The 56,962-nt window shown below is 60.2% G+C and carries 54 protein-coding genes (2 of these 54 only partly in view); 32 read left to right on the forward strand and 22 right to left on the reverse strand.

All coding sequences use genetic code 11. From position 1 onward, the window contains the following. From VWY34_RS00555 to VWY34_RS00580, 6 genes are all read left to right on the forward strand, one after another. A protein-coding gene (locus VWY34_RS00555) for an aldehyde dehydrogenase family protein (protein WP_416545041.1) crosses the window boundary here: on the forward strand, window positions 1-201 show its end. It extends 1,251 nt beyond the left edge of the window; only the last 201 of its 1,452 coding nucleotides appear in the window; its start codon lies beyond the left edge, outside the window; it ends in the stop codon at window positions 199-201. A 137-nt stretch (window positions 202-338) separates the two neighbouring features. After that, window positions 339-1,328 (forward strand): membrane dipeptidase, encoded by a 990-nt coding sequence (locus tag VWY34_RS00560; protein ID WP_416548981.1) that lies wholly within the window; start codon window positions 339-341, stop codon window positions 1,326-1,328. Between the two features lie 62 nt (window positions 1,329-1,390). Next, the gene (locus VWY34_RS00565) at window positions 1,391-2,935 is read left to right on the forward strand and encodes a BCCT family transporter (RefSeq protein ID WP_340547685.1); all 1,545 of its coding nucleotides are present in this window, start codon (window positions 1,391-1,393) and stop codon (window positions 2,933-2,935) included. Between the two features lie 105 nt (window positions 2,936-3,040). Then, the gene (locus VWY34_RS00570; protein WP_340547686.1) at window positions 3,041-4,732 is read left to right on the forward strand and encodes a hypothetical protein; all 1,692 of its coding nucleotides are present in this window, start codon (window positions 3,041-3,043) and stop codon (window positions 4,730-4,732) included. Beyond that, window positions 4,729-5,379, forward strand: a complete 651-nt coding sequence (locus VWY34_RS00575) for a DUF3726 domain-containing protein (protein ID WP_416545044.1) — start codon at window positions 4,729-4,731, stop codon at window positions 5,377-5,379. Before VWY34_RS00570 ends, VWY34_RS00575 begins: the two co-directional genes overlap by 4 nt. Window positions 5,380-5,442: 63 nt before the next feature. Beyond that, complete coding sequence (locus tag VWY34_RS00580) at window positions 5,443-6,450, forward strand: Ldh family oxidoreductase (RefSeq protein WP_416545046.1); 1,008 nt, start codon at window positions 5,443-5,445, stop codon at window positions 6,448-6,450. Window positions 6,451-6,521: 71 nt separating this feature from the next. Here the strand turns inward: VWY34_RS00580 and VWY34_RS00585 are convergent, their stop codons facing one another. From VWY34_RS00585 to VWY34_RS00605, 5 genes are all read right to left on the reverse strand, one after another. Beyond that, complete coding sequence (locus VWY34_RS00585) at window positions 6,522-8,942, reverse strand: GcvT family protein (RefSeq protein WP_416545048.1); 2,421 nt, start codon at window positions 8,940-8,942, stop codon at window positions 6,522-6,524. Window positions 8,943-9,086: 144 nt separating this feature from the next. Next, complete coding sequence (locus VWY34_RS00590; protein ID WP_340547690.1) at window positions 9,087-9,326, reverse strand: hypothetical protein; 240 nt, start codon at window positions 9,324-9,326, stop codon at window positions 9,087-9,089. Window positions 9,327-9,341: 15 nt separating this feature from the next. Then, window positions 9,342-10,496, reverse strand: a complete 1,155-nt coding sequence (locus tag VWY34_RS00595) for an aromatic ring-hydroxylating oxygenase subunit alpha (RefSeq protein WP_416545050.1) — start codon at window positions 10,494-10,496, stop codon at window positions 9,342-9,344. An 89-nt stretch (window positions 10,497-10,585) separates the two neighbouring features. Beyond that, entirely contained in the window at window positions 10,586-11,491 is a 906-nt protein-coding gene (locus tag VWY34_RS00600; protein WP_416545052.1) for a LysR substrate-binding domain-containing protein, read from the reverse strand. A 243-nt stretch (window positions 11,492-11,734) separates the two neighbouring features. Further along, window positions 11,735-12,493 carry a hypothetical protein gene (locus VWY34_RS00605; RefSeq protein WP_416539616.1) on the reverse strand — a complete coding sequence of 253 codons (759 nt, stop codon included), beginning with the start codon at window positions 12,491-12,493 and terminating at the stop codon, window positions 11,735-11,737. A gap of 83 nt (window positions 12,494-12,576) precedes the next feature. Between VWY34_RS00605 and VWY34_RS00610 the strand changes: the two genes are divergently transcribed. Both VWY34_RS00610 and VWY34_RS00615 read left to right on the forward strand, forming a co-directional pair. Further along, a complete protein-coding gene (locus VWY34_RS00610) occupies window positions 12,577-13,134 on the forward strand; it encodes a MarR family winged helix-turn-helix transcriptional regulator (RefSeq protein WP_416545054.1) in 558 nt (185 codons plus the stop codon). Next, window positions 13,121-13,822 (forward strand): MOSC domain-containing protein, encoded by a 702-nt coding sequence (locus VWY34_RS00615; RefSeq protein WP_416545056.1) that lies wholly within the window; start codon window positions 13,121-13,123, stop codon window positions 13,820-13,822. Before VWY34_RS00610 ends, VWY34_RS00615 begins: the two co-directional genes overlap by 14 nt. Before the next feature lie 55 nt (window positions 13,823-13,877). Here the strand turns inward: VWY34_RS00615 and VWY34_RS00620 are convergent, their stop codons facing one another. After that, entirely contained in the window at window positions 13,878-15,386 is a 1,509-nt protein-coding gene (locus tag VWY34_RS00620) for a flavin-containing monooxygenase (RefSeq protein WP_416545058.1), read from the reverse strand. Between the two features lie 131 nt (window positions 15,387-15,517). Further along, entirely contained in the window at window positions 15,518-15,958 is a 441-nt protein-coding gene (locus VWY34_RS00625) for a cupin domain-containing protein (protein ID WP_416545060.1), read from the reverse strand. 155 nt (window positions 15,959-16,113) lie between these two features. Between VWY34_RS00625 and VWY34_RS00630 the strand changes: the two genes are divergently transcribed. Both VWY34_RS00630 and VWY34_RS00635 read left to right on the forward strand, forming a co-directional pair. After that, window positions 16,114-17,121: an AraC family transcriptional regulator gene (locus tag VWY34_RS00630; RefSeq protein ID WP_416545062.1), complete on the forward strand. Its 1,008-nt coding sequence runs from the start codon at window positions 16,114-16,116 to the stop codon at window positions 17,119-17,121. A 97-nt stretch (window positions 17,122-17,218) separates the two neighbouring features. Next, a complete protein-coding gene (locus VWY34_RS00635; RefSeq protein WP_416535496.1) occupies window positions 17,219-17,827 on the forward strand; it encodes a TetR/AcrR family transcriptional regulator in 609 nt (202 codons plus the stop codon). A gap of 2 nt (window positions 17,828-17,829) precedes the next feature. Here the strand turns inward: VWY34_RS00635 and VWY34_RS00640 are convergent, their stop codons facing one another. Then, window positions 17,830-18,588: a formylglycine-generating enzyme family protein gene (locus VWY34_RS00640; RefSeq protein WP_416545064.1), complete on the reverse strand. Its 759-nt coding sequence runs from the start codon at window positions 18,586-18,588 to the stop codon at window positions 17,830-17,832. A 38-nt stretch (window positions 18,589-18,626) separates the two neighbouring features. Next, window positions 18,627-19,850 (reverse strand): copper-containing nitrite reductase, encoded by a 1,224-nt coding sequence (gene nirK, locus VWY34_RS00645; RefSeq protein ID WP_340547701.1) that lies wholly within the window; start codon window positions 19,848-19,850, stop codon window positions 18,627-18,629. A gap of 296 nt (window positions 19,851-20,146) precedes the next feature. Between nirK and VWY34_RS00650 the strand changes: the two genes are divergently transcribed. Next, window positions 20,147-20,836, forward strand: a complete 690-nt coding sequence (locus tag VWY34_RS00650; RefSeq protein ID WP_416535498.1) for a Crp/Fnr family transcriptional regulator — start codon at window positions 20,147-20,149, stop codon at window positions 20,834-20,836. A gap of 55 nt (window positions 20,837-20,891) precedes the next feature. Here VWY34_RS00650 and VWY34_RS00655 read toward each other — a convergent pair whose 3' ends face one another. Further along, on the reverse strand, window positions 20,892-21,116 hold the full coding sequence (locus tag VWY34_RS00655) for a DUF1858 domain-containing protein (protein ID WP_340547744.1): 225 nt from the start codon (window positions 21,114-21,116) through the stop codon (window positions 20,892-20,894). Between the two features lie 133 nt (window positions 21,117-21,249). Here VWY34_RS00655 and VWY34_RS00660 point away from each other — a divergent pair, with 133 nt between their 5' ends. The 9 genes from VWY34_RS00660 to VWY34_RS00700 all read left to right on the forward strand — a co-directional run bounded on the left by VWY34_RS00660 (window position 21,250) and on the right by VWY34_RS00700 (window position 29,432). Further along, window positions 21,250-21,702, forward strand: a complete 453-nt coding sequence (locus VWY34_RS00660; protein WP_416545066.1) for a c-type cytochrome — start codon at window positions 21,250-21,252, stop codon at window positions 21,700-21,702. A 12-nt stretch (window positions 21,703-21,714) separates the two neighbouring features. Then, window positions 21,715-23,073: a cbb3-type cytochrome c oxidase subunit I gene (locus tag VWY34_RS00665; protein ID WP_416541768.1), complete on the forward strand. Its 1,359-nt coding sequence runs from the start codon at window positions 21,715-21,717 to the stop codon at window positions 23,071-23,073. Between the two features lie 2 nt (window positions 23,074-23,075). Next, window positions 23,076-23,870, forward strand: coding sequence for a CbbQ/NirQ/NorQ/GpvN family protein (locus VWY34_RS00670; RefSeq protein ID WP_416535500.1), 795 nt, complete (start codon window positions 23,076-23,078; stop codon window positions 23,868-23,870). Between the two features lie 4 nt (window positions 23,871-23,874). After that, window positions 23,875-25,812, forward strand: a complete 1,938-nt coding sequence (locus VWY34_RS00675; RefSeq protein WP_416545068.1) for a nitric oxide reductase activation protein NorD — start codon at window positions 23,875-23,877, stop codon at window positions 25,810-25,812. 1 nt (window position 25,813) lies between these two features. After that, a complete protein-coding gene (locus VWY34_RS00680; protein ID WP_416535502.1) occupies window positions 25,814-25,996 on the forward strand; it encodes a protein NnrT in 183 nt (60 codons plus the stop codon). A gap of 65 nt (window positions 25,997-26,061) precedes the next feature. Further along, the gene (locus VWY34_RS00685; RefSeq protein ID WP_416535503.1) at window positions 26,062-26,232 is read left to right on the forward strand and encodes an NnrT protein; all 171 of its coding nucleotides are present in this window, start codon (window positions 26,062-26,064) and stop codon (window positions 26,230-26,232) included. Between the two features lie 32 nt (window positions 26,233-26,264). Continuing rightward, entirely contained in the window at window positions 26,265-27,488 is a 1,224-nt protein-coding gene (locus VWY34_RS00690; RefSeq protein WP_416545070.1) for an NnrS family protein, read from the forward strand. A 115-nt stretch (window positions 27,489-27,603) separates the two neighbouring features. Continuing rightward, window positions 27,604-27,984, forward strand: coding sequence for a DUF2946 family protein (locus VWY34_RS00695; RefSeq protein WP_416541772.1), 381 nt, complete (start codon window positions 27,604-27,606; stop codon window positions 27,982-27,984). A gap of 59 nt (window positions 27,985-28,043) precedes the next feature. Beyond that, a complete protein-coding gene (locus tag VWY34_RS00700; RefSeq protein WP_416545072.1) occupies window positions 28,044-29,432 on the forward strand; it encodes a PepSY-associated TM helix domain-containing protein in 1,389 nt (462 codons plus the stop codon). Window positions 29,433-29,525: 93 nt separating this feature from the next. Here VWY34_RS00700 and VWY34_RS00705 read toward each other — a convergent pair whose 3' ends face one another. From VWY34_RS00705 to VWY34_RS00735, 7 genes are read right to left on the reverse strand one after another with little or no spacing between them, the layout of a single operon-like run. Continuing rightward, window positions 29,526-29,864 carry a hypothetical protein gene (locus VWY34_RS00705; RefSeq protein WP_416549184.1) on the reverse strand — a complete coding sequence of 113 codons (339 nt, stop codon included), beginning with the start codon at window positions 29,862-29,864 and terminating at the stop codon, window positions 29,526-29,528. A gap of 2 nt (window positions 29,865-29,866) precedes the next feature. Next, complete coding sequence (locus tag VWY34_RS00710; protein ID WP_340547713.1) at window positions 29,867-30,253, reverse strand: response regulator; 387 nt, start codon at window positions 30,251-30,253, stop codon at window positions 29,867-29,869. A 37-nt stretch (window positions 30,254-30,290) separates the two neighbouring features. Continuing rightward, the gene (locus VWY34_RS00715; RefSeq protein ID WP_340547714.1) at window positions 30,291-31,154 is read right to left on the reverse strand and encodes a CheR family methyltransferase; all 864 of its coding nucleotides are present in this window, start codon (window positions 31,152-31,154) and stop codon (window positions 30,291-30,293) included. Next, complete coding sequence (locus VWY34_RS00720) at window positions 31,151-31,639, reverse strand: chemotaxis protein CheW (RefSeq protein ID WP_340547715.1); 489 nt, start codon at window positions 31,637-31,639, stop codon at window positions 31,151-31,153. The genes VWY34_RS00715 and VWY34_RS00720 overlap by 4 nt, the downstream gene beginning before the upstream one ends. Next, window positions 31,623-33,758, reverse strand: a complete 2,136-nt coding sequence (locus VWY34_RS00725) for a chemotaxis protein CheA (protein WP_340547716.1) — start codon at window positions 33,756-33,758, stop codon at window positions 31,623-31,625. Before VWY34_RS00725 ends, VWY34_RS00720 begins: the two co-directional genes overlap by 17 nt. A gap of 1 nt (window position 33,759) precedes the next feature. Beyond that, a complete protein-coding gene (locus tag VWY34_RS00730) occupies window positions 33,760-34,134 on the reverse strand; it encodes a response regulator (protein WP_340547717.1) in 375 nt (124 codons plus the stop codon). Continuing rightward, on the reverse strand, window positions 34,131-34,418 hold the full coding sequence (locus VWY34_RS00735) for an STAS domain-containing protein (RefSeq protein ID WP_340547718.1): 288 nt from the start codon (window positions 34,416-34,418) through the stop codon (window positions 34,131-34,133). The genes VWY34_RS00730 and VWY34_RS00735 overlap by 4 nt, the downstream gene beginning before the upstream one ends. A 389-nt stretch (window positions 34,419-34,807) precedes the next feature. Between VWY34_RS00735 and VWY34_RS00740 the strand changes: the two genes are divergently transcribed. From VWY34_RS00740 to VWY34_RS00770, 7 genes are all read left to right on the forward strand, one after another. Continuing rightward, on the forward strand, window positions 34,808-37,240 hold the full coding sequence (locus tag VWY34_RS00740; RefSeq protein WP_416551590.1) for a methyl-accepting chemotaxis protein: 2,433 nt from the start codon (window positions 34,808-34,810) through the stop codon (window positions 37,238-37,240). Between the two features lie 156 nt (window positions 37,241-37,396). Then, window positions 37,397-38,335, forward strand: coding sequence for a CheB methylesterase domain-containing protein (locus tag VWY34_RS00745; protein ID WP_340547745.1), 939 nt, complete (start codon window positions 37,397-37,399; stop codon window positions 38,333-38,335). Window positions 38,336-38,359: 24 nt separating this feature from the next. Beyond that, window positions 38,360-38,914, forward strand: coding sequence for a chemotaxis protein CheD (locus tag VWY34_RS00750; RefSeq protein ID WP_340547720.1), 555 nt, complete (start codon window positions 38,360-38,362; stop codon window positions 38,912-38,914). Between the two features lie 142 nt (window positions 38,915-39,056). Beyond that, window positions 39,057-39,917, forward strand: coding sequence for a molybdate ABC transporter substrate-binding protein (gene modA, locus VWY34_RS00755; RefSeq protein WP_416544870.1), 861 nt, complete (start codon window positions 39,057-39,059; stop codon window positions 39,915-39,917). A gap of 9 nt (window positions 39,918-39,926) precedes the next feature. Continuing rightward, window positions 39,927-40,625, forward strand: coding sequence for a molybdate ABC transporter permease subunit (gene modB / locus VWY34_RS00760; protein ID WP_340547722.1), 699 nt, complete (start codon window positions 39,927-39,929; stop codon window positions 40,623-40,625). Further along, a complete protein-coding gene (modC, locus tag VWY34_RS00765) occupies window positions 40,619-41,737 on the forward strand; it encodes a molybdenum ABC transporter ATP-binding protein (protein ID WP_340547723.1) in 1,119 nt (372 codons plus the stop codon). The genes modB and modC overlap by 7 nt, the downstream gene beginning before the upstream one ends. A 171-nt stretch (window positions 41,738-41,908) precedes the next feature. Then, window positions 41,909-43,210 carry an NAD(P)/FAD-dependent oxidoreductase gene (locus VWY34_RS00770; protein WP_416544871.1) on the forward strand — a complete coding sequence of 434 codons (1,302 nt, stop codon included), beginning with the start codon at window positions 41,909-41,911 and terminating at the stop codon, window positions 43,208-43,210. On the opposite strand, the gene VWY34_RS00775 is transcribed toward VWY34_RS00770, so the two are convergent. Next, window positions 43,204-44,208: a zinc ABC transporter substrate-binding protein gene (locus VWY34_RS00775; protein ID WP_416544872.1), complete on the reverse strand. Its 1,005-nt coding sequence runs from the start codon at window positions 44,206-44,208 to the stop codon at window positions 43,204-43,206. The genes VWY34_RS00770 and VWY34_RS00775 overlap by 7 nt on opposite strands. A gap of 96 nt (window positions 44,209-44,304) precedes the next feature. On the opposite strand from VWY34_RS00775, the gene VWY34_RS00780 reads away from it, so the two are divergent. From VWY34_RS00780 to VWY34_RS00790, 3 genes are read left to right on the forward strand one after another with little or no spacing between them, the layout of a single operon-like run. Continuing rightward, on the forward strand, window positions 44,305-44,787 hold the full coding sequence (locus tag VWY34_RS00780) for a Fur family transcriptional regulator (RefSeq protein ID WP_340547726.1): 483 nt from the start codon (window positions 44,305-44,307) through the stop codon (window positions 44,785-44,787). Further along, window positions 44,784-45,563: an ATP-binding cassette domain-containing protein gene (locus VWY34_RS00785; protein WP_416544873.1), complete on the forward strand. Its 780-nt coding sequence runs from the start codon at window positions 44,784-44,786 to the stop codon at window positions 45,561-45,563. Before VWY34_RS00780 ends, VWY34_RS00785 begins: the two co-directional genes overlap by 4 nt. After that, window positions 45,560-46,357, forward strand: coding sequence for a metal ABC transporter permease (locus VWY34_RS00790; RefSeq protein WP_340547728.1), 798 nt, complete (start codon window positions 45,560-45,562; stop codon window positions 46,355-46,357). Before VWY34_RS00785 ends, VWY34_RS00790 begins: the two co-directional genes overlap by 4 nt. Before the next feature lie 148 nt (window positions 46,358-46,505). Here VWY34_RS00790 and VWY34_RS00795 read toward each other — a convergent pair whose 3' ends face one another. Both VWY34_RS00795 and VWY34_RS00800 read right to left on the reverse strand, forming a co-directional pair. After that, on the reverse strand, window positions 46,506-48,788 hold the full coding sequence (locus tag VWY34_RS00795; protein WP_340547729.1) for a response regulator: 2,283 nt from the start codon (window positions 48,786-48,788) through the stop codon (window positions 46,506-46,508). Window positions 48,789-48,808: 20 nt separating this feature from the next. Next, window positions 48,809-49,690, reverse strand: coding sequence for a PhnD/SsuA/transferrin family substrate-binding protein (locus VWY34_RS00800; RefSeq protein WP_416535350.1), 882 nt, complete (start codon window positions 49,688-49,690; stop codon window positions 48,809-48,811). 392 nt (window positions 49,691-50,082) lie between these two features. Between VWY34_RS00800 and VWY34_RS00805 the strand changes: the two genes are divergently transcribed. Both VWY34_RS00805 and VWY34_RS00810 read left to right on the forward strand, forming a co-directional pair. Further along, window positions 50,083-53,943, forward strand: coding sequence for a PEP/pyruvate-binding domain-containing protein (locus VWY34_RS00805; protein ID WP_416545076.1), 3,861 nt, complete (start codon window positions 50,083-50,085; stop codon window positions 53,941-53,943). 106 nt (window positions 53,944-54,049) lie between these two features. Then, on the forward strand, window positions 54,050-54,958 hold the full coding sequence (locus VWY34_RS00810; protein ID WP_416541781.1) for a MurR/RpiR family transcriptional regulator: 909 nt from the start codon (window positions 54,050-54,052) through the stop codon (window positions 54,956-54,958). A gap of 25 nt (window positions 54,959-54,983) precedes the next feature. Here VWY34_RS00810 and tviB read toward each other — a convergent pair whose 3' ends face one another. Both tviB and VWY34_RS00820 read right to left on the reverse strand, forming a co-directional pair. Continuing rightward, window positions 54,984-56,255, reverse strand: coding sequence for a Vi polysaccharide biosynthesis UDP-N-acetylglucosamine C-6 dehydrogenase TviB (gene tviB, locus VWY34_RS00815; RefSeq protein ID WP_416544874.1), 1,272 nt, complete (start codon window positions 56,253-56,255; stop codon window positions 54,984-54,986). Window positions 56,256-56,377: 122 nt separating this feature from the next. Then, window positions 56,378-56,962 carry the 3' portion of a dimethylarginine dimethylaminohydrolase family protein gene (locus VWY34_RS00820; RefSeq protein ID WP_416541783.1) on the reverse strand. Its footprint extends 198 nt past the window's final position, so the window shows 585 of its 783 coding nt (coding positions 199-783); its start codon lies off the right edge, out of view; the stop codon is at window positions 56,378-56,380.

Below are 56,962 nucleotides of genomic sequence, written 5' to 3' on the forward strand. Positions count from 1 at the left end.
CTGGCCCGCGCCACCCACTTCCGCCGCAACGCGCGCACCGGTGTGGTCACTGTCAACCTGCCAACCGCAGGCACCGACTACCACGTGCCATTCGGTGGCCGCGGCGACAGTTCCTATGGCCCGCGCGAGCAGGGTAAGGCCGCGGCGGAGTTCTATACCACCGTCAAAACCGCCTACATCAGCGCCGGCAAGCCGGTCTGAGACTGAATTCTTGGCAGTGCCGCATCGCCGGCCTGCCAGTTTGCGGACGCGCCCGCCCTCCTTGTTTCCCCCGAGGCGGGCGCATCCTGCCTGGTATTACAGGCCGGGTAGTGGACTTTGAAAACCGAGGTGCTTGAATGACCGGATATCGTATCGACTGCCTGCAATATGCCAATTGGTCGGAAAAAATATTCCGCCAGCTGCGCGAGGGCAACGTGGACGCAATCCATGTCACCATTGCCTATCATGAGAACTTCCGCGAGACGGTCCTGAACTTCGAAAAATGGAACCGCTGGTTCGAACAGTTCCCCGACCTGATCATGAAGGGGCAGTGGGCCTCTGATATCGACAAGGCCCGCGAAACCGGCCGCACTGCAGTGTTCTTCGGTTTCCAGAACCCATCGCCGATAGAGGACGACATCGGCCTGGTGGAGATCCTGCACACGCTCGGCGCCCGCTTCATGCAGCTCACCTACAACAACCAGTCGCTGCTGGCGACGGGGTGTTATGAGGCCGAGGACATGGGCATCACCCGCATGGGCAAGCAGGTGATCAAGGAGATGAACCGGGTCGGCCTGGTCGTGGACATGAGCCATTCCGCCGACCGTTCAACCATCGAGGCGGCAGAGATCTCCACCCGCCCCATCGCCATCACCCATGCCAACCCGCATGAATGGTCGCCGGCCCTGCGCAATAAGAAGGATGACGTCATCCGCGCAGTGACCGGCCATGGCGGGATGCTGGGCTTCTCGGTCTATCCGCATCACCTGAAGGACAAGTCAAACTGCACGCTGCAAAGCTTCTGCGAGATGATTGCCCGAACCGCTGAGAAATTCGGCGTTGAACATCTCGGGATCGGCACTGACCTTTGCCAGGACCAGCCGGACAGCGTCGTCGAATGGATGCGTGTGGGTCGCTGGACCAAGGAGATCGACTACGGCGAAGGCTCCAAATCCGCGCCGGGTTTCCCGCCAATGCCCAGCTGGTTCGAAGACAACCGCGACTTCGGAAATATCGAAGACGGGCTGCGCAAGGTCGGCATGAACAACGACGAGGTATCAGCTGTCATGGGAGGCAACTGGTATCGCTTCTTTGAAGAGAATTTCGGTCCAAAATCGGGGGATTAAAGACCGGGATAGACAGAAATATCGGCCCGACCAGTGCGCGGGCCAACCAATGGGAGGGAAAGATGTCAGAGACATCTATGGAGACAACACCGCAGGAGAGCCGGATCAACAAGCCGCTATTTCTGCTTTCAGGCGGTTTTATCGCGCTATTCTGTGCCGCAGCACTGGTCAATCTTGACGGGCTGTCGGCACTGGTCGACTGGGGGTTCAACATCTCGGCGACCTATTTTGGCCTGTACTGGCAAATTCTACTGCTTGCGACCTTTCTGATCGGTTTGCTGCTCTGCGTCCTGCCCGGTGGGCGCGCTATTCTCGGCGGGCTGGCCGCGCCTGAATTCACCACGTTCCAGTGGGGATCCATGGTCATGTGTACTCTGCTTGCTGGTGGTGGCGTGTTCTGGGCTGCCGGGGAGCCGATTGCGCATTTCCTCTACTCGCCTCCCCTCTACGGGGCCGAAGGAGGTAGCGAAGCCGCCGTTACCCCCGCTATCGCACAAAGCTTCATGCATTGGGGGTTTCTGGCATGGGCGATCCTCGGTTCGCTCTCCACGGTCATGCTGATGCATTATCACTATGAAAAGGGCCTGCCGCTGGCCCCCCGGACGCTGCTCTATCCGGTGTTCAAGGACAAGGCTATCAACGGCCCCATCGGGGTGATCGCCGACGCATCATCGATCATCGCCGTGGTAGCGGGTACCGTCGGTCCGATCGGCTTTCTTGGGCTTCAGGTGAGCTATGGTCTCTCCGATCTCTTCGGCATCCCGGACGTTTTTGCCACTCAGTTCGTGGTGATCGGCGCATTGGTGGCACTCTACACGATCTCGGCGATGACCGGCCTGTCGCGCGGCATCCAGATGCTGTCCAAGATCAATGTGATCCTGGCCGCCGTGTTGCTGGTCTATGTGCTCATTGCCGGGCCTACCGGTTTCATCTTCGGATCGTTCTTCTCAGGTTTTACGACCTATCTGGGCAACTTCTTCCAGATGGCGCTCTATCGCGGTGATGCAGGCATATTCGGCGCTCCCGGCTGGCTGGGATGGTGGACCGTGTTCTTCTGGGGCTGGTTCATGGGCTACGGGCCACTGATGGCTATGTTCATTGCCCGCGTGTCACGCGGACGGTCGATCCGGTCCATCATCATCATGCTGTCGATCATCGCACCCATCGTGACCAACTTCTGGTTCACCATCATCGGGGGCACGGGCATTGCGATGGAACTGGCTGAGCCCGGCACCATCTCCGCAGCTTTCGAAGGCTTCAACCTGCCTGCGGCACTACTGGCAATCACGAACAATCTGCCGATGGGTTTCTTGATCTCAATCCTGTTCTTGATCCTGACCACGATCTTTGTGGCCACGACCGGAGATTCGATGAGCTACGTGATTTCCGCTACAATGACCAACGGCGACACCCCAAGCATCGCCGTACGTGTTTTCTGGGGCATCGCCATGGGTGTGATGGCGGTCATTTTGATCTCCGTCGGTTCCGGTGGCGTATCAAAACTACAGAGCTTCATCGTGGTCACCGCGGTTCCGGTGTCGCTTATTCTTCTGCCATCGCTCTGGGATGCTCTGCGCATCACATTGGCAAAAGGCAAAGAGAACTGAATAGCTGCCGGGCGCTGCTGGCGCCCGGCCCACCCATCCAAACTGCCCGACCTGTTCAGATCATACGGGATACGACTAACGACCTGATTACAAAGGCCAATCCGAATGACCGACATTCTCTGCCGTGAACCGAACACCGTCATGCGTCTGGCACGCCTTGGCTCTATGCACCAGTCGCGCCTGTCATTCATGCGGGTGCTGACCCGTCGTCTGGCGCGCGAAGGCTGGCGATTTGAACAGACCGCATTTGACATAGACGACAGCGGTCAGGGCCATGCAGTCTACACCGCATATGGGCCGGAGCGCGCATATTCCCTGGTCGCCTTTGCCCACGACCTGCCGCCTGAAAAACGCTCCGACCGAGTGATTGCAGAGGCCTGGGACGCCACTTTCACACTATTTGACGGTATTCCTTCTGACGCGGATATCGCCCGGCTGTCACAGAATATCCCCGTGCAAGAAGCCGGACGTGTGTCCGGGTCGGAGCTTTCTGTATCCCGTGCCAACCGGTCGGTGCGCCTCTGGGAACATGTGGTCGGCGCATTGGCCTCTGGCCAGCAGCCCTCCGCAGAGCAGATCGACGCCGTCGGCTATCTGATGCGGACAACGGCGGTCTACGGGTCCGGCAAACTGGGTGCGGCTGACCGCGAGATGATCGCAGAACGCCCCGAATTCCGTGCGCCGTTCCAGGTTGAGATGCTATCGGTCTACCTGACCCGCTGGTTTGTCACCGATCTGGTCCAGCATATGGCCGATTGTCGCGCCAAGGCTGAGGGCACCACCGCCGCAAAACTGGCTCCGGATCTGGCCCGGTCCATGGGGATCGGCAATTCCACCGGCCTTGGAATGGCGCCGTTTCTGCTCAACCACCCGGTGCTATTCAACAACTGGGTCGCGGCGCGCGAAAAGGCGATCCAGGCGGTGCGCAATATCGAGGAAGCGCATCCGGACGATATCGCTGTGTTCCGCTCTCTGGTGGCACGCAGCAAGCTGACAATTGCAGATTGGCAGTCACAGCATCCGATTCAGATCCAGAAACTGAGCGCGCTGCGCGCCGACGCTGATCAGGTGACCAGCTACCTAGAAATCCAGACGCTGGCCGGTCCGAAGCCCTGGGATGCCCTCTACCGCTGGGCCGAAGAGACGCTCTCGCTCGAGGGTCAGGAATGGATCGCGTCGCTGATGCTGGAGCCCTACGGCGGGCTTGTCGATGGCTTCGCCGAAGATATGTCAGCAGATAACACCGCAACCTTTCGCATTGCGGGTGCTATGACCATTGGCGATCTTCGCAAGATCCTGCGGGACGTATACGCTTGGGCCATCGACACAAACTGGCAGGCCCCAGAGAACAAGGCACGCGCCTGGTATGTTTCGGAGGAAAAGCTCGAACCCCGTCTGGGTGAGCGCTTTGAGGAGCCCATCGAAGAATATGAGCAGCCGCTGGCACCGGGTCGAGATGCCGCGATGTTGTACCAGGCTCTGGCCCACTGGCCAGACGAGGCGCAGGTTGCAGATTTCCTGTTGCGCCATTCCGAACACCGCCATGTTCTGCGCCGTGTTCAGATCGTCGGCCGCGCGCCCTACGCGGAAATCCGTGACAACACGATTTCCGATCAGGTCCTGCCGATCGATATGCTGCGCTGCAAGCTGGCATTCTTTGGCGCGACGAAATTTGATCCCCGGTCAGATCGTTGGGTGCGGATTTGCATGTATGGCAATGCTCCGCTGCCCACCGAACTCACCGTTGAGAACGCGGAATTCTGGGTATTCCCCGAACTGGAAGAGGGGCTGGCATGAGCCATTCGTTGAATGAAATCGAGGCCATGAGCAAGCGCGCCGCCCGTGGCGCAGGCCTGTCCTGGGGATTGGCAGAAGAGGCCGCCAAGGGCACGCGCTGGCTTTCGTCTTTTGGGTTTCCCGGCACCGAGATGCTGGCAGATCTGCTGACGATGAATGATCGCATTCCCTCGATTGACGTATCGCCCGTTTCGCTGCGGGCCGAGGTCTGGCACGCCCCTGCCCGCCGGATGAGCCCCTTGATCGCCGGTGCAGCACTCAGCGATTGTGCCGTGCGCCTGCTGGAGCGTGGCAAGATCACGATGGAAAACGTCAATTTTCCCTTGCTGGCGGTGCCCTTCATGGGCGGCGCGGCCTTGCGACTGGGCCGACCGGTTGCCGCCGAATGGCAGGGCGCGCGCCTGGCCTCCGATGGCAAGCGGCTCTGCGTGCAGGGCTCCAGCGAGGCGCTGCACAGCCGGCTGGCGGAACGGATGGTATTCTCCGCCCCTGCGGAGATGACCGGCCAGCAAGAACCGGTGATGCGCGCAAGCGTCTCCAACGCAAGCTGGGACCAGCTGAGCAAGTTTGCCCATCGCACCTTTGCCCCGGCGACCGAGGAAAGCCGCCTGCGCGGCGCCGGGGCCGGCCTCAGCGACAACGACTGATCCACCCATCGACTGCCGGTCAGCCCGGCATTGACCCGAAGACTGAAAAACAGAAAGCCCGATATGACCGCAACCGAAACCCTGACCCTTGCCGAAATCGAAGACCTGGCCTTCCGCGTGTTGGTCAAGGCCGGCACCTCCGAAGCCAACGCCCGCCCCCTTGCTGTTGCAACCGCCATGACCGAAGCCGATGGCGTCGCCTCACACGGGCTGGCCTATATCCCGATCTATGCCCAACATGTCGAATGTGGAAAGGTGGATGGTCAGGCAAAGCCGGTTGTGGATCAGCCCCGCCCGGCGGTTGTCACAGTGGACGCAGCGACCGGTTTTGCCCATAGCGCCATTGATCTCGGCTTTGAAAAACTGATCCCGCTGGCCCGCGAGATGGGGGTTGCGGTTCTGGCGGTGAACAACTCCTACAACTGCGGTGTCCTCGGAGTTCACACGCAACGGCTGGCGCAGGCAGGATTGCTTGGCGTCGGTTTCACCAATGCGCCCGCCTCGATCGCGCCCTCCGGCGGTGCGAAGCCGGTTGTCGGCACCAACCCCTTCTCGATCGCGGCCCCCGACGCAGACGGGAATGCCGCGCTGCTGATCGACCAGTCCGCCAGCACAATTGCCAAGAGCGAAGTGATGAAACACGCCCGGGAGGGCAAAGCGGTCCCCGAAGGCTGGGTGCTGGATGCTGACGGACAACCAACCACCAATCCCGAGGCCGGGCTCAAGGGGTCAATGGTTCCTTCCGGCGGATACAAGGGCGTCGGCATCGCCTTGACTGTTGAACTGATGGCGGCTGCCATGACCGGCGCGACCCTCGGCTCCGTCGCCAGCCCCTTCTCTGGCACCGCGGGTGGGCCACCAAAAACCGGCCAGTTCTTCATTGCGATCGATCCGGCAGCGACCTCGGGCGGCGCATTCCACGACCGGCTGACCGACCTGATCGCATCAATCCATGATCAGGATGGCGCACGGCTGCCGGGCGATGGTCGTCGTGGCTGCCGCACACGCGCCGCGTCTGAAGGCGTCGCCGTGAACGCCGCACTGCTGGAGAAGGTCCGCGACCTTCTCTGATCCGTCGCGAGGAACACAAGACACCACGATGAAGGAGGCCATATGGCCTCCTTTATTCGTTCTCCTGAACGCTAGCCCCGCAGAATGGCACCATCTGCGTCGAACGGCGGTCGCTCCAGAATGACCGCCCGGTGTGGACGCCCCAGGACCATGACCTCCACCGCATCACCGGGCATTGCCTCTCGAACAAAGCCAAGCGCCAGCGACATGCCCACGCTGTATCCATAGGCGCCCGAGGTTACGCGGCCGATCCCCTTACCATCCTTGAATATAGGCTCTCCGCCGGTCGCATCGGCATTGGAAGCTGCCGTTCCGGCCTCATCCAGATGCAGCAGAACCATCCGTTCACGTGCCGGGTTCTCGAGGACCTTTTCTGCGGCAGCTTTGTTCAGGAAGTCTTTTTGCAACTTGCAAAGCCGGTCCAGCCCGACCTCCTGCGGCCAGTATTCCGGGCTATATTCCCGGCTCCAAGAGCCGTAACCTTTTTCGATCCGCAAGGACATCAACGCCCGACTCCCGACAGGACCTGCGCCGAACTCCTCACCAGCAGCCAGGAGCGCCGAGTAGAGACGCGGCTGATCTTCGCGCCTGCAATGCAGCTCCCATCCCAGATCGCCGGTGAAAGAAACCCGTAGTGCAAGCACCTGAATCCCGGCAAGATCAATCCAGGCCGAACGCATGAACGGAAACTCATCGGTCGAGAGGGAGGTATTTGTCAGGCGTTGCAGCATCTCACGTGATTTCGGCCCCGCGACATTGAAACCGCAGATCTCGTCTGTCAGCGACACGAACATAGTGCCTTCTGGCAGCGGCACCTCCTTGAAGAATCGCTTGTGATAGCGCTCGGCCATGCCGGATCCGATGATCCAGAACTCATCCTCAGAAACACGGGTCACCGTGAAATCCCCGGCAATCCCACCGCGTTTCGAAATCAGCGGCGTCAGGCAGGACCGTCCCACCGCATTTGGCATCGCATTGGCAAAGACCGCGTTCAGCCATTCTTCGGCCCCGGGCCCCGCACACCGGTATTTGGCAAAGTTGGATATGTCGATAATGCCCGCACGGGACCGCAGCATTCTGCACTCATCGCCAACGGGTCCCCACCAGTTCTGACGGGTGAACCCATTGGTATCCTTGGCGCCGGGCGCTTCTGCAAACCAGAGGGGATGTTCCCAACCGGCGTTGAGGCCAAAGACCGCGCCCATTTCCGCCTGTTGCTCATATATCGGCCGCGTCCGTGCCGGGCGACCAGCGCTGCGTTCTTCATTGGGAAAATGGATGGCAAAGCGATGGGCATATTGATCCCGCACCCGCGCCTTGGTGAAATCTTTGGTCGCCCAACTGCCAAACCGCGCCATGTCCCAGGCGAACATATCATATTGGGTCTCACCCTCGATGATCCATTGCGCCGCCATCAGCCCCATACCGCCGGACTGCGAGAAACCCGGAATAATGCCATTGCAGCAGAAATATCCATCAATTTCGGGCACCGGCCCCATCAGGACATTGGCGTCCGGCGACCAGATCATCGGACCATTGATGACACGCTTGATGCCAGCGTCACCAACCGCAGGCAGGCGTTCGATGGCGTTCATCATGTTCTCTTCGATCCGCTCCAGATCATCTGGAAAGAGATCATGTGCAAAGTCGAGCGGCGTGCCCTCCTCGGCCCAGAACTTCATATCCTTTTCATAGGCGCCAACCAGCAGCCCCTGCCCTTCTTGCCGCAGATAATACTCACCATCCCGGTCACTGACGGATGGCAGGCGGGTCCCATGCGCGGCCACGGCAGCCATGGTCTCGGTAACGAAATACTGATGCTCAGTTGGCTGCAACGGCAGCTCGATCCCCGCCAGCGCCGCGACCTCGCGGCCCCAGAGCCCTGCCGCATTCACCACCCAAAGCGTGCGGATATCTCCTTTGGGCGTCTTAACAATCCAGCTGCCATCGTCTTGCTGCTCGGTCGCCGTCACAGGGGTGAAACGATGGATTTCGGCGCCCCGCTGGCGCGCCCCGAGGGCATAGGCATTCGTCACGCCAGAGGGATCCACATTGCCACCATCGGGTTCATACATAACACAGCGGATGCCATCGTAATTGACCAGCGGGTTCAGGCGCCTGGCCTCCTCGATGCTGATCTCGTAAAAATTCATCCCGTAGAGCTTGGCCTTTGCGGCCTGCAACCTCAGCTGGTGTTCACGTTCCACTGTCTGCGCCAAATAGAGGGACCCAGGCTGAAATACGCCACAGCTCTGTCCGGTCTCAGCTTCCAGTTCCTTGTAGAGAGACATCGTATAGTGCTGGATACGGCTGATATTGGTGCTGTCATGCAACCCGTGGATATTTGCCGCCGCGTGCCAGGTGGACCCGGACGTCAACTCGTTCCGCTCCAGCAGCACCACATCTGACCATCCCAGTTTGGTCAGGTGGTAGAGGATTGAACACCCAATAACCCCTCCACCGATGACAACTGCCTGTGCTTCTCTACGCATCTTTGCTCCCTTCAAGAGCCTATCTTAACGGAGCAGCGATCCACACTGCCTCCGCTATCGGTTGAACCGCTTGGTGCCTGTGGCCGGTCGCACAGGTCACCATGCCAGCCGGTTTTTTCAGCACAAATACCCGTCTGTGACATGTCAGAAGCTGAGGCGCTGCACGCGCCCCCGTGCCGCAAGCCGCGCATTCAGCGGATCGGCTTCGGGCGCGCCGAGTTCCAGAGCAAAGACAAAGGCATGCGTGAGGAAAAAACAGGCCCTGTCTATATCGTCGGCCGCCTCTGCATAATCGGCGGCCAGTGAATAGAGCCGCACGAGAGCCGCGCCATCATCTGCGGCATGCGCCTGCAACAGGGCGCGATCAAGCTCATCGCGTTCCATGGCACAGGAACTCGCTCATTTTGCACGACCTTTCTGAACCTCGGTCGCCACCCAGTGATGGAAGTTATGAGTTGGCCCATCCATCACCGGAGAGAACCGGCCGCCATCGAACAACACGCCGTGACGCCCCTTCTGCATGCCCTCCACCACAAAGATATCTTCCTCGAAGACGGTCTTCCACAGCTGCGCATTAGAGGCACGCAAACCATCAAGTTCCGGCGTGTCCCGCTCGCTTCTGGCATAGTAAAGCTCGATATGCTCGACCGTATGCCCGCAGTCCTTCGGCTCCAGAACAATCGCGAAACTATGGTCACGCTGCACCCCCAACAGAACGTTGGGATAGACCGCGACATATTCCGCACCCTCATCCCATTGATCACTCAGCCCGTCGAAATCCGGCAGTTTCGCACCGGCTTCGTCGGTCAGTTGGCGATAGACCAGCGTGCCCTGACCCGAGTATTTTCCCCGCTCTTCAATGTTGTAGTGGTCTTCCAACCGCGAATAGCTGTTAAGCCCGGGGTGAACCCACGGCAGATGATAGCTCTCGCAGTAGTTTTCGACCGCCAGCTTCCAGTTGGTTGCCACCTCCAGCTTCAGCGATGACCCTTCGCCACCGTGGTAAATCGGTGTCTCAAATTCGCGCCAGCGGTCCAGCAATGCGGCATGGGCTTCGGCGAACTCGGGCGCCTCGCCATCGACATTCACAAAAATCACGTCTCGCCAGATATGCGCCCGGACGCGGATCAGGCCAAGCTTGCTGATGTCGACATCGTCATGGGTACTCTGCCCGGGACCACCGATATGCGGAGTCGCACGCAATGCCCCGTCGAGCCCGTAGCACCAGCTGTGATAGGGGCAACGTATGGCCCCGCGGATTTTCTGTGGCTTGTCCACCAGGATCATACCCCGGTGGCGGCAGGTGTTTTGAAACACGCCGATGTCACCGTTTCGGTCGCGCACCAGCAGCAGCGGCACACCAAGAAAGTCGACCGGTTTGGCATCGCCTGGTTCCGGAATATCCTTGCCAAACCCAATTCCTGACCAATTGGCAAAAAGAACCGAGCGCTTTTCCTCATCGAAGACGCGGGGGTCAACATAGTGTTCATTTGGCAGGCCGTTTGCCGTGTTTACCTCGGTCAGCACGGACGACAGGGGGGTATGCGTGTTCATCGAACTCTCCATGGCGTGAGCTTTTCCCTATTGGAGGATCGGATCAATTCCGCTCAATAGGGGAAAACCTCATTCATGAATGAGCCTGACTAAACCGAACTGCGGCTTGCTTCCGACAGGATCCAGGCTTTCAACTTGCGGGCATTCGGCGACAGTTCATCATCCGGCAGACCCACCAGATAGAACTCTTGCGGTGCCGGAACGCTCTGATTGCCGACAATGGCAAGCTTCTTGCTGTCGAGCATCGGCTGGATAAGCCGCTTCCAGCCAAGCGCTACGCCCGCCCCCTTACGGGCAATTTGCAACGCCACTGAATAGCTGGTCACGCGGGTGCCAACCGAAATGTCGCCCCGATGACCCAACTCTTGGAACCAGTCGGCCCAGGTGGTCCAGCTCTGACTGACGTTGTGCAGATGGATCAGCCGCTGCGCTGCCAGATCCTGTAGCGATGAGCCCGCCAGTCCTTCGGCGATATCCGGCCGGGCAACCGGGACAAGTCGATCCCGATAGATCGCCGTATGGGCCAGCGTAGCGTCGGGATCACGCCCATACCTGATAAAGAAATCGAACTCCCGCGTGTCGTGAAATGGTCGATCCTGGGTGATCTGGTGAATGTTCAAATCCGGATAATCACGCCAAAATCGGATGATCACCGGCGACAGCCAAAGGGCTGCGACCGCCGTCGTCGATCCGACGGTCACGGCATCTTCCTCGCCCATCTGACGGGTCTTAGACAATTGCCGCGAGATCTGCCGGAACGATGTGGCCAAAGTCTCAAACAGCGCCTGACCTTCGCGCGTCAGCTCGACACCGCGATGTTTCCGCTGGAACAACGCCACACCCAGCTCGCCTTCGAGAGCCTTGATCTGGTGGCTGACCGCTCCGGGTGTCACAGACAGTTCCTGCGCCGCATTTTTGAAGCTCAGGTGCCGGGCTGCGGTTTCAAAGGCCGCCAATGTGGTTAGCGGCGGCAGGTCGTAGTGTCGTCTGGACATGATGCGCCGCCATTCGTGGGACCAGGGATTAAGTCAGTTCACCTGAATATGAGTGGTTTTCGAATTGAATGGCAAATCCAAATGCGTTGGCGAGAGATCGTATTCATCACCTCCGGCCCCTGCCGATCCAACATCGGCCGGGGCAACCGTTCCGAAATCTATTGAAACGCCTCAAATCACGATCCCAGCACCGATAGTTCATAGGCATGAGGTAGCGCGGCACATGTGCCGCGCCATTTGCGTTCAGTTGATTTTTCCCGGCAGGGTCAGGTCGCCCGACGCAATATCGAAAACATCCACCACGCAGAGCAACGGCGCATGCACATTTGCATTGACGCGCAGGGCCGACGTAACACCATCATACGCCACATCAGCCAGAGTCACATCGCTGCGAAATCCGACCGTCACAGTCACTTCCGGCCCGTTGAACAGGGGCGTAAATCCCGGGCTATCCAGATAGATCGGAAGCCCCGGCCAGGTGGCCGGCAGCTGCGGGGTGGCGCCTTCTGGAATGTCACGCACCGCCAACGCGCCCGGCCCGCAGGCTTCGGTCGGGGTCAGAACCACCCAATGACTGTGCCACAGGAGACCGTCGTTGCCGGTATCGCCGTCGTTGTTTTCATCCACCAATGGCGTGTCGTCAAAGTCCGGGTGACTGGTTGCAGCCAGCGCGAGTATTCCGCTGCCTGCCTCAAACCCGACGGCAGCCGGGTCAAGCGAGGTCGGCCAAACATAGGAGAAAACCTCAGCCCCGCCGACCGAACCGACTGCTTCGGGCGTATCCGCGCCAGCGCTGCCATTTGTCGTCATGTGGAAGGTGACAGTGTTCCCTTTGCGGTGCGCATGAGCCGCAAGAATATCAAAGGATGCCGTCTTCCCCCCATCGGATGCCGAGATAATAGCGCCCTGCTGATGCACGGCATGATCGCCATCGGCGAACGCGCCGGTTGCGCCCGCCGCACCGAGGCCCAGGATCGCAGCCGTCACTAGAAATCGTGTCATTTTCGTCTCCATCTTAGTTCGTAGCGACTCGCTACCAAATAAGAGTTATTGCAGTTTTGATTTCGAGTCGATACCAATTGTTCATGACATCACATCACCGCATCCGCGCGCTCATCAATCGTCTGGCCCGTCTCGACGCCGCCGGGGGATGGTCTGACAGCCTGAATCCGGCCCAAACAGCGGCGCTGGACTACCTCGCGCGCGCCAATCGCTACTCACGGGCGCCCTCGCATGTGGCCGATTATCTGGGCACCACACGCGGCACCATGTCGCAAACGCTCAAGACACTCGCCCGAAAAGGGTTCGTGCGCGAAGAGCCAACAACTGGCGATCAGCGTTCGATTTCTTACGGCGTGACAGCTGAGGGGCAGGCACTAGCCGAAGCGCCTTCGGTCATCGGCGGCGCATTGACCGCAATGCAGGACGCGGAAACCGCCGCGTTGGAAGAGGCGCTCAGCGCGACCCTGCGTGCGGCTTTGGAAGCCCGTGGCGGGCGCCCCTTTGGCCTGTGCAGGACCTGCGCCTATCACGACGCAGGCCCTGCCGATGGGTATTGCACCCTGTTGCAGCTACCGCTGCAGCCCGGCGATCGAGATTTAATATGTGTTGAACATAAGGCGCTTTCAGATGACACGACCTGACCTATCCGCCCCGATCGCGGGCATTTTTCATGGCGCTGTCCACAGCCCATGGGCCGACAAACCGCCAACCGCCATTCACAAGTCCCCAGTCGCCGGATCTCAGATGATCGACATCAACGGCTTCACCGGCGACTCGCAGGCCGATCTGACGGTGCATGGTGGAGCGGACAAGGCAATCCACCACTACGCCAGCGAGCACTACCGCCTGTGGCAGGACGAGGCCGAGCTGCCTCCGACAGCGGTTCCGGCAGCTTTTGGCGAAAACATCGCCAGTTACGGGCTGACTGAGGACACCCTCTGCATCGGAGACATCCTGCGACTGGGAAGTGCTGTCGTTCAGATCAGCCAGGGCAGACAGCCCTGCTGGAAACTCGGTCTCTATACTCAGAACAAGCGGATGCCCTACCTGTTCCAGAAGACCGGCCGCACCGGATGGTACTACCGCGTCCTTGAGCCGGGGGCGGCACAGACGCACGACGAGATCAGGCTTATCGAACGGCGCCATCCCGAATGGACCGTACACCGCGTGACCCATGCGAGGCTGACTCGCAAGATCACAGCCGGAGAGGCCGCCAGCCTGGCCGATCTCGCTGATCTCGCCGCAGGCTGGCGCGCCGCCTTTGCGCGAATGGCAGGCGGCGACGCGGGCGAAGACACCAGCGCCCGACTGGGCGGCGTGCAGGCTTAGGCGCTGTGAAACCCGGCGTCCAGGACGCAGCCATGATCGCCCCCTCGACGCCAGCCTATTTCCCGATCTGGCAGCGTTGGCCGGCCTGATACTGCGGGGCCGAGGCCAGAAACTGCCCATAAGCCGCCGCATCCGGGGGCGAGAATTGCTCGACCAAGGGATTCTTGCGCTTGCGCTGTTGTGCTCCCATGTCGGCCAAAAGCTCGTCGAAGTGTTTGAAATGAAACGGTGCTGAACACAGACCGCCATAGACCTGCGCCGCAGGTCGCTCCCGACGGCGCCAGTCCAGCATCATCTCGATATTCTGCTCCATCTCCGCCCGGCTGGGCTGGTGAGCCAGTTTGCCATCGGCATAGCGAACCAGCCAATTGGCAATCATCTCGGCCGACAGGACCGTGCAAAAGCTGGAGTTGAAACCAACAAACCCCATATCGGGCAGATCCGGGTTCACCGACAGGCGATAAACGCGATACTGCCCATCGTCTTCGATCAACTTGTCACGATACTCCTGCGCCAGATAGGGCACACCCAGCTTCCAGCCAACCGCCAGCACCGCCACATCACATGGCACCACCTCGCCGGTACTCAGCCGCAAACCTTCCTCCTGATAGCTCTCAAACGTGCCGATAACGGGCTTGATACTGCCATCGTTCAACGCCTCAAACAGACCTGGAGTCACAATCGGGACCGAGCAGGACACCTCTTTTTCAATCGGCGTGGTGGGGACCATATTGTGCTTCTTCAGACCCAGTTGCAGCTTCAGCAGGGTCTCCAAACCGCGAAAATTGGCCCAGACCAGAGGCTTCAGCAGCGCGGCGATACCGCGTTGAAAAGGCGACTTACCCCATTGATTGAACTGCTGCTCCTGCGCCCGCATATATAGCAGCTTCTTGAAGTTGATGCCGCCGACATAATAGGGCACCCGCCAGACATTCTCCCGATAGACCAGCCGAACAGATCTCGCCCCACTCTTGGCCGCATTGACAGCAATATCGGTGGCCGATTTAGAGCCGCCCAGCACCACCACATGTTTGCCCACAATCATGCCGGGATCCGTATAATCAGATGAATGTATCACCTGTCCGCCACGGGCGATGAATGCGTCCTGACCGGGATGGGTGATGATGTTCTTTTCCGAAAACTGACCCGTACAGATCGCAACAAAATCGAAATCCTGTTGCCAGCTCTTCCCGGCGGCCTCCAGGGTCAGGGTCCAGCCGGGCTGCCCATCCTGACGCCGCTCCATCGCCGTAACGGAAGTGTTGAGCCGGAACAGTCGCGCCAGCCCGTGTTTCTGCGCGTAAGAATGCAGATAGGCGTGAACCTGCGGACCTTTCGGCCATTCCGGGTAATCTGCGGGCATCGGATGATCGGTGTAGCAATATAGATCCTTCGGCGACTGTGTCTGCACATCCGGGTATGACCGCGACAGCTCCCAGACACCGCCGAAATCATGGCTGCGTTCATAACCGATCACCCTGTGGCCGCGTTCATCAAAGGTTTTGGCCGCAGCCAGACCACTGACACCGCCGCCGATAACCGCAACTGTTTTGCGTGTTGTCATGTCCTGTTCTCCCCTCTCGATCCAATCTGCGATGAACCGTTCTGTCCCTCACCTGCCTCCCCGCAGGCCGGTGTGTTTCCTGCCGGAACGGGGTTGGACGGTGGCACCGCCCCACCCGCGCTCCGGATTGCTCATGCGTCAGCCGGGGGTGGCAGAAAATCGACCTCATGCAGCGCAGAGAGACGCACCAGCTCCTCCGGGTCGGTCAGACCGTCCAGCTCAATGAACAGGTCGAACAGTTTGCGCGCGGGCGCGACGCCGAAAATACAATGCGCCTCAGCACCGGAGCGGTTGAATATCGCATGTGCTTCGCCCTTGGGCATACGCACTGTATCCCCCGGCCCCGCCTTATGCACATCGCCCGAGAATTCCACCTCAAGCTCCCCCGACAGGACACTGATCCATTCATCCTGGGTTGGATGGATATGCGGCGGTACAAAGGTGTCGGCCGGCAGAACCGCAGCCCATATGAAGGCATCGGTGCTGAGCAACTTGGGCACATAAGTTTGCCCGACAACGGTCCAGGACATGCCGCGAATACCGTCTTTTGCCTTGGTGATCCCTTTTTCCATGACGTCTCCTCCCTGAAATTGATCTAATGCCGCCAGACTGCACCAGCGTCGCACATTCGATTATCCAGAAAACGAACCCAATTGATGGCAGGATGGTTGAGGCTTGAAATATCTCCGGGGCAATCTAAGCTGCAGTCCTCTGATCTGGAGGCAAGATGGCCATCCCAGCCAACCCGGACACAGTTGAGCATTTGAGCAATCATCCGCTGCTGCGCACCGGGGATCTGGACGAGGCACGCCACCGGGTGGGGCAGAAATTCTGCGATCACCGGCTGGATTTCGCCAAACGGCATCAGGATCTCGCGGTCCGCCATAATCACGCAGCCGGGCGTCACTGCTCGATCAATTACCTGCACTACGGCGCCGAGGTGACTATTGACCCCGGTATGTTGGACTCGTTCTACCTGTTGCAGATCCCGCTTTGCGGCCAGGCCAGCGTCCGGCATCGCGGCGCCGAGATCCTGGCCGACATAACCACTGCAACGGTGCTCAATCCCGATCGGGACGCTTTGATGCGGTGGAGCGCCGATTGCCGCAAGCTGCTGCTTCAGATCGACCGGAATTACCTTGAAACGGTTGCGCGGCAGCTGATCGGAGCAGAACTGCCGGGGCCAATCCGTTTTGCCAGCCGCGTCGATCTGCTTGCTCCTAGCGGGCGGCGGCTGCGGCAGATGGTCTGTGCCTGCGTTCAGGCGGCAGAAGTCGGCATTTTGTTCCAGGGGCGTTTGCGTGGTTCGGATATCCGGGTGGAACAGGATCTGGCGCGAGAGCTATTGACGCGGCTGCCCAGCAATATCTCCCACATCATTGAACGGGCTGACCACGGGTCCCTGCCACCCGGCGTTCGCGCGGCGATGGACTTCATCCACGCCAATCTCAGCAACCCAATACAGCTGACCGACATTGCGGAACATGCGGGCATGAATGTCCGCACCCTTCAAAAGGGCTTTCGCCGCGCTTTTGGGCAGAGCCCGATGCGGGTACTGCGCAACGCGCGACTGGATGCGGCCCACTATCAACTGATGGCGCAGCGCGACACACCCGACGTCACCACCGCTGCATTTTCCAACGGGTTTTCCCACCTGGGCCGTTTTGCGCGCGACTACAAGGGACGGTTCGGGCATTCGCCCAGCCAAACCGCGCGGCGGCAATACACCCCTTAGGGCCTCGACCTTGTCAGCCTGTTGCGCGGAGGCTACATCTCTCCGCAGACCGCAGACCCGCACAGCTGCGCGACAGAGCATTCACCTCAGGACACTGATGTCAGACGGCAAGCCCAAACTCACCCGGACCGAGACCACCGCCAAACGGCGGCAGCAGATCCTTGAGGCGGCAGTCAGATGTTTTCTTGAAACTGGCTATCACCAGACCGGTGTCCGCGATATCGCGACGCGCGCCGGCGTCAGCCTCGGTAATCTCTATAATCATTTCCCCGGCAAACATGATGTGCTGGTCGAAATCGCTGCGCTGGAACGACAGGAACTCTCGCCGTTTATCGACGCGCTCACCCAAGCGCGCCCGCCGCTTAAACTGCTCGACAGTTTTGTAAAATCCTATGCCAAATATCTCGCAGTGCCTGAAAACGTTATTCTGGGTCTGGAGATCACCAGCGAGGCCATCCGCAAACCCGATATCGCTCGGTTGTTTCTGGACAATCGAAACGCGCTGGTTGCGGCCCTCGCCAAGGTAATCGAACGCGGTATGTCCACAGGTGACATGCGCCGCGATCTCGATCCGGAGGGCACGGCGCAGATGATTGTCGATCTGATCGAAGGCAGCGCCTATCGCAGTGTCCTGGACAGGGTTCCGATCCGGCGTATGCGCGCAAACCTGCAAGGATTCATCACTGCGGCAGTTAGGGCAGAATAACCTCAGATGGGCGTATCACGGACAAGTCTCACGCCCAGATGCGCCGGGGGTGACCCTACTGCACAGCCCCCACGAGCGGGATCGCGGACAAGAAACGGAACTGCCGCCAGATGCTCGCCCGCAACGAAATACGCCGGACAACGATCGAGGCTGGCCCCGGACTCGCCGGCATAGCAGTCCTGTGTCCATTCCCATACATTGCCATCCAGATCGACAACACCATCAGGCGAAGTTGCATAACTGCCCTGGGGGCGCAGCGTCCGGCTGCGCTGCTCACCAAGGAGATAGGCCGAAGCCCAGCTAAGATCGGGATCGCTAAAGATCGGTTCAGGCTCGGCTGGGAGTACCGACTCCGCGAGATAGGCCCATTCCGCAACACTTGGCAGGCGATAGCCGCCATCACTGCCCGCATTGATCCACGCCAGATACTGGCTCACATCAACATGGCTCACTCCCGTTGCAGGCATTGTCTTTGCATCCTGATTGGCGCGAGTGCGCAGCTTTAGGCTGCACATCCCATCTGCGTGACAGCGGTTCCACTCGGCGACGGTGACTTCATGTCTCATGACATAAAGTCCGCGCCCAGCATCTGGCTCCATGGCGGCCAGAACCAGCTCTGGATGGACACTCTCCCCCGCCGACCCGATGGGCCCGCGAGGGAGATATTGTCCAAGCGCCCAGATCAGCGCTGCCGCCACAGCCAGGCCAAGACCCAGCAGGGCTATCCGGTTCCCGATATCGTGCGAAATGGCGGCAGTCATGTGAGCCTTCCTTCTGCAAGCGCTGGCGGCGCAGCCGTTCAGGTTTCAAAGCTGCGGGGAGCAACCACCTGTTCCATCAGCGCATTGTTCCAGGCCCCATCGACCACAAAATGCGCTGTGGCGCCCAGCAGAACCGCCTCGATCAGATTGTGGTTCACATAGGCATAAACGCCGGGTTGTTCGAAGGTATACATCGCCGCCATGGCACTTCCGCCGCGCACGAACCAGCTCTCGATGCCAGTCAGCGGCGCATCTGTGAACGACCCTGTTTCCCACACATAGTTGCCATGCCCACCAATCAGGTGCGGACGCGAGTCGCGATTGGCCTGATTGTGGATCATCAGAACGGTCTCACCGACCTTGGCCCGCAGGGCGTTTTCACCCGTCAGCGCGCCAACCGCACCATTGAACACGGAATGGGTCGGCACCAGAGTGCGCATCGCTTCGATACTGTCGGCGTAGTCGTCACCGGCCAAATCGTAGGTCCGGTAATCGCCGTTTTCATCCATCGGCAGATAGTAATCCTGCTCGCCGATATAGGCGATACTGTCATAGCGCAGCGGGTTACCCTCACCGTCTTTCAGACCATCGCGCGGCAGCACCATAATGGCACCATTCATACCATGCGTGACATGATAGGGGATCATCGCGCCGCCCGGCGCACAGTGATAGGTGAAGCAGCCGGCCTTGGTTGCCTTCCAGCGCAAGACGGTTTCTTCGCCGGGGAAGACATGGGTCAGACCGCCTCCGCCCAACGCCCCTGTCGAGGCATGGAAGTCGATATTGTGCTCCATCTGGCTATCGGTCGGATTGCGCAAAGTGAGTTCGACGTAGTCGCCTTCATGCACGATAATCAGCGGACCGGGGACCGACCCGTTGTAGGTCAACGCCCAGATTTCGGCGCCGGTATCCTCATCCACAACCATCAGTCGCTCTTCTGTGATCAACTCGATCTCGACGATTTTCGGACCACCGGTTGCGACCTGCTCGTGCTTGGGGGCAAAGGGAGGTGCAACCAGCTCCTGTTTGACGCGGGTATAGCCGGAGAGATCAACCGGCGCCGCCTCGGCCTGAGCCTGTGCTTCGGCCTGAATGAACCGTGGCGCCGCGCCGCGCAGTGGCGGAACAGCGGCCCGACGAGCTGCACCATTCGCCGCGGATGCCAGTCCGCCGGTCAGGGCCGCAGCACTCGCCAGAACTGTCCCACGCAAAACGTTGCGACGGCTTGTCGGTGCAAGTCCGGGATTGAAGCGTTTGGTCATTGTCACTCTCCTTATCATTCGATCAGCCCAAAATCGGCGGGCGTTGTGAGTGGAATAGGGGTCTCCGGCCGCTCAGGGGCGGAGGCGTCCTTTCCTGCGCCGATGCAGCCGGAAGACAGCGCATCCCGCAGGTCTTGGTGTCGCGATTAATCTAGCTCGTCACACCCGACAGAACTTTGCGGCAGCGCAAAGACGGCGCGGCTTTTTGGCTGCGAGAGCGGCAACAGACTAAAGACATGGGTGACCATCACCGCGATATCGCGATAGGATGAACCAGTTCCTTGTTCGGAGATGCCGTGCGCCACCTACATGAAAGCCTGCTTCGACCGCTGCCGCCCTTCTCGCAGCTGGAGGATATCCAGATCCGCAGAATTCTTGATCAGGCAAGCAGCCGCGGCCTCGGACCCGGAGAGACCATCTTTGAAGAAGGGGCGCCTGCTGATCGCTTCTACCTGCTTCTGGACGGCACCATCCGCGTCGTCAGGATCACCAGCGACGGCGATCAGGTCACCTCTCTCCACATCCCATCCGGGCAGCTCTTCGGTATCGCCAAGGCATTGGGACAGGACCGCTACCCTGCAACGGCTGTGACCGCCAGTGAGGCGCTGATCCTGTCATGGCCGACCTCGCTGTGGAACAGCTTCACCGCTGACTACCCGGGCTTTGCAACTGAGACATATAAAACTGTCGGCGCCCGGGTGGGTGAGATGAACACCCGCATCATGGAAATGTCGACCCAGCATGTCGAACAGCGCATCGCCCGTGCGCTGCTGCGGCTGATCAATCAATCCGGTGTCAAGGTGGCCGAGGGCATCGAGATCGGATTTCCGATCACCCGCCAGGATGTATCTGAACTGACCGGCACCACGCTGCACACGGTCAGCCGCCTGCTGAGTGCCTGGGAAAAAGACGGCATGGTCAGCAGCAAACGCAAGAAGATCACAATCTGTGATCCGCATCGGCTGATGCTGCTCAGCGATCCCTGATCGCGCGGCGGGTCGGCTTGCCTGCCTAGCGTCATCGCTGGCCGCAGGAACCGACTTAACCCCGGTCGCCGCGAGCCAAGCGAACTGCCTCAGCCAGTTCGAGGCGAAACATATCCTCGTTAAGGTGATATTCGGCGCAGGCCTCTGCAACCGAATGAAATGGGCTGACCATGCAGCCGACGCACAACATGCCATGATCCATGAAAACCCGCAGTGTTTCCGGCCAGGTGGTCAGCAGCACGTCAAGCGGCAGGTCAGGGTCATCCAGTTTTGGTGGCAATTTCACAAGCCTGTCCTCTCTTCGATATCACGCTAACAGCCGCAATCGCGCCGAACCTTGCGCTTGCGCAACCTTTGCCGCTGCGCAGCGCGCTATCACCGGATGATCAGCAACTGCCGGAAAGGGCCAAGCCATGGCTGAATTTCTGACCAAGTCGCGGGCGCGCAATGTGTTCTACGGAGGGTCAATCTTCTTCGTCGTCGTGTTCATTGGCATGACCGTGCACAGCCACCGCTACGTCGTGACCACCTCGACCGCAGGAATGCCCCTGACCGAAGAGGTCAGCCTCGGCAAACGTGTCTGGGAGCGTCACTCCTGCATCAACTGTCACACGCTGCACGGCGAAGGTGCCTATTTTGCCCCCGAAGTCGGCAATGTCATGACCCGCTGGGGCGTTCAGGACGAACCGGAAGAGGCCTTCGAGACACTGAAGAACTGGATGGAGAGCCAGCCCAGCGGTGTCGAGGGTCGCCGTCAGATGCCGTATTACCAACTCACCGACGAAGAGATCCGGGGCCTGGCCGAATTTCTGCGATGGGCCGATCAGACCGACACTCAGGGCTGGCCGCCCAATGACGCGGGCTAAGGGAGAGACACAATGAAATATCAATCTCAGAAGGTCGCTCAGGCCTATTTCATCTGCGCTCTGGCGCTGTTCGGAATTCAGGTGATCGGCGGGCTATTGGCAGGCTGGATCTATGTCGCCCCCAATTTCCTGTCCGAGCTTCTGCCGTTCAACATCATTCGCATGATCCACACCAACGCGCTGATCGTCTGGCTGTTGCTTGGGTTCTTTGGCGCTGCCTATTTCCTGATCCCTGAGGAATCCGAACGGGAGATCTTCTCGGTCAAACTTGCCTATCTGCAACTTGCCATCCTGATGATCGGCACACTTGGCGCTGTTGGCTCCTATCTGGTGGGCATCCACGGAGGGCGCGAATTTCTGGAGCAACCGCTCTGGGTGAAATTCGGCATCCTCGTGGCCGCGCTGATCTTCCTGTTCAATGTGTCGATGACCGTACTGGCGGGCAAGAAAACCGCCATTACCAACGTGCTCCTGATGGGCCTGTGGCTGCTGTCGCTGCTCTGGGTCTTTGCGTTTATCAACCCCGAGAACCTGTCCCTCGACAAAATGTACTGGTGGTTCGTCGTCCATCTCTGGGTCGAAGCGACTTGGGAACTGGTTATGGCGGCGATTCTGGCCTTCCTGCTGCTCAAGCTGACGGGCGTGGACCGTGAGGTGGTCGAAAAATGGCTCTATGTCATCGTTGCCACCGCGCTGTTCTCGGGCATTCTCGGCACCGGACATCACTTCTACTGGATTGGCCTGCCCGGCTACTGGCAGTGGATCGGCTCGATCTTCTCCACCTTTGAGGTGATCCCCTTCTTCCTGATGATGTCCTTTGCCTTTGTGATGGTCTGGAAGGGGCGCAAGAACCACCCCAACAAGGCCGCGCTTCTGTGGTCGCTGGGATCGAGCACCGTGGCGTTCTTTGGCGCCGGTGTCTGGGGGTTCCTTCATACCCTGCATGGTGTCAACTTCTACAGCCACGGTACTCAGATCACTGCTGCACATGGGCATCTGTCCTTCTACGGGGCCTATGTGGCGCTGAATCTCGCGGTCTTCACCTATGCCATGCCGATGCTGCGTGGACGGGCACCCTATAACCAGGTCCTGAACATGGCGAGCTTCTGGCTGATGACCGGCGGCATGGCCTTCATGACCTTCGTCCTCACCTTTGCTGGCACCATCCAGACCCATATGCAGCGCGTCATTGGCGACTACTACATGGATGTTCAGGATGGTTTGGCGATTTTCTACCTGATGCGGTTTGGCGCCGGGGCCGCCGTTGTGATTGGCGCCCTCCTGTTCATCTATGCGCTGCTCGTGGTGCGTCGGGACGAGCTGATCGCACCGGGCCCGGTCCATGAGACCAGCACCATCGCAGGAGAATAGCCATGAATATGCAAACCCCCTGCGCGATCCCGCACTACTCTGAAATTGCAGGAGAATGCACCCTGTTCGAAACCGCATACAGCCAGGGTCTCCCCCTTCTGCTAAAGGGGCCAACCGGCTGCGGCAAAACACGTTTCGTCGAACATATGGCCGCCCGGCTCGGCCGCCCGCTATACACTGTGGCCTGCCACGATGACCTCTCGGCCGCCGACCTGATTGGCCGCTACCTGCTGAAGGGCGGCGACACCCAATGGGTCGACGGACCACTGACCCGGGCTGTCCGAGAAGGCGGGATCTGCTATCTTGATGAGGTCGTCGAGGCGCGCAAGGATGTGACAGTTGTGCTGCACCCTCTGACAGATAACCGCCGCAGGCTGATGATCGACCGCACCGGAGAGGAGCTGGTGGCGCCGCCAGGCTTCATGCTGGTCGCCTCCTACAATCCGGGCTACCAGAACGTGCTAAAGCGTCTCAAACCCTCAACACGTCAGCGCTTTCTCTCAGCCAGCTTCGACTTCCCGCACCCGCAGGCGGAAATCGCCATCGTTGTGCAGGAAAGCGGCCTAGATCCGTCCCGTGTTCAGCCTCTGGTCCGGCTGGCCGGGCACATCCGGTCTCTGTCGGGCATGGATCTTGAGGAAGGTGTCTCGACCCGGCTGCTGATCTACACCGCCAGCCTGATCCAAAGCGGCATGGCGATAGAAGCGGCACTGGACGCCGCGATCATCGAGCCCCTCACCGATGAAGAGGATATCAAACAAGCGCTGCGCGATCTGATCGCCACGATCTACGGGTAGCGCCATGAAATTGCTCGACCTGATGGAGCCGGAGGAAACTGTTGGCAACCTCTGGCACGATATGGCCAGCAATCTCGCCGGTGAGGTCGCAACGGATGGTGAAATGCTATCTGCTGCGGCCTGCCGGTTGCAGGACCTGCGACGCAGCCTTTCCGTCCTGTTTCGCGCCTTGGGGGGATCTGCCTCTGTGGAATTGGTCGAAACCCCCGCTACCGTCGCGCAGCATCGTCGCTCCTTCGGCCATCGGATCGCCGCTGACCGGCTGCGTGAATATATCCCCTGCTATGACGGCACCCGGCTGGCCCTGCCGCCGGTGATCGCCTGCTTTCCCAGCTACGATCTGAACCGGGCCGCCTATTTCTGGCTGGTCGCGCTTGCGGCGGTAACCGATCCAGCAGAACTGCACCCGCGCGCCGACATGCCTGCGCAGGCGCTGGACATGGCCCGGATCCGGGCCAACATTGCCGCCAGCAGGCGGGCTGCCCAACATTGTCCGGGCCTGCGGCCCGCTTATCTCCGGATGGCCGCTCTATGTGTGACACAGCGCCAATCACGACCGTTGCATACGGCCGAACGCGCAGTGGCAGAGCAGATCGTCGCCGCCCTGTCGTTGGATCCTTGGGCCATGGCGGCCGACTGGGGCGAATTCACTCCCTCGACAGACAGTAGCAGGTCCCAAAGATACATGCCCTTCGCTCCGGTGCCGATCTGGCTGCGCTATTCCTCCCCCGAGAGTTCCGCCTCGGCTGCGGCCGATCCTGATGACCAAAGGACGCCACTGGCCGCCGCCACCATGAGCCAACGCAAGCTCGGCGTGCGTGCAGACCAGGAGCAGGCCCGTCGCAAGGACAGCTTCATCCTGCACCGATTTGAATCAATCCTGTCCTGGGTCGAATCCATGAATATCAACCGCAGCGTTGATGACGACGATCCGGACAATGCCCAGAAGGCCGCCGAGGATCAGGATCTGATAACTCTGACCAAACACGACCGTCGCCTTGCCTCGCGGCTTCGACTGCATTTGGACCTGTCGCCCGCAGATGCCGAACACGAAAGGTTGAGCGCGGAATTCACCTATCCCGAATGGAACCATCGTAGCCAAAGCGAGATGGCGGATCATTGCCGCGTGCTGGAGGCCGCAGCGCAGCCTGACACCACACGTCCCTTCCGCCCCAATCCGCGCCAGATCCGCAGCGTCCGTCGCCAGTTCGAGGCCCTGCGTCCACGCCGGATCCTGCAACCGCGCCAGATCGACGGCGCCGAGCTGGATCTCGATGCGGTGATCAGCGCCCGCGCCGAGCTGGCCGCAACAGGGCGCGGCAGTGACCGGCTCTGGCAGAACACACGCCAGCAACAGCGGGATTTATCGGTCGCCTTTCTGATCGACACATCGCGTTCCACCGAGGCCGCAATTGCGGACAGCAGCGTGATTGAGATTGCGCGCAATGCCATGGCGGCGCTGGCGTTCGGGATCGACGTGGCCGGCGACAGATTGGCGATCTGGGGGTTCTCCTCGCTCCGCCGCGATCGCGTTTTCCTGACCCGCTGCAAGGGGTTCGACACGCCGATGTCTGAGGACGTCACCGCCAATATCGGCGCGTTGCAACCGGGCCATTATACACGGCTTGGCGCCGCAATCCGCCACGTCAGCGCGCAGTTGGCAACGGAGTCGTCCAGCCGTAAGCTGCTGATTATCCTCACAGATGGCAAACCCAACGATCTGGACCATTACGAAGGCCAGCATGGCATCGAAGACAGCCGCATGGCCGTTCGGACAGCCCGGCGCGCAGGCCAGCGCCTGCACGGCATCATCATCGACGAAGACGGTCAGGACTGGTTTGCCCGAATTTTCGGACGCGGCGGGTTTTCACTGCTGTCGGATCCCACACGGCTGACCCGCGCGCTGCCCGACATTTACCGAACACTCACACTGGAGACCTGACATGCGCCGTATCTTGCTCATCCTATCCTGCGCCGCGACCGTCGCTTCGCCCGCCATGGCCAAGGGCTTTGACCGGCCTGTTCCGCAGGCGCAATCGGCAACTGCCGAATTCTGGTTTGCACTGGCCTGCATCGCCTTGGTTATGGCGCTTGCGGCGGTGCACATGCTGGTGATGCGGCGATGACCGCGCGAGCCGGTTGGTCGCGCTTGCGCATAGCCGTCGCACTCTACCCGTTTGGCGCCGGTGCGATGGCACTGAACGTATATTTCGCTGCTCTGATCACCAGCTGGCTGGGTCTGCCCGTTCTGGGCATATCCCCGTCGATCATCATAGGTGCGGTAATCGCCCTGCCCGCCACCTACGCCTTTGCCGGACATATCCGACGCCTTATGGACAGCGCCGAAGTGCCGCAATCTTGAACCTGTTACCCGAATACCAGCGGAGCTGACCCATGGCCGTGACCACCAAGGCAGATGCCGGAAATACCACAACGACATTGCGCACTCCGCCGATACTCTCCTATGGTTTCCGGCCGTTTTTCCTGCTTGCGACGCTTTGGGCAGGACTGGCGATGATCGCCTGGATCGGGCTGCTCGGCGGCACGCTGACCCTACCGCTCAGGCTTGATCCTGTATCCTGGCACGCGAAGTCTTTTCTCTTTGGTTACCTCAGCGCCGTTCTCGCGGGCTTTCTGCTTACCGCCGTGCCAAATTGGACCGGTCGCGCTCCGCTCACCGGAGGACCGCTGCTGGCACTGGTTCTGTTGTGGATGGCGGGACGTCTCGTGACGCTATGTGGTGCATTTCTTCCGGTCTGGACCGTCACTCTGGTCGATGTGAGTTTTCCACTCATGCTTGGCGCCGTGGTCCTGCGCGAGATCATCGCAGGAAAGAACTGGCGCAACCTCGTCATCCTTCTATTGCTGGCTATACACGCATTGGCGCTGCTTCTGCTGCATCTGGAAACGGCTGCGGGCGGCTATCCCGCACAGGGGTTGGGGCTGCGTCTGGGACTGGCCAACGCGATTGGAATGATCTGCCTGATCGGCGGACGTATCATCCCCAATTTCACCCGGAACTGGTTGGTCAAACGGGGGGCTGATGTGCGCCCTGCGGATCCAATGCAATCTCTGGACAAAATCGCATTGGCACTCAGCCTGCCGACCTTGGCCATATGGGTTGCTGTACCAGATCACATCGCAGCCGCAGCGGCGCTGGCCATCTTTGGTGTTGCGCAGATGCTGCGACTGGTCCGCTGGCAGGGACATCACACAGGAGCGGAGCCACTGCTGGGCATTCTGCACCTGGCTTACGCAATGATCCCCATCGGCGCCCTCCTGATGGCCTCGATCCGGCTGCTGCGGCTGCCGCTGGATCCCGCATCCGCCCAGCATCTGTGGATGGCCGGGGCTATTGGCATAATGACGCTGGCCGTCATGATCCGCGCCACGCTCGGACATACCGGCCGCCCACTGGTCGCAGGAGCAGGCACCCGACTGCTCCTGTTGGCGATCATAATAGCCACCTTCGCGCGGCTTGTGGCGAACAGCGGGTCCGATATCGCGCATGAGCTCTATCTGATCTCGGCAATCGCGTGGTGCATCGCCTTCTTCGGCTTCGCATTGCTCTTCGGACGGGCCCTGGTCTCCACCCGACGACCGGCGACGGACACCTAGCGCGACACCATCGTCGGGACTGTACCAACCTAGTGCAATGATTTTGCTCACAAAAACTTAGGTAATACAGCAGAATCACTCGCCATCACGCCGCAGTCGAAGTAACACACTGCACATGCGATTCGCGGTACATATCCTGCCACGGCTGGCCATGATGCTAGCACTGGTGCTGGCCATGGTCGGCACCGGATTTGCACATCGCTATGACCGCGCCGTTGACTCGCCCGACTATGCCGCCTTTGTCGCCGCAGGCGGCACATTAAGCGATCTCTGTGGTGACAGCACGGACCCAGATCACGGTGCTCTTGCAAAATGTGAGGCCTGCCGACTGACCGCTGCGGCCCTGATGCCGAGCCATCCAGAAACGCCCGGCCTGAGCTTGGTACAGCGTCCGAGAACACGCGCAGCCGTCGTCAAACCGCTGCGCCGAGACCGCCCGCGTGGTCCGGCACATCGCACCCGGGCCCCTCCAGCGCCATTGACCTTCCTTCTCTGACGTCAATTGCAAACTATGCGCTGCCACACCGGCAGCCAAAAAAGGCCTGGAGCCAACCTATGACCCTGCCCCATTCCCCCGTGCAGCCGCAGGGCCGCACGCAGAAACTCTATTTTGCTGCCTGGCGGTGGCATTTCTACACCGGTCTGTTCGTCATTCCGTTTCTCGCAACACTCGCGCTAACCGGGCTGGCCATGCTGTGGATCGCCTGGGTTGACGGGCGCGATGGCGAACGTACCCCCGTCACTGCCCAAGCCCACGCCCTGCCACTTTCGGCGCAGGCCGATGCCGCGCAGGCAATCCTGCCTGATGGCATCTTGAAAACATACGTGGCCCCCCGAGGGGCCGACCTCGCCGCGCTCTTTCGCATCGATCACGACGGTGACGCAGTGATGGTTGCGGTCGACCCGTATACGGCCACGGTCATCGAAACCTTCCCGCGCCGCAGCGGATGGTATGATTTCGCCGACAGTCTGCATAGCGATCTGATGCTCGGCGTCACTGGCGACCGCATCCTGGAAACCGCTGCCTCTCTGACCATGCTGCTGATCGCGACCGGCCTATACATGTGGTGGCCCCGAAATCTGGGCTGGCGCCACGCATTGCTGCCGAGCCGGGGACGCGGCCGGACGACGTGGAGATCTCTGCACGGGGTGGTCGGTTTCGGGATTTCGCTTTTCCTTGCACTGTTTCTGGTTTCAGGCCTTGCCTGGGCCGGTCTCTGGGGTGGGAAACTGGTTCAGGCCTGGAGCCAGTTTCCGGCGGAGAAATGGGACAACGTCCCCCTGTCCGGCGATACCCATGCCAGCATGGACCACACCCGCCGCGAGGTTCCTTGGGCACTTGAGCAGACGCCGATGCCAGCTTCAGGGGGAACTGCGGGCATCAGCGGTGTTATCGGTGCAACTGTCGACATCAACAGCGTTGACGCCCTGGCGCGCCAGATCGGATTTGGCGGACGATATCAGCTCAGCATTGCACGCGGCGATACCGGTGTCTGGACCCTGAGCCGCGATTCCATGAGCACCGACAGTATCAACCCCACCTCTGACCGGACTGTCCATGTCGACCGCTACAACGGCAAGATTCTGGCGGATGTCCGATTTGCCGATTATTCTTGGCCCGGAAAGGCGATGGCCGTCGGGATTGCCCTCCATATGGGCACGTTGGGGCTGTGGAGCGTTCTGGCAAATACGCTGGTTTGCCTCTCCATCCTGTTTCTATGTGCCAGTGCCGTGGTGCTCTGGTGGAAGCGTCGTCCTGCCAAATCAGGCCGTCTCTCCGCCCCGCCGATGCCCAAGGAACTGCCTCTCTGGAAAGGCGCAGGACTGGTCGGGATTGCCGTATGCATTGCCTTTCCGATGGCGGGGCTGGCTCTTCTGTCGCTGCTGATGCTGGACGGGTTGATCCTGACGCGCCTGCCCGCGCTACGCCACCGCCTGACATAACATCAGTCGAAACATGCGGCAGATACGCCAGCGACCAGGCATGCGCACGACCCAAGATATGACTGCACCGCCCGATGGGCGGTGCAGAGCGTCTCACTTCTGAGATGCGCTGGCCGGATCGCGGAGCCGGTCACGCAGTTTGTGCAATGTCACCACGGCGCTGCTATCGTTGAGATTGATACCGCCGGTTTCCTTCGCAAGCTTCTGTAGTTCAGCATAGAACTTTCCCAAGGCCGCAAGCGTCTGCACGACAAGATCGAAATCCTGCAGCGATTGCCGCTCTTCGCGGGTTGGAGGCGTCCCACGCTCAAAGATTGTAAGCACCGTATCTTCAAGCGCCTGCACCTGCGTTTGCAACCGCTGCATTTCCGCGCGTGACACATCGCAAAGATCACTCACCGTGTGACCCTTTGGCGGTGGTGTCGACTGCATGTTCATAGGCGGCCAACCACTTGCTCGATTGCCTGCTTCATAGTGGCAACGGTGAACGGCTTGCGAATGATGTTATTCATCGCCAGGCGACGACCGACTTCAACGATCTCCGGTGTCGGTTTGCCCGTGACGAGGATAAAGCCTACACGTTGTGTCACGCGGTGCTCACGCAGCGCTTTCAGCAGGCCAAGCCCATCCATGCCCGGCATGTTGTAGTCGGACAGCACCAGGTGAACCGGATTGGTCACGAGCTTCTGAAACGCAGATTGCCCGTTGTTTTCAACCATGTAGTTACTCACGCCAAGCTCGTCCAGACATTGGGTCAGGATGCCTCGGCTGGTAGACATATCGTCAACGACCATCACACGCAGAGAGTCTTTCAAGCTCATTTTTAGTTCCTCATTTTTTCTTTTTTTGCCGGACTGCTCAGGTGTTCCCACCGGCAGGAGAGTTTAAGTAAGTGGTGATTCCGACGGTCTGCAGCGCCGATGCCGCAGGGCCGGACATACGTTCCGAGTGGCCGATAAACAGATAGCCTCCAGGATTGAGACTGCGCTGAAAGGCGTGCCAGACCTTTTGCTGGGTCGGGGTGTCGAAGTAGATGGCCACGTTTCGACAGAAGATGGCGTCAAACTTTCCTTTGAACGGAAAGGGTTCGATCAGGTTGAGCACACCAAATGTCAGCAGGGCACGCAGATCTTCGCGGATCGCACCATCTTGCCCTTCGATCTTATAGTAGCCGCTGTATTTCTGCGGGATCTGCGACAGCTCTTCAGCAGAGTAGCGTGCCGACGACGCCTTGCGGACAACAACAGGATCGATATCGGTGCCAAGGATTTTGACATCCAGTTTCTCAACATCCGGGCACAGTTCCTTGAGCACCATCGCGATGGTGTAGGGTTCCTGCCCGTTCGAACACCCTGCCGACCAAATTCGCACCCGATCTCCGCGACGCGCCTTTTCCAGGAGCGGCGGCAGCACGTCGTCGCGCAAAGTGTCAAAGTGATGCGGCTCTCGAAAGAACTGCGTCACATTTGTCGTCAGCAGAGACAGCAGCTCGCTGCGCTCCACATCCGCATTTGGTCCGTTCAACTCCTTCAGGTAGGATTTGAAATCGGTATAGTTGAGCTTGCGCAACCGCCGCGCCAAGCGAGAAGAAACCAAGGGTTTCTTGCTGCTGGACATGGCCAGCCCAAAGTGCTTGTGCGCGAAATCGGCGATGGCTTCGAAATCCTGATCAGACAGGGTGAAACCATCCGCACGAGAATCAATGGGATTGGCAATGGTCACGAGATCACCTGTTCCGGTACAGTGATGACCGCATCCAGATTGATGATCCGCACCATGGTTTCATCGTGCGAAATAATCCCTTGGATGTAGTCCATCGTGTTGCGACTATCCACCGGCGGGGTGTCCTGGATATCATCCGGGTTGATCGAGATGATCTCCGATACGGACTCTGCCAGCAGACCAACCGGCTTGCCGTGCACCGAGACAACGATCACGACGTTTCGCTCGCTCGCTTCGGTCTGCTGCAGCCCAAACCGCGCGGACAGATCGTAGATCGGGATCACCGCGCCGCGTAGGTTCATCACGCCCAAGACATCTGCGGGCGCATGAGGCAGGATCGTCACCGGAGACCAGCGACGGATTTCCCGGATCTGCGTGATTTTCAGACAGAACGCCTGGCCAGCAACGGTGAAACTGACAAATTCGCTGTGCTGGGCGTGTTTGACTTCTGAATCTTCATATTTGGCTTCAGCTTGCGATTGCATTGCTTATTCTCCGCTCTGTGTCGAAAGCGGCTGCAGAAGGCGAAGCCGCAAGAATACTTTCAGGATCAAGGATCATAGCGATCTTACCGTCACCAAGAATGGTGGCAGCGGCGACGCCGGGAATATTCCCGCAAACGCCATCGAGGCTTTTGATGACCACCTGGCGTTGATCGTGAATATCGTCCACGGCCAAGGCACTGCGCTGACCAGTCTCCGTTTCTACCAGAAGATAGACGCCCGGTGGCTGATCCTGGTCGGCCTTGGACAATCCAAGCGCCCCGCCCACATCGCAAACAGGGACGAAGTTACCCCTGATCGACAGCAGCGTGCCATCGGCCCCCAGATTGTTGACCATGTCATCACTGCCGCGCATTGTTTCGACAATGGACGTGATCGGGACAACCATCGTTTGGTCGGCGACCGAAACAACCATTCCATCCATGACTGCAAGTGTCAGGGGCAGAATGATGGTGAAGACCGACCCCTTGCCCGGGGTAGAGGCAATATTGATCCGCCCGCCCAAAGCTGTGACAGCGTTTTTGACCACATCCATGCCAACACCACGCCCGGAGAGATTGGAAATCTCTTTGGCTGTGGAGAAACCAGGCAAGAACAACAGGTTGTCGATCTCGCTGTCGGTCAGGTCCGCATTCTCTGGAATGAGACCTTTGTCGATCGCGATCTGCTTCACCCGCGGGCGATTAACGCCGGCACCATCGTCCTTGATCTCGATACAGACACTACCGGACCGGTGAGACGCTGACAGACGGATCTCGCCACTGCGGCTTTTACCCGCAGCTTCGCGATCGTCGGGCTTTTCGACACCGTGATCGACCGCGTTCCGCAAGATATGGGTCAACGGATCGGAGAGACGCTCGATGACCGTCTTGTCGACCTCGGTATTCTCACCCTCGGTGATCAGCTTAGCTGTTTTTCCAGTTGCGGCTGAGGCCTCACGAACAATCCGCGCCATACGCTGAAACAGCGGTTTGACGGGTTGCGCGCGAATAGACATGACACCTTCCTGGATATCGCGGGCAAGATTTTTAAAGCCCTCCAGTTCGGTCTCGACGTCCCGCAGATCCGCAACATCAAGGTTGGCAATTTGCTGTGCCAACATCGAATGGTTAATGATCAATTCGCCGACGGCGTTGATCAGACGATCGACGCGTTCCAGGTCGACCCGCAGCGTTGGATTTGGCCCACGCTGCTCGGACTTCGCGGCCTCAGCTTTTGGCGCAGCCGCTTTCGCGGCCACCGGGGCCGCCACAGCCTCCGGTTCTGGAGCTGAGACCGGCGGTTCAAAAGGGGCAGCCACCTGATCACCGCCTTCCTCTGGAGCGGCACCAAATGCAGCCTCCAGTGCAGCCAGAGCATTGGCCTCGTCTTCTTCATCCATGTCGGATTCGATGGACAGCTCGCACAGCCCTTCGACAAATTCAAACACAGATTCGATTGCAGACTTTGGCTCTGTTGTGGTGAGCGTCAAGGCCCAGATAAGATAGCTCTCGTCGGTATCCAGAGCATCGAAACCTGGCAACTCGCTCTCGTCAAGCGTCACCTCCAGCGTGCCCAGATCAGCTAGCGTCTGGAACAGGAAGTAAGGCTCGTTACCGGTCCCGTACATGTCTTTCAATGGATGGAAACGGATCGAGTAAACCCGCTCTTTCTCCACCTCGATTGGCGACATCTCAAAGGCACCGCCCAACCCCATTGGCTGGAAGACCACCTCTTCTTCATCCTCATCGATATATTCCTCGAGAGCCGCGATGAGCACATCGTGATGGGCCTCATCGGTGCTGCCACCATCGCGCGCGGTCGAAACGAGATCAGAGAGATGATCGCTGGAGCGCAGCAACAGCTGGATCAGCTTGGTATCAAGACCAAGCCGGTTGGCCCGCACTTCGTCAAAGACGGTTTCGAATTTATGGGCAAAGGCCACCAGCTCATCCAAGCCAAATGCGCCCGCCCCCCCTTTGATCGAATGAACCGCCCGGAAGACAGCATTGACCACCTCAGGGTCATGATCGCCTCCTTCGATAGCGGTCAAACCCTCATCCATTGCTTCGAGGAGCTCTTCGCACTCCTCGAAGAATGTGTCCTGTATCGACCCGGCCATCTTATGCTGCGGCCCCGGTGACGCGTTTCAGCGCGAAAATCAGGGATGCGTCGTCGAATGGTTTGGTGATCCATCCGGTCGCGCCGGCACCGCGGGCGCGGGCCTTCAGTTCGGGCGCGCTCTCGGTGGTCAGGACCAGGATTGGAACCTTGGAATTGATGCCTTCCCCGCGCAGCTCTTCGATGACGCCGAACCCGTCGAGGTTTGGCATGTTGATGTCGGTAATCACCACATCCGGAGCCACGTCGGCATACATGTCCACACCTTCGCGGCCATCCACCGCGCAATGGTATTCAAAACCGGCCTCTTCAAGAGCGGCGGCCAGGAGATTCCGGATCGTGCGGGAATCGTCGATTGCCAGAACTTTCGTCTTCATGCTGTTTCCTCGTCTTCAAATCGGTTGGGCTCGAGCCCCAAAAGAGTGAGCGATTTCCGGCACCCTTCAGTGATCTTAGAGACTGAGAACCCCAGCCCCTCCGATCGCCATTGCTGTTCTGCGCTCAGCAGAAGCTGCAGGCAGCGTGACGGCATGACCGCCACACTGCTGCAATCAATCTCCACTGCCTGAGTGCGCGCCCCGCGCAAGAATGAAATCAGCGGATCAAGATCCGAGAAAGCATTGGGCAGGTCCAAGATGTGTTTTTGCGTTTCCGTCGTCATGGTCAGCGATTCGCACCCCCGTATTCGGCGACAGGTTTCAAGTCGATACGGTAGGAGTAGACGCCGGGCCTTAATATTTGATTGCCGGACCGGCGCCCCGGGGCCCGGAATTAGCGAGGATTTGGCGGTAAAAACCAACTGCAATTTCGCAAAATTTTACCGGCTGCAAATCGTCTGAATTTTTCCGCCTGGCGTACCGCCACAAAAACAGCAGCAGCGTAGGGTAATATAATTATACGGACTCCGGCGGTGCCCCGGCTGTGGAGTTTTACCGGGAAATTGCCGTGAAAAACCAACCGCTCGTAAGCTCGAAATTAACTCCTAGCAGGCATCAAGAAGGGAAAGCAGAGGCCACCATCCTCTTCTTGTGCCTGTGAATGGAGTGTCCGATGAAAATTATTCCCACCTTGCGTCTGGCGTATAAGTTGCCCCTCTTCATTGTGGGGTTCGGTGTGCTGATAACGGCGGCTTTCGTCACGATCAGCTCGGTTGCGCTGCAAAATGCGGCGATAAAACACGCCGAACAACAATTCCACGCGATGACAGAGGATCGCCGTGTTGCCCTGCGTGCGCTGATGGAGGGTATCGAGGCGGATGCGTCGACCTTGGCCACCATTCCGTCGACGGCCACCGCGCTGGAGTGGTTCACGATGACCTGGGACGGGATCGAAGGTGACGCACAGAAGGTTCTGCGGAACGCCTATGTTGACGCCAACCCGAACAAAGCCGGCGAAAAACACCTCCTTAACCGGGGGGTCGGCGATTCGCCTTATCACATGCACCATGCCCGTTTTCATCCATCACTGACTGCCGTTCTGCAGAACAAGGGGTATTACGACGTCTTCTTGATCAACCCGGCAGGCGACATCGTTTATTCCGTGACGAAGGAAGCGGACTATGCCTCTAATCTGGTTGATGGCGCCTATGCCGCATCAGGTCTGGGCAAGGCATTCCGCTCGGCCATCAAGGCATCGGCGGGAACCGTGATCTTTGCCGATCTCGAAGGCTATGCGCCCAGCAACGGCGATCCGGCCGCATTTGTTGCGACTCCAGTGTTCGATGGTGCAGGAAAACTTCAGGGTGTCCTGGCGTTGCAAGTGCCCGTCGAGATGCTGACGAATATCGTAAACCCGGCAAGCGAGATGACCGAAACGCTGAATGTGTTCATCGTCGGTCAGGATATGAAGGTCCGCACCAAATCGCGCCATGACGACCATCACAAGGTTCTTGACGAACTGGACACAGCCGAGCACCTGTCTGACGCCCTCGCTGGCAATTCAGGCTTCTATGCCAACACAACTGGTGTGACCGGCAGTGCTGTAGTCGCCTACTCTGAGCCCGTAGGCCTGCCGCAGGCCAACTGGGCGATCGTGGCCGAACAGGACCGCGCAGAGCTGTTTGCCCCCGTAAACCGCGATCGCAATCGTCTGCTGTTGATCTCGCTGGCCTGTGCCGCAGGTATGTCTGTATTCGGCTGGCTGTTTGCGCGCTCAATCACCAAACCGATCAACCGGATCTGTGGTCGAATCGAAGAGGTTGCCTCCGGGAATCTCGAATCACCGATCCCGGAAGCGAATCAAAACGATGAAATCGGCGATATCGGCAAGCAGTTGATCAGCCTGCAGGATGATCTGAAACAGGCTCGCTCGGCGGAACTGGAGCGCGCGGAACTGCAGCGGCAACAGGAAATCGTCGTCGAACAGCTGAGCTCCGGCCTGGTGCGTCTTGCCGGTGGCGATTTCTCCCAGCCGATCAGCGATCCGTTCCCGGCGCATCACGAGAAGCTGCGGGAGAATTTCAACCGCACAGCGGAAACGCTGAGCGCCACTGTGACCCAGGTGATCGACACTGCCGAAAGCATCCGCAACGGCGCCAATGAGATCAGCCAGGCCTCCGACGACCTGTCCAACCGCACCGAAAGCCAGGCCGCCACGCTGGAGGAAACCGCCGCCGCCCTGGACGAGATGACGGCCAGCGTGAAATCCGCCGCCGAAGGCGCCCGCAGTGTCGAAAGCATCATGCAGGAAGCCAAACAGGAGGCCGAAACAAGTGGCACCGTGGTGCAGAGCGCCGTCTCTGCAATGACCGAGATCGAGCAGTCCTCGACCCATATTTCGCAGATCATCGGGGTGATTGACGACATCGCCTTCCAGACCAACCTCCTGGCGCTGAACGCCGGTGTCGAGGCCGCGCGGGCCGGCGAGGCGGGCAAGGGCTTTGCCGTGGTCGCCAGCGAGGTGCGCGCCCTGGCGCAGCGGTCCTCGGATGCGGCGATGGAGATCAAGACGCTGATCGGCGACAGCACCAAGCAGGTGGAGCGGGGCGTTGATCTGGTGGGCAAAACCGGCGACGCGCTGCAAAGCATCGTCGAGCGGGTCGGTCATATCTCGAAACTGGTTTCGGGCATCGCAACCGGCGCCAGCGAACAGTCGACCGGTCTGCATGAGATCAACACCGGCGTGACCCAGCTTGACCAGGTCACCCAGCAGAACGCCGCCATGGTCGAAGAGGCCACTGCCGCCGGGCATATGCTCAATGCCGATGCCACCAAGCTGGCCCAGCTGGTCGCCCATTTCCGGGTCGCGGCGGGCGCAGCTCAATCCCGCGGCAATACAGCCCCCATGCCAAAATCGACTGAAGGCCAGACCGGAGCGATGCAGAAGCCGCAAACCATGGCGTTTGACGAAGCTCCTGACGAGGCGCCCTCTGCCCCCAGCGCCCATGGCGACGACTGGGATATGGAGGCGGTCACACCGCAACCGGCACCGGCAGCTGCCAGCACCAATGGCAACGCGGCCAGGGACATCTGGCAGGATTTCTGATCCTGCGGAAGGCGCCCGGACCGTAGTTGGACCGGGCGCCCCTACATCTGAAACACTTCGGCCCTTGTCCGAACGCAACAAGCGGAATGAGCATTGTCACAGAGCCTATTGATCATCACCACGGACCGGCGTTTTGCGCAGACCATACAACACCACATGGAGGCCACCTATCCTGGCCTCCAAGTGCTCTTGGCCAATAATTTGATGATGGCCTATAATCAGGCGGAAGCCGGGCAACCCACATTCGCCTTTGTCGAAGATGGGTTCACCAAACTGCCCGAATTCGAAATGATGCTGGCCCTGTTCTCTGCGCTGGATATCCGTTGGGTATCTGTGATGGACAGCCAGACATCGACGCCGGCGCGCAGCTCATCCCCCCTGCTCGATGTGGGTGCCGGGATCTTCGAACTCACAAAATCCGACAATCCGCGTGATTTTGCCCGCTACTTCGACATGATGGTCAAGGCCCCACGACGGGATCAGGCCTCTCCCATGCAAAAGGGCACTGCCGCTGCCGCAGGCCCCGGCAGCGACAAGATCATCCTTATCGGTTCATCCACCGGCGGTGTCGAAGCCCTGCGCAGCGTATTGGTCGGATTTCCGCTGAACTGTCCGCCAACATTGATTGTTCAGCACACCGGCAAGAATTTTGGGCGCGGGCTGGTCTCGCTTCTGGATCGCATCTGTCCGGCAAAGGTGCTGTCTGCGGATGACAATATGAACTTGTCGCCCGGCCATGTATATGTGGCCGCAGGGCAGCCCCGCCACATGGGGCTCACCCCTCGCAAACCCTATCGCACACGCTTCAAGGAAGGCCCGCCGATTTCGGGTCACATGCCGTCGGTTGATGCGCTTTTTATGTCTGCAGTCCCGATGGCAAAGAGCGTTGTTGCGACAATCTTAACCGGTATGGGCCAAGATGGGGCGCAAGGGCTGCTTGAACTGCGCAAAGCTGGGGCGAAAACCTTTGCTCAGGACGAAAAAAGCAGCGTCGTCTACGGGATGCCACGTGTCGCCTGGGAAATGGGCGCCGCGCAGCAACAGGTCTCGCTTGCGCGAATGGCCGGAACATTGATTCAGGCTTGCAAGACCTGACAGATAACTGGGAAGGAAATCACCTTGAGCGTATTTGCTAACTCCACCACGGTGACCGTCCTACAGGGCGAGTATCGCGTATCGACATCACCAACCGTGGTCTTCTCTACCGTGCTTGGGTCCTGTATCGCGGCATGTATCTACGATGACCAAGTGGGCGTCGGCGGCATGAACCATTTCCTGCTGGCCTCCTCGACGGCCAGCGATAGCGTCAATGCCCGCTATGGGATCCACGCGATGGAACTGCTGATCAACGGCATCATGAAAAAGGGCGCTCGCCGCGAAAACCTGAAGGCAAAGGTCTTTGGCGGCGCCAAGATGTCGGCCAACCTCTCCGATATCGGGGCCTCAAATGCGGATTTTGTCCAGCGCTTTCTGAGGGATGAGGGCATCGCTGTTGTCTCCTCCAGCGTCGGTGGAACCTCGGCACGACGGGTCCGCTTCCACGCTGTTTCGGGTGCTGCACAGCAGACACAGGTGAAGGATGATCGGCGTCTGGGCGAACAGGAACGGGTCGCGGCACGTCCGGCACCGGCTGCCAAGCCTGCGGCAGATGTTGGCGCAGTGACGCTGTTCTAAGGCAGAAAGGGACGGGCAACACGCCTGTGTCCCGTGTCCGCAATCGCCAGAAATTTCAGGAAGGGTCCGCTAGTTTCGGGCCCTTCTTTTTGGTCATGGGTTGAGGCTTTACCAACCCTCTTGCGCCTTGCAGCCTGCCCGGATGAGCCGCTATGATCCAATGTGTCATCCGACGACAGGATCTACCGTGCAACACAACCAGCAGTTCACCCTGCCCAAGGGTCTGGGATCGTGGATAATTCGGTGCGTTGCTTGCCTTGCCCTTGCCCTCACCTTCGTGCTGCCCCGGGCAGCATTGGCCGATCGGTTGACCATCTTTGGCGCAGCCAGTCTCAAAACCGCGCTGGAGCAGATATCGCAGGTCTATGAGGAGCAAACCGGCATCGCCGTTGATCTGTCCCTGGCCGGGTCCTCCCTTCTGGCCCGGCAGCTGCAATATGGTGCACCGGCGGATGTCTTCATTTCTGCCAACGCAGCCTGGATGGACTGGGCCCAGAGCCAAGACCTGATTGCTGCGGATACCCGGTTCGATCTGCTCGGCAACTCTCTGCTCCTGATTGCACCCGCCGCCGCACAACAAAAGAGTGACGCGCTGTCACTGAACGACGGGTCAGGGCTTCTGGAACAGGTGCAGGATCGCCCGCTGGCGATGGCGTTGGTTGATGCGGTGCCAGCAGGCATCTACGGCAAATCCGCGTTGCAGCACCTCGGGCTCTGGGATCAATTGCACCCACATATTGCCCAGACAGACAATGTTCGGGCAGCCCTGGCGCTTGTCCGCCGTGGAGCGGCCGGGCTTGGCATCGTCTACGGCTCCGACATTGTCGGAGTGAGCGACGTTACCGTCGTTGACCGGTTCCCGGCAGACAGCCACGGGCCGATAGTCTACCCTGCCGCGGCAACCCACAATGGGCAGAAGGCCATGGATTTCCTCACCTTCTTAAGCAGCCCGATTGCGAAAGACATCTTTGTCGGGCAAGGTTTCACCGTTCTAGTGGAGTGATCCTTCGACATGCAGTGGCTTGGTCCCGAGGAATGGCAGGCGGTCGCCCTGTCCTTGAAAGTGTCGTTCTGGGCAACCCTGCTGTCGCTTCCTCTGGGGCTGATGGTGGCGCTGGCACTGGCGCGCGGGCAGTTTCGGGGCAAGGCCCTGCTGAACGGGGTGGTCCATCTGCCTCTGATCCTGCCACCGGTGGTGACCGGCTACATTCTGTTGATTGTTTTCAGTGGCCCCAGCCCGGTCGGCACGGCCTTGAATGCGGTCGGGATCACATTTGCCTTTCGCTGGACCGGCGCTGCGCTCGCCGCCGCGATCATGGGATTCCCGCTGATGGTGCGCGCCATGCGCCTTTCGCTGGAGGCCGTAGATCCAAGACTGGAACAGGCCGCTGCAACGCTTGGCGCATCGCGGTTCTGGGTTTTCGTGACCATCACGCTGCCCCTGATCCTGCCCGGCGTGCTTGCGGGTGCTGTGCTTGGCTTTGCCAAGGCGATGGGCGAGTTTGGAGCAACGATCACCTTCGTCTCCAACATCCCCGGCCAGACGCGGACCATTCCCTCGGCGATCTACGCCTTCCTGCAGGTTCCTGGCGGTGAAAATGCCGCGCTGCGTCTGGTGATCGTCTCCGTTGTCATCGCCATGGCAGCTTTGCTGGCCTCCGAATGGCTGGCGCGACGGGTGGCAAAACGTGTGCGGGGCGCCACATGCTAGAGGTCAAGCTCACCCATCAACTGGGGCAACTTGCCGTTGATGTCGATTTTGCAGCGCCGGCCGGGGTGACCGTCCTGTTTGGCCGCTCAGGCGCCGGGAAAACCACCGTCACCAACGCGGTCGCAGGTCTTTTGAAACCGGCCACTGGCAAGATCCGCGTAAAGGATCGCATTGTTCTGGACACCGGTGCCGACATCAACATCCCGCCTCATCGGCGCCGCATCGGTTATATCTTTCAGGATGCCCGGCTCTTCCCGCATATGACGGTGGCAAAAAACCTCTCTTACGGTCAACGGTTTATCGGCAAGAACCGTAAGGCAGCGCCATTTGACACCGTGGTTGACATGCTAGGGCTGGGCGGGCTGCTGAAACGCCACCCGACACATCTCTCCGGGGGCGAGAAACAGCGCGTGGCCATCGGCCGTGCATTGCTGGCCGCACCGGACATGATACTGGCAGATGAGCCTCTTGCCGCGTTGGACGAGGCGCGAAAGGCAGAGATCCTGCCCTATCTTGAGCGGCTGCGCGACGAATTCTCGGTGCCGATACTCTATGTGACTCATTCCGTTGCCGAGGTTGCCCGCCTGGCAACGACAGTGGTCGCCCTGCAGGATGGAAAATGCAGTCGCGTTGGTCCTGCCGATGTTGTCCTCGCTGATCCGGCCATCATGCCGACCGGCGTGCGCGGCGCGGGCGCTATCCTTCAGGCCGTCGTTGAGCAGCACCATCCAGATGGGCTGAGCCAACTGAATGCCGGTGGCATTGCGCTGTTCCTGCCGCAGGTGCCACATCCGCCGGGTCAAACCGTGCGTGTGCGAATATCGGCACACGAGGTGATCCTCTCGCGTGAGCGCCCCATCGGCCTGTCTGCGCTGAACATTCTTCCGGGTCGGATCACCGCCCTGCGCAGCGGCGGGGGACCGGGTATTATGATATCATTGCAGACGCCCGCCGGCGCCCTGTTGGCGCGGGTCACCCGACGATCTGCCGTTGCGCTGAACCTCGCGGTTGGGACACAGTGCCATGCTATCGTTAAATCCGTGTCCGTCGCACCCGAGGACGTGGGCGGTGCGCACAGGGGCAAACATATGCCGAATGAAATCTCACGGTAAACCGTGTGCGCTCTGCTGATTTCTCTCGGCAGAGGCCAGTCGCTGCGATATGCCCGAAGGGTGACAGGCCATCAGCAAACGGTGTCCGACACCCGTCACGCCAAGGAGGGAGGCGCAAATGCAACACCAGACAATCGAGACGACGTCTCCCGAGGTCGAAGGCCGTCGGTCATGACGCACGAGCCGGGTCGCAGCCTCTGGCAGGAAACCACCCGCGAGGTGCTCTCGGCCCCCGTTTTGACCGGCGAGGTTTCGGCCGATCTCGTTGTCATCGGCGGCGGCTACACCGGATGCTCCGCCGCTTTGCGCGCGGCAGAGATGGGTGCTGATGTCTGCCTGCTGGAGGCCGATAGCTTTGGCGCAGGCGGATCCGGGCGGAATGTCGGGCTGGTCAACGCCGGTCTCTGGCTGCCGCCAGAAGAGATCAACGCCGCACTGGGACATGTGGCTGGCGCGCGGCTTTCGGAGCTGCTGGCAGCAGCGCCCGCAGCTGTCTTTGATCTGATCAAGACCCATCAGATCGACTGTGAACCGGTCCGTAGTGGAACATTGCATTGCGCCCATGCGCCCTCTGGGTTGAAGGATCTTCACAATCGCCACCGGCAGCTGGCTGCGATTGGCGCTCCGGTCAGGTTGCTGTCGCGCAGCGAAGCAATTGCTCGGGTCGGCAGCGACGCGGTCCATGGCGCGTTGTTCGACCCCCGTGCCGGCACGATTCAACCGCTGGCCTATGCCATCGGATTGGCCCGCGCCGCGATGGCCCAGGGGGCCCGTCTGCACGCCCAGTCTCCGGTCGTGTCTCTTGACCGTCACGCCACTGGCTGGCTCGTCGCGACGCCCGGTGGCACGGTGCGCGCCAGACATCTGATCATGGCGACCAATGCCTATCCGCAACCCATCGCGGGCTACGCAGCACCGGCGTCTATTCCGGTCAGCTATTTTCAGGCGGCAACAGCGCCGCTGCCCGATGATTTGGCCAACGAGATCCTGCCGCAGGGCGAAGGCTGCTGGGACACGGGTCTGATCATGTCTTCCTGGCGCCGCGACCGTGCGGGGAGGCTGATCATCGGCGGCATGGGGGAACTCTCACACCCAGCCGGCCGTGTGCACAGCAACTGGTTGCGGCGCAAACTGGCGGGCATGTTCCCTGCTCTTGCAGACTACCCGCTCGAGACGCAATGGGCAGGCAGAATCGCCATGACAACGGAGCACATCCCCAAGATTATAGATCTTGGTCAAGGGTTTGCCTGTTTTGGATATTCGGGCCGGGGCATCGGTCCCGGCACGCTCTTTGGCAGACGCATGGCAGACGCGCTGATTGGTGAAGACCCATCCCAGCTGCCAGTCCCATTGAGCCACCATCACCGGTTGCCCTTCGCAGGTTTGCGTGGCGCCTATTACGAAACAGGGGCCACGCTGATCCATCTGTTGGCCGAACGCTCGGGCTCAAGATCGCCAGCTGCTGATCAATAGCAGCTGGCGATGGCCGCCCCGACAGATGTCAGAAGCTTCGGATAGAAATCCGGGCCAAGATCCAGCGTTACACCCAGTGGATCAACAACAGCTGTGCGCGCCTCCGTACCGTCCAGAACCGTCGCAACCAGGCCCGGGTTAAACTGCGGCTCTGACAGCACACATTGCACTTTCATCTCTTGGACCGTCGCGCGAATCTCCGCGATCCGCGCCGGGCTTGGATCAGAGGCATCGCTGAGCGAGATCGCACCGGCGGCCTGAACACCGAACCCGGTTTCAAAATACTGATAAGCATCGTGAAAAACCACAAACGGCTTGCCCGCAACCGGGGTCAGTTTGGCGGAGATTTCAGCGGTCGCCGCCGCAATTTCAGCCTGCCCCTCTGCGGCGTTCCGCAGGTATAGCGCTTCATTGTCGGGATCGGCGTCAGCCAGGGCCTCGGCGATGACCTGCAACCAGGCGCTGCCGTTCTCCGCCATCAACCAGGCATGCGGATCCAGGCTTCCCGGCTCGTGCCTGTGGCCGTGATCGTCGTGCCCCTCCTCATCGTGATGGGCATCATTGTGGTCATCCCCATGCCCCTCATGATGGTCATCGGAGTGTTCTTCTGCGTGCTCATCGTGATCACCGCGCCCGAACTGAACTGTGTCACGCACCGTCAGCTGCCGCGTTGTGTCAGCCTCAAGCAGGGAGATAACCTTGGCGTCAGAGGCCAGCGTCGCGATAGGCCCCTCCAACCATGGGGTCAGCCTCGGGCCAACCCAGAACACCAGATTCGCCTGATCCAATGCCCGCGCTTCCGAGGGGCGCATCGCGTGGCTATGCGGCGAAGCGCCGGGCGGCACCACAAGCTCAGGGGCACCAACCCCCTGCATCACCCGCGAGACGAGGCCATGGACTGGCGTGATATCAGCCGCGACCGTCGGAACCTCGGCGAGAGCTGTCGTCGCTGTGGTACAGACAGTTGCGGCAATTGCAAGATAGCGGAGATGTCCCATGACGGCCTCATGTAATTGTATAACATTACGGCGGTTGATAAACGTCATAACATAACATATCAACCCCGAAAGAGAGACCGCCCAACGGAGCCTCAGATGGACCCCATCGGATTTCATGCGCACGACCACAGCCATTGCATAAACGACGGTATCGCCGTTGCAGATGCCCATTGCCGTGCACATGGCCTGCAATTCACCCCGGTACGCCGCCGCGTGCTGGAAATCCTGCTCCAGGCCCATCGCGCCATGGGCGCCTATGATCTGCTCGACATCCTGCGCGACGAAGGGCTTGGATCACAGCCACCAATCGCCTATCGCGCCTTGGATTTTCTGGTGAAGAACGGCTTTGTGCACAAGATCGAACGACTCAACGCCTTTGTGGCCTGTAGCCATCCCGGCGACGATCACGCGCCGGTCTTCATGATCTGCCGCACCTGCAACGCGGTTGCCGAAGCCCCCTCGCAAACCACCAACGGTCGTCTGGGAACTGCCGCCCGCGAGGCAGGATTCCTGATCGAACGGACGGTGATGGAGGCCGAGGGCCTGTGCCCCAAATGCCAGCAGGACGACGCGCAATGACACTGGTCAATCTGGACGGCGTCACCGTACGCCACAATGCAAACCCCGTGCTGCACAACGTCGACTTTGCCATTAACCCCGGAGAGATTGTCACGATCGTCGGCCCCAATGGCTCCGGCAAATCGACCTTTTTGCGCACCATCATCGGCGCGCTGAGTCCCACCCGCGGCACCGTGTCAAAGGCGCCGGGACTTCGGATCGGCTATGTGCCGCAAAAACTGCATATCGACCCGACGCTCCCGCTGACAGTGCGCCGCTTCCTGAGCCTGCCCAGCCCCGTGACCGACGCCGCAGCACGAACAGCGCTAGAGCAAGCGGGCGCCGGGCAGCTGATGAAACGCCAGATGACCGGTCTTTCGGGAGGTCAGTTCCAGCGAGTTCTGCTGGCGCGCGCCCTGCTGTGCGATCCACAGCTGTTGATCCTTGATGAGGCCACGCAGGGGCTGGACCAGCCCGGATCAGCCGCCTTCTACCAGCAGATTGAACAGCTGCGCCGCGATCTGGGCTGCGCCATTCTGATGGTCAGTCACGAATTGCACGTGGTTATGGCCGCATCGGACCGGGTGATCTGCCTCAACGGTCATATCTGTTGCGAAGGCGCGCCTGCGCATGTCGCCTCCGCCCCGGAATACCGGGCGCTGTTCGGCACCGGCACCCAGGGCGCTCTGGCGCTATACCGGCACGAACACAATCATTCCCATGATCACAGCTGCGGTCATGATCACGCGCATGACCCGCAACCTGCAACGCCCGATCTGGTGAGACAACTGTCATGACAATCTTCGACAGCTTCCTGATCCGCGCCGCTTTTGCAGGCGTCGGTGTTGCCCTTGCGGCGGCCCCTTTGGGCTGTTTCGTGGTCTGGCGACGGATGGCGTATTTTGGTGATGCCACGGCCCACGCGTCCATCCTCGGCATCGCAATTGCGCTTAGCTTCGACACGTCGATTTTTGTCGGCGTCCTTGCCATGGCACTGATCATGGCGACGGTTGTCTCAACCCTCAGCGGTCGGGGCTATGCCGTTGACACGCTGCTCGGGGTGCTCGCTCATTCATCGCTGGCATTTGGTCTTGTGGCCGTCTCTTTCCTGCATGGTGTACGGCTGGATCTGATGGCCTATCTCTTCGGCGATATCCTTGCGGTCAATGGTCAGGATCTCATGATCATCTGGGGCGGCGCGATCCTTGTTGTGGCCCTGTTGTGGTGGCGTTGGTCCGCCCTGCTGACCGCGACCTTGAACCCGGATCTGGCCTACGCCGCAGGCATTGATCCGCGCCGCGAACAACTGGTGCTGACCCTGGCGCTGGCGGTTGTGGTCGCCGTAGCGATCAAGGTTGTCGGAGTTCTGCTGATTGCGGCCATGCTGATCATCCCGGCCGCCACCGCGCGCCCGTTTGCCGCGACACCGGAACGCATGACGGTGATTGCAGCCATCACGGGCGCGATCTCGGCGTTGGGCGGATTGCAACTGGCGTTCATGTTCGACACGCCCACCGGGCCGACAATTGTCTGCCTCGCCGCGAGCCTGTTTGCCCTGTCGAGCCTCAAACAGCTCTTCAGCCGAGCCTGAGGCAACGCCGCAGCACCGGAAAGATGCGCCAGGAAACCCTCATCAGCAAACACCGCAGGCCGGATCAGCAATCGGTCGCCGTCAACCAGGGGGTTATTGCCTGATCGCGGCGGTTCTGTCGGCTGGCGCCCGGTGCCATCAGGTGGCGTCAGGTTCCGGTCTTCAGCAACGGGCCGCATTCCACCCATTTGCTTACCGCTCCAAGCAGGGCCTTCTTATTGATCGGTTTGCTCAGGAAGTCATCCATGCCTGCGGCAAGGCATTCCTCGCGGTGGGACTGCAGGGCATTTGCCGTCAACGCGACGACCGGACAGCGGCGCATCCCCTGCTCCCGTTCGAGCTGACGGATTTCAGCCGTCGCATCTATCCCGTCTTTGACCGGCATCATCATATCCATCAGCACGATATCCGGCTGGTGTTCCGCAAACATGGTCACCGCCTCCTCACCATTCGCGGCGATCAAGACCTCGATGGGAGCCGCCTTCAACATGCGTGATACGACGAGCTGGTTGGTTCGATTGTCCTCCGCCAGCAGCAGTTTCACCTGCGGTATGGCCTCCATATCATCCGCGACCGGTGGCTGAACCGTGTCCTGAGGCGCATCGGCGGGTATCTCGAGCACCCGACTCATAACCGACTGGAGCTGCGCTGCACGCAGTGGCTTCAGCGCAACTTCGCAGCGACCCAGATGTTCGCGTGCGGCCCGGTCCAGCGTATTTTCAACCGAGGACAGGATAACGATCGGCAGATCGCGATATTCCGGGATATCTCGGATCCGCTCTGCCAGCTCTTTCCCATCCATCCCCGGCATCTGGAAATCTTGCAGAATGACGTCGAAACGCACACCGTCGTGGCGTGCATCCAGCAGAATCTCCAGCGCCTGATGGGCCGATCCGGCGGCGATGCTTTTCACCCCCCAGGTCGCCAACCGCTCAGTCAGAATAATCCTGTTGAGTTCCAGATCATCAACAACCAGTGCCCGCAGCCCCTTGAAATCCCGCTCATCCTGAGCAGGCTTCGGCTGGTTGGGCCGGATCCGCAGTGGCAACTCAATGGTGAACACCGAGCCCTTGCCCAGTTCCGACCGCACAGAGATCCGACCGCCCATCAGCGCAAGCAAGCGCGTGGATATCGCAAGGCCCAGTCCGGTGCCCTCATAATTGCGGGTCGCGGCTCCGTCGGCCTGCTCAAAGGCATTGAAAATCAGGTCCAGCCGGTCCTCCGGTATGCCGGTGCCGGTATCGGTGACCGAAATACGCAGATCCGTGTAGCCATCCTCAGACTCGCCTGAGACCTCGATATACACATAGCCGCTGCCGGTGAACTTCACCGCGTTACCCGCCACATTGGTCAGGATCTGGCGGATACGACCAACGTCGCCGTCGTAACATTCCGGCAGGTTCGGATCATAGCGAAGTGTCACCTCGACATTCTTCTCTGCGGCTTTGGGCGACAACAGTGTCACGACGTCCTCAATTGCGGTCTGCAAGTTGAAGGGCGCGCGGTCCAGCTCCATCTTGCCCGCCTCGATCTTCGAAAAATTCAGAATGTCGTTGATGATCGTCAGCAGCGCCGAGCCAGACTTGGCAATCGTCTCGGCATACATGGTCTGGTCTTCGTCCAGATCCGTCTCCAGGATCAGTTCCGCCATGCCGATGACGCCATTCATCGGAGTGCGGATTTCATGGGACATATTGGCCAGGAATTCGGATTTGGCCCGGTTGGCGATATCAGCCGATTTCCGCGCCTCATCCAATGCGTACTCACGCTCGTCCCGCTCTTCAAAGGTATCCTCAAGCACACCGACAGAGAAATCCAAGGCCCGAAACTCGCGCGAGGCAAACCAGGGCAGCCGGGCCTGCCGGTTCGACAAGCCGGCGATCGCATCCGACATGCGCTGGTGAATGATCTGCAATGGGCGCAATGCCAGCACGCTCACCAGTATCAGCACCAGAATGGACAGCACTGCCACGGCCACCACCGTCCACATGATGGTCTGGCTGACCTTGTGCTGAACCATTGCCTGCCCCTCACGGGTAGACCAGTGAACAACCATATTGCCAAAATCGAACCCGTCGAGCGTGATCGGGCGGTCATACATCACAAAGTCATCCGGCCCCACCTGATCCGTACGGCCCGCCTCCGCGATCGGAGTACCCGCGCTATCTTGGATCTGGATCTTCAGGAGTTTGGGATTGCGGGTAATCGCCTCGGTCAATCCGGTTTCCAGCACCGGCACATCTTCGACGATGATCGATTCAAGCATCAGCCCGCTCAGCAACGAGATGGTCAGCTCAGCCTGCTCTTTCAATTGGTCCTGCAGGTTGCGGGTCTCGTAGCGACGCGCAACATCGCCGATCGCCACCGCCACCAGCAGGGCAGCCAGCGACAATGACAAGACGATCTGAAAGAGTATGCCCGTACGTTTCATAGGAGACCTCGGTGACGACGCTAAAATGCCTGGCTCTGCTCCATCGCATCGCGGATCAGGTCGTAGTCGGAGTCGGCCCCCTGAAGAAAGCCGTTTTTGGACACTCGGCGCACGATCTCTTCATTTTCTGACGACAGCATGATCTCCCGCATTGCCAGCAGCACCTCCTCCGAGAGGGTCGAGGATGCAAGCCAGGGTTTTGTCACATTATCAAAGCTCGCCAAGATCCGAATCGGCACCCCTTTGGCGATCAGTTTCTTGTAGGTGCTCTCTTTCAGGGCACCTGCCGTGAATTTTCCGGCGCCAACTGCCTCCCCCACCAGATCGTGGCGGCCGAGGTACTCATAGGTATGCAGATCACCGCTGTCGATCCCGGCCTCAAGCAGCTGGCTTTGGGCGAGGTAGCGCCCGATCGTCGACAGCTCATCCCCGAAGGCAAAGCTGAGCCCCGCAAGATCCGACAGTTGAGTGATGGTGCTGTCGCGATGCACGACGATCACACCCTTAAAACGCTTGCGCCCCTTCTTGGATTCCATGGCAACAATCCTGATGTCGGGGTTCTGTTTCATCACATGCACATAAGAGGCCGGACCGAAACGCGCGAAATCCACCTCGCCATTGGCGAGCTGGTCGATACCCTCTTGATATTCCTTGGCAACTGTCATCCGAATGACAACTTTTTCGCCCAGCACCTCGCCCAGACGGTTCGACAGGAACGTCAGGAAGGGGCGGTATTTCTTAACCGTTACCGTCGGTTTATCCGCGGCATAGGTCCCAAAAGTCAGGGTTATTTCGGCGCGTGCTGTCATCGGCGCCAGCAGCGCCATCAGACAGACACAGAATACCAACCACAGGCGGCCCATGCCGGCTGGTTTATTATGATGTTTCGAAGCGGTATGCATCATCGTCTCCAGTCTGAATCCAGGCGCTGCCCGATCGGTGGTCTCGCGCATCTGTTTACCCTGAATAGTGAGAAAATTTGGTTAAGTGGCCCTGAAATAGTATAAATAATTTTACGGCTCGCCTCAGAGCGTGGCATGAATATTAACGTTTCAGTAACGATTTCGGCGCTCTTTTATAAAATTCATCATAAATTTGAAGATCGGGCAGAAGCCCGGCAGGACCTCCCGTGATCAAAAACCACATAATTTCCCGCAGACCCGTTCCCCGCCTATTGCTTGCGGCCGCCCTTTTTTCCGGCTTCGCCCCCGCTGCTGCCTGGGCCATTCCCTCACCGGAACTGGTGATCGGATCGGTATCATCCCTGTCGCAGGTGCTGGCCGTGGCGATCGCGATGATGTCGGGTCTCGGCGCGGTGGTTGCGGCGAAGCTTGGTCTGAAGCCGAAGAGCTCTGCGGTGGCAACACGTTATCCGGTCCGATTGATCACCGGTCTGGTGCTGGCGGCGCTGACACTGGCCGTTATGAATTACTGGCAGTTCAGCAGCCAGCGGGCGGCGGAGCAGGCGCGCCTGCAGGCAACCCTCATGCGGCCGGCGCAGTTTGACGGAACCAAGATCAAGGACGCGGCGCTGAAAGAGACAAGTTTTGCGCGCCAGTCAGATCATCCGCTTGCGATGTCGACAGCCGACGCCGCCGCCGCGTTGGAGGATGGCAACACATTGTTCTACGACATCCGCGAAACCGGCGAAAATGCCATGGGCACCCTGCCCGGCGCGACCCATATCCGTTTTCCGGACTTCGTCGAGAGCCAGCCGGTCAAACCCGGCCAGAAGGTCGTGCTGTTCTGCCATAACGGCAACCGCAGCTCGGAAACCTGTGCCAAGCTGGCAGCGATGGGCATCGACTGCAGCTTCATCGCCGGCGGAATCGAGAAATGGATTGTCGAAGGGCGCGCGTTCTCTGACAAGGACGTGAAATCCCTCTCTGACCTGCGTGCCATTCCGGAATATCCCGGTCGTGATGTGCTGCTCAGCACCGCGGATTTCACCGAATTGATGAACACCGAGGACCTGCAGATCGTCGATACCCGCTACCCCGGGGATTTTGAGGCGGGCCACCTTCCCGGCGCGGTGAACATTCCGATCCGCAAGATGACAACCGCCGATCTGATGCAGCGCATCAGTGAACTTGATCCGACCAAACCAACGCTGGCGGCCTGCTACGACCGTCGCAGCTGTTTCATGAGCCAGGTTCTGGGGCTGGAGCTGTCGCAGAAAGGGTTCGATTTCCGTGGCCGCTACACCCTGCCATGGGAGTATTTTGTAGCCCCCAAGCCGAAGCCTCATGTGCAGGCCTGGCTTGCCGATCAGCAAAGCGGCCTCTGGGACAAGGCGATCTCGGCGCTGGCCGCCGCGCTGCTCTGGGTGCATGAGCGCAGCCATATCCTGCTGGGTCTGCTCGCCCTCTCCCTGATCACCCGGATCATGATCCTGCCAGTGGCGTTGAAATCTGAACGCGACCAGATCACCACCAGTGAGACCGCCGATGAGATGAAGGCGCTGAAGGAAAAACTGGCCCATGACCCGGTGCGCAAGGCGCGCGCGGTGCAGGCGTTCTACAAGGACAAGGGCCTGACGCCGATGAAGAACCTCACCGCGCTGCTGTTCCTGCCGGTGATGATGCTGGGCGTCTCCGCCGCGCAAGAGGCCAGCGTCAGCCTGCAGACCCCGTTCCTGTGGATGGCCGACCTCGGCCTGCCCGATCCTCTGTTCATCATGCCGGTGCTGTTCTGCGCCCTCGCCGCCATCTATCTGCTGTGGGCCGTGGCCAAGACCAAGCGCCAGAAAACCCTGTGGATGGTGCTGGGCATGCCTGCGCTCTTTGCCATGGTGTTCAGCCTGTCGGGCGCCGCCAATGCCTATCTCTGCTTCAGCCTGACGCTCTTGCTGATGCAGCGCGCCTATGTCACCGGCATGCACCGCAAACTGGCTGAGGCGCTGTCGCTGCGCGCCCACAAGCGCCGCCTCGCCAAACTGCCGCGCGGTGTGATCCCGATGGGCTACACCGAGGAGCTGGAGCACGCCGGCAACAAGGCCCTGCGCCTGTCCATTCTCAAAAACGCAGGGCTACCGGTGCCGGGCGGCGTGGTCTTGCGCTCCGATGCAATTCACGATTATCGCGAGATGCCTGACGCCCGAAAAGACGCATTTGCCGCATATGTTTATCGGCTGGCTGGCGGCAAGCCGGTCGCCGTGCGCTCCTCGGCCAGCAACGAAGATGGCGCTGACCAGAGTTTTGCTGGAGTGTTCGAATCCGTGCTGGACGTCACCGCGGAGACCATGCGCGCCGCCTTGGATGAAGTTGTGACCAGCTTCTCGTCCGAGCGCGCCGCCAGCTATTCGGGCGAGGGCGACAGCACCGATCAGGGCAACATTGTAGTGCAGGAGATGGTGCAGGCAGACTACGCCGGCGTTCTCTTCACCCAGGATCCGATGGCCCCCGGCATGTGCATGATCGAATGGGTCGAAGGCTGCGGCGAGGATCTGGTCTCTGGCCGCGTCACCCCGACGTCTTTACGCTTTGGCCGCTATTCGGGCTTGCCTGCGGCGGAAGATCAGGACCAGACGCTGGACATGGCGCCGCTGTTGGCGCTTGGCCGCCAGATCGAGGAGACCTTTGGCTGCCCGCAGGATGTGGAATGGGCCTATGCAAACGGCCAGTTCCAGATCGTGCAAAGCCGCGACATCACCACCCTGTCGCTTGGAACCGAAGCTGAGCGGATCCGGCTTCAGGAATGGCGCGATCTGCTGGACCATTACGCCGGGGTGGATCCGGACAAGCCGCTGCTGGAACAGGATGAGATGTCCGAAGTGCTGCCGCGCCCAACCCCGCTGTCTTTCTCGCTGATAGGCAGCCTCTGGGCGCCGGGCGGCAGCGTCGATCTGGCCTGCCGCGCCTTGAGCGTCCCCTATAACCTGCCGGAAGGCCGGGCGGGCCATCTGGTGAACCTCTTTGGCAAGACCTACGTCGATGTCGGCCTAAAAGAGCAGATGACGCTGAAACTGACCGCCGCCAAGGCCAAGCAGCTGCGCAGGCAGGCCCGCCCGATGATCACCCGCATGCGCGAGGAGGTGCTGCCCCAGCTCACCGATCAGCTGGCGTTCTGGCAGGCTGTGGACTACACCGCCCTGCCCCGCCAGAAACAGCTTGAGGCGATTGCGACCCTGCGCGATCTCTTTGTCACCGACATCTATGTCGAGGCGGAGAAGGTGAATATTGTCGCAGGCTTTACCATGGGCGAAGCCAGCGCCGCCGCCGCAGGCGATCCGGCCCTGCGCGCCCACCTGATGCACGCCGAACTGCCCCACGCCCCGTCCAGCCTGCTGGCCTCCTGTATCGGTGCCAATGCAGAAACCTATGCGCAGTTGCTGATGGGGCATCGCTCGATCTTTGATTACGAACTGTCGGCACCCCGCTATAGCGAAGCGCCCGGCCTGCTGGCCTCCCTGCTCGACAGTTCGGTTGAGCCGATCAGCGGCACCGTGGCCACTCCGGCAAACCTGCCGGAAGATCTGCGCGACACGCTAGAGCTTGCGATCGCCTATCAGGACCTCAAGGAACAGGCCAAACACGAGGCACTGCGGGTTCTGGCGGAGCTGCGCCGGGCGTTGCTGGCCCTGGGGATCGACACCGAGCTGGAGGATCTGATCTTCTACCTGACCATGGAAGAGATCATGACCGGCGACTGGACCCGACCTGAGCTGCTGAAAGAGCACGCCGCCAGCCGCAAACACGTCGAAGATCTGCGCAAGGCCTCGGCGCCAACCGATGTCAGCCTCACCCTGCGTGACTGCGAGCTGCTCTCGCTCGGCGTGCAGGCGGGGTCCGCTGATGGGCATCTGGGCGGCACCTGTGTCGCCGGCAGCGGCACCGTGGAGGCCCGCGTATTCTGGGTTGAAGACGAAACCGCTATCGGCCCGGAGGTCTTTGACGGGTTTCAGGACGGCGACATCCTGGCATGTCGCATGATCAACCCGGCCTGGCTTCCTTATGTCCAGCGCTCCGGCGCTGTCCTCAGCGAGGTGGGCGGCTGGCTTAGCCATATGGCGATTGTCGCGCGGGAAAAGAACATCCTGATGCTGGTGGCCTGCAAGGGGCTCGACCAGCTGTCCCATGGTGAGCTGATCATGGTTGGCGAGGACGGCTCAATCACCCCGAGCGAGACGCCGGATCTGCAACAGGTCTCGGCCTGATCCACCATCCGTTTTTGCCCCTGCCTGACCCTTCCGGTCTCAAAGGCAGGGGCAGAACATATGTTCCATCTTGCATCTTTTCGCGCAAACGGTCTGAACTGGGGCCATGGACCAGCATCTTGATCCCCGACAGACCCATCGCCTGCTCGACCAGCTGAAGACCGAGATCGACAGCCTGCCCCCCGCCCTCTCGGCGGCGGCGAAATACATCATCGACACCCCCGGCGACTTTGGTCTTGATCCGATCCGTGTCTCGGCGACCAAGGCAGGGGTCAGCGCGAATTCTCTGGTGCGACTGGCCGCACATCTTGGATTTGACAGTTTCGAGGCGTTGCGCGCGCCCTTTCGGGCCGCGCTGACAACCGAGCGTGAGGGCGGATTGGGCCTTGGCTGGCTCGATCGGCTGGAACAGGCTCCCGAAACCACCCGCCACGGTCGCATCGCCCGCAATGAGGTGAACATCGTCGCCCGCTCGCTGCGCCTGATGACCCCCGGGCGCACTGCGGCCATCGTTGCGGCGCTGACCTCGGCGCGACGATGCTATGTTACTGCAACCCGCGCCAGTTACGCATTGGCCTATTACTTCCACTACGTCGGACGAATGGCCTTGCCGGGGCTTGATCTGGTGCCGCGCCACATGAGCACCGCCGTGGACGAGCTGATGGATATCGGCGCCGGGGACTGCCTGATTGCCATGACCTTCGCGCCATATTCATCGGAGACGCTGCAGGCGCTGAGACAGGCGCGCAACAAAGGCGCGACGCTGATCCTCATCTCAGATAGCGAGGTAATCGCGCCCGGATTGCAGCCCGACCACCTGCTGCTGGTGGCCGACAATACGCTGCATCCTTTTGGTGGCTATGGCGGCGCGATGGCAGTGCTTGATTGTCTGCTGACCCATCTGGTCGATGCCGGAGGAGAGGCGGCGCAGGACAGGTTCCGCACCTACGAGACCCTGCGGGAAGACACCGGCGCCTATTGGCGCGGCGGCAAATTGCCAAAGGTCCCGAAATAGCCCGCTTCAGAGCCTGATCGGCCGGTCAGAGCCGCAGGTCGGACTGGTCCGGCGTCAGCACATACTTCAGATCGTACAGCAGCGCATGGTCCCGACCCAAGGCCCGGATCTGCGCGGGCCCCATATCGCGGAATTCCTGATGGGCCACCGCCAGAACCAAACCGTCATAGGCCCCTGGCTGCGGAGTTGTCACCAGATTGACGCCGTATTCCTGCCGCGCCTCATCTGGATCGGCATGGGGGTCATGCACATCCACCGTCAGACCGTATTCCTCAAGGCAGCGCACCACGTCGATTACCCGTGTATTGCGCAGATCGGGGCAGTTTTCCTTGAAGGTCAACCCCATCACAAGGACCCGCGCATCGGCAATGGCCATCTTGCGTTTCAGCATGGATTTGACCATCTGGCTCGCCACATAGGCTCCCATGCCGTCATTCAGCCGCCGCCCTGCCAACAGGATCTCGGGGTGATAGCCCAGCTGCTCTGCCTTGTGGGTCAGGTAATAGGGGTCGACCCCGATACAATGGCCCCCGACCAGACCCGGACGAAAGTTAAGGAAGTTCCACTTGGTTCCGGCAGCACGCAGCACTGCTTCGGTATCAATATCCATGCGGTTGAAAATCTTGGCCAGCTCATTGATCAGAGCGATGTTGATATCGCGCTGGCTGTTCTCGATCACCTTGGCCGCTTCGGCGACGCGGATGCTCTCGGCCTGGTGGGTGCCCGCCGTCACGATCTCACGGTAGAGCGCATCGACACGCGCCGCAATTTCAGGCGTTGAGCCGGAGGTCACCTTGACGATATCCGGCAGACGCCGCGTCTTATCGCCGGGATTGATCCGCTCGGGGCTGTAGCCTGCAAAGAAATCGCGATTGAATGTCAGCCCGGACACGCGCTCCAGAACCGGGACGCAGTCCTCCTCGGTGGCGCCGGGATAGACCGTGGATTCATAGATCACCAGATCGCCGGGTTTGAGCACGCCACCAACCGTTTCTGACGCCCGCAGCAATGGCGTCAGATCCGGGCGACGGCTGCTGTCGATCGGTGTTGGAACGGTGACGATAAAGATCGTGCAATCGGCAATCTCTGCCGGGTCGCTGGTCAATGTCAGATGCGACGCAGCCGCCAGCGCCTCGGCGCTGATCTCGCGGGTATTGTCCTGCCCTGAGCGCAGCGCCGCAATCCGGTCGTCGCTGATGTCAAAGCCCACTACCGGGCGCGATCGGCCAAATTCCACCGCAAGCGGCAGACCGACATAGCCAAGCCCGATCACGCAAATCCGTTCTGTCCCGCTCATACCGCCGCCTCAATGGTCTCTGTCTGCCCGATTGCCTTTCATAAGGGGCGGCGGCGCCAGGTTTCAACCTCATGTGGCCAGATCCCTCCCGAAACCGGGAGAGATCCACCGTTTGGGCCAGTTCAGAAGCGCAGTGACAGGCAGGACATGCCGCCATCCAGCTTGGCGCACTCGGTATTGCTGATCTGAACAACCTCATAGCCTTCGCGATCCAGCATCTCGGCGGTGCGCGGGAAACCTGCCGCCATGATCACCAGATTGTTGTAGCGGATGGCATTGGCCGCAGCCTCTTCGCCCTCGGCGACATGCAGCACGCGGTAGCCCTCAAAACAGCCCGATGCGTCCAGCCGTTTGGTGGCAAGGATGGTCTCACCATCCATCAGCGAACAGTCGGTCTTGAAATGCAGCACGCCCTCTGGCGTGAAAACCTCGCGCAGGCTGTGGCCCCAGTCAGACACGATCTCTGCCAGTTCCGCCACGCCGGCCGCATCGGTCCGCGCTGAACGACCGACAAGGATTTCGCGGTCCGTCACAAGAATGTCGCCGCCTTCGATAAAGCCGGGGCCGTTGATTTCGCGCAGCTCGCCGTAGCATTGCCGCAGGGTCGGTGCCATCTCGGCCACCTCCCCCAGACGCGACGGCGCGCCGGGGCGCATCAGAACCGCGCCCTTGGGCAGGCAGAGGGCGGTGTCCTCAACAAACACCGC

It is taken from the genome of Phaeobacter sp. JH20_02, assembly GCF_048056915.1.
Lineage (GTDB): Bacteria > Pseudomonadota > Alphaproteobacteria > Rhodobacterales > Rhodobacteraceae > Phaeobacter > Phaeobacter bryozoorum.

Bases quoted from the DNA above. Each gene is read 5' to 3' on its own strand.
- VWY34_RS00570 (WP_340547686.1), top strand. From the start codon at position 3,041: ATGACCGACATTCTCTGCCGTGAACCGAACACCGTCATGCGTCTGGCA.
- VWY34_RS00745 (WP_340547745.1), top strand. From the start codon at position 37,397: ATGGAGGCCACCTATCCTGGCCTCCAAGTGCTCTTGGCCAATAATTTG.
- VWY34_RS00810 (WP_416541781.1), top strand. From the start codon at position 54,050: ATGGACCAGCATCTTGATCCCCGACAGACCCATCGCCTGCTCGACCAG.
- VWY34_RS00665 (WP_416541768.1), top strand. From the start codon at position 21,715: ATGAAATATCAATCTCAGAAGGTCGCTCAGGCCTATTTCATCTGCGCT.
- VWY34_RS00680 (WP_416535502.1), top strand. From the start codon at position 25,814: ATGCGCCGTATCTTGCTCATCCTATCCTGCGCCGCGACCGTCGCTTCG.
- VWY34_RS00735 (WP_340547718.1), bottom strand. From the start codon at position 34,418: ATGACGACGGAAACGCAAAAACACATCTTGGACCTGCCCAATGCTTTC.
- VWY34_RS00660 (WP_416545066.1), top strand. From the start codon at position 21,250: ATGGCTGAATTTCTGACCAAGTCGCGGGCGCGCAATGTGTTCTACGGA.
- VWY34_RS00575 (WP_416545044.1), top strand. From the start codon at position 4,729: ATGAGCCATTCGTTGAATGAAATCGAGGCCATGAGCAAGCGCGCCGCC.
- VWY34_RS00775 (WP_416544872.1), bottom strand. From the start codon at position 44,208: ATGGGACATCTCCGCTATCTTGCAATTGCCGCAACTGTCTGTACCACA.
- VWY34_RS00590 (WP_340547690.1), bottom strand. From the start codon at position 9,326: ATGGAACGCGATGAGCTTGATCGCGCCCTGTTGCAGGCGCATGCCGCA.
- VWY34_RS00630 (WP_416545062.1), top strand. From the start codon at position 16,114: ATGGCCATCCCAGCCAACCCGGACACAGTTGAGCATTTGAGCAATCAT.
- VWY34_RS00625 (WP_416545060.1), bottom strand. From the start codon at position 15,958: ATGGAAAAAGGGATCACCAAGGCAAAAGACGGTATTCGCGGCATGTCC.
- VWY34_RS00800 (WP_416535350.1), bottom strand. From the start codon at position 49,690: ATGCATACCGCTTCGAAACATCATAATAAACCAGCCGGCATGGGCCGC.
- nirK (WP_340547701.1), bottom strand. From the start codon at position 19,850: ATGACCAAACGCTTCAATCCCGGACTTGCACCGACAAGCCGTCGCAAC.
- VWY34_RS00740 (WP_416551590.1), top strand. From the start codon at position 34,808: ATGAAAATTATTCCCACCTTGCGTCTGGCGTATAAGTTGCCCCTCTTC.
- VWY34_RS00615 (WP_416545056.1), top strand. From the start codon at position 13,121: ATGACACGACCTGACCTATCCGCCCCGATCGCGGGCATTTTTCATGGC.
- VWY34_RS00730 (WP_340547717.1), bottom strand. From the start codon at position 34,134: ATGAAGACGAAAGTTCTGGCAATCGACGATTCCCGCACGATCCGGAAT.
- VWY34_RS00720 (WP_340547715.1), bottom strand. From the start codon at position 31,639: ATGCAATCGCAAGCTGAAGCCAAATATGAAGATTCAGAAGTCAAACAC.
- modA (WP_416544870.1), top strand. From the start codon at position 39,057: ATGAGCCGCTATGATCCAATGTGTCATCCGACGACAGGATCTACCGTG.
- VWY34_RS00675 (WP_416545068.1), top strand. From the start codon at position 23,875: ATGAAATTGCTCGACCTGATGGAGCCGGAGGAAACTGTTGGCAACCTC.
- VWY34_RS00600 (WP_416545052.1), bottom strand. From the start codon at position 11,491: ATGTCCAGACGACACTACGACCTGCCGCCGCTAACCACATTGGCGGCC.
- VWY34_RS00805 (WP_416545076.1), top strand. From the start codon at position 50,083: ATGATGTCGGGTCTCGGCGCGGTGGTTGCGGCGAAGCTTGGTCTGAAG.
- modC (WP_340547723.1), top strand. From the start codon at position 40,619: ATGCTAGAGGTCAAGCTCACCCATCAACTGGGGCAACTTGCCGTTGAT.
- modB (WP_340547722.1), top strand. From the start codon at position 39,927: ATGCAGTGGCTTGGTCCCGAGGAATGGCAGGCGGTCGCCCTGTCCTTG.
- VWY34_RS00585 (WP_416545048.1), bottom strand. From the start codon at position 8,942: ATGCGTAGAGAAGCACAGGCAGTTGTCATCGGTGGAGGGGTTATTGGG.
- VWY34_RS00690 (WP_416545070.1), top strand. From the start codon at position 26,265: ATGGCCGTGACCACCAAGGCAGATGCCGGAAATACCACAACGACATTG.
- VWY34_RS00565 (WP_340547685.1), top strand. From the start codon at position 1,391: ATGTCAGAGACATCTATGGAGACAACACCGCAGGAGAGCCGGATCAAC.
- VWY34_RS00610 (WP_416545054.1), top strand. From the start codon at position 12,577: ATGACATCACATCACCGCATCCGCGCGCTCATCAATCGTCTGGCCCGT.
- VWY34_RS00710 (WP_340547713.1), bottom strand. From the start codon at position 30,253: ATGAGCTTGAAAGACTCTCTGCGTGTGATGGTCGTTGACGATATGTCT.
- VWY34_RS00785 (WP_416544873.1), top strand. From the start codon at position 44,784: ATGACACTGGTCAATCTGGACGGCGTCACCGTACGCCACAATGCAAAC.
- VWY34_RS00605 (WP_416539616.1), bottom strand. From the start codon at position 12,493: ATGACACGATTTCTAGTGACGGCTGCGATCCTGGGCCTCGGTGCGGCG.
- VWY34_RS00580 (WP_416545046.1), top strand. From the start codon at position 5,443: ATGACCGCAACCGAAACCCTGACCCTTGCCGAAATCGAAGACCTGGCC.
- VWY34_RS00705 (WP_416549184.1), bottom strand. From the start codon at position 29,864: ATGCAGTCGACACCACCGCCAAAGGGTCACACGGTGAGTGATCTTTGC.
- VWY34_RS00670 (WP_416535500.1), top strand. From the start codon at position 23,076: ATGAATATGCAAACCCCCTGCGCGATCCCGCACTACTCTGAAATTGCA.
- VWY34_RS00685 (WP_416535503.1), top strand. From the start codon at position 26,062: ATGGCACTGAACGTATATTTCGCTGCTCTGATCACCAGCTGGCTGGGT.
- VWY34_RS00695 (WP_416541772.1), top strand. From the start codon at position 27,604: ATGCGATTCGCGGTACATATCCTGCCACGGCTGGCCATGATGCTAGCA.
- tviB (WP_416544874.1), bottom strand. From the start codon at position 56,255: ATGAGCGGGACAGAACGGATTTGCGTGATCGGGCTTGGCTATGTCGGT.
- VWY34_RS00620 (WP_416545058.1), bottom strand. From the start codon at position 15,386: ATGACAACACGCAAAACAGTTGCGGTTATCGGCGGCGGTGTCAGTGGT.
- VWY34_RS00560 (WP_416548981.1), top strand. From the start codon at position 339: ATGACCGGATATCGTATCGACTGCCTGCAATATGCCAATTGGTCGGAA.
- VWY34_RS00595 (WP_416545050.1), bottom strand. From the start codon at position 10,496: ATGAACACGCATACCCCCCTGTCGTCCGTGCTGACCGAGGTAAACACG.
- VWY34_RS00640 (WP_416545064.1), bottom strand. From the start codon at position 18,588: ATGACTGCCGCCATTTCGCACGATATCGGGAACCGGATAGCCCTGCTG.
- VWY34_RS00770 (WP_416544871.1), top strand. From the start codon at position 41,909: ATGACGCACGAGCCGGGTCGCAGCCTCTGGCAGGAAACCACCCGCGAG.
- VWY34_RS00725 (WP_340547716.1), bottom strand. From the start codon at position 33,758: ATGGCCGGGTCGATACAGGACACATTCTTCGAGGAGTGCGAAGAGCTC.
- VWY34_RS00635 (WP_416535496.1), top strand. From the start codon at position 17,219: ATGTCAGACGGCAAGCCCAAACTCACCCGGACCGAGACCACCGCCAAA.
- VWY34_RS00795 (WP_340547729.1), bottom strand. From the start codon at position 48,788: ATGAAACGTACGGGCATACTCTTTCAGATCGTCTTGTCATTGTCGCTG.
- VWY34_RS00780 (WP_340547726.1), top strand. From the start codon at position 44,305: ATGGACCCCATCGGATTTCATGCGCACGACCACAGCCATTGCATAAAC.
- VWY34_RS00700 (WP_416545072.1), top strand. From the start codon at position 28,044: ATGACCCTGCCCCATTCCCCCGTGCAGCCGCAGGGCCGCACGCAGAAA.
- VWY34_RS00790 (WP_340547728.1), top strand. From the start codon at position 45,560: ATGACAATCTTCGACAGCTTCCTGATCCGCGCCGCTTTTGCAGGCGTC.